This is a genomic window from uncultured Apibacter sp. (assembly GCF_946479295.1).
GTDB lineage: Bacteria > Bacteroidota > Bacteroidia > Flavobacteriales > Weeksellaceae > Apibacter.
Genome location: NZ_CAMLFD010000012.1, coordinates 1 through 57,671, shown reverse-complemented (window position 1 = coordinate 57,671; position 57,671 = coordinate 1). Strand labels below are relative to the sequence as shown.

The 57,671-nt window shown below is 29.1% G+C and carries 45 protein-coding genes; 26 read left to right on the top strand and 19 right to left on the bottom strand.

From position 1 onward, the window contains the following. Window positions 1-232 precede the first annotated feature (232 nt). Window positions 233-880: a trimeric intracellular cation channel family protein gene (locus tag Q0T35_RS08275; protein WP_295811188.1), complete on the top strand. Its 648-nt coding sequence runs from the start codon at window positions 233-235 to the stop codon at window positions 878-880. A gap of 110 nt (window positions 881-990) precedes the next feature. Here the strand turns inward: Q0T35_RS08275 and Q0T35_RS08270 are convergent, their stop codons facing one another. From Q0T35_RS08270 to Q0T35_RS08260, 3 genes are all read right to left on the bottom strand, one after another. After that, window positions 991-1,641, bottom strand: coding sequence for an NAD(P)-dependent oxidoreductase (locus Q0T35_RS08270; protein WP_295842422.1), 651 nt, complete (start codon window positions 1,639-1,641; stop codon window positions 991-993). 74 nt (window positions 1,642-1,715) lie between these two features. Continuing rightward, complete coding sequence (locus Q0T35_RS08265) at window positions 1,716-2,123, bottom strand: Rrf2 family transcriptional regulator (protein ID WP_295811127.1); 408 nt, start codon at window positions 2,121-2,123, stop codon at window positions 1,716-1,718. Window positions 2,124-2,392: 269 nt separating this feature from the next. Continuing rightward, window positions 2,393-2,716: a zinc ribbon domain-containing protein YjdM gene (locus tag Q0T35_RS08260; protein WP_295842410.1), complete on the bottom strand. Its 324-nt coding sequence runs from the start codon at window positions 2,714-2,716 to the stop codon at window positions 2,393-2,395. Between the two features lie 232 nt (window positions 2,717-2,948). On the opposite strand from Q0T35_RS08260, the gene proB reads away from it, so the two are divergent. Together proB and Q0T35_RS08250 are read left to right on the top strand one after the other, a co-directional pair. Beyond that, on the top strand, window positions 2,949-4,025 hold the full coding sequence (gene proB, locus Q0T35_RS08255; protein ID WP_295842390.1) for a glutamate 5-kinase: 1,077 nt from the start codon (window positions 2,949-2,951) through the stop codon (window positions 4,023-4,025). Window positions 4,026-4,028: 3 nt separating this feature from the next. Further along, window positions 4,029-5,282, top strand: coding sequence for a glutamate-5-semialdehyde dehydrogenase (locus Q0T35_RS08250; protein ID WP_295842373.1), 1,254 nt, complete (start codon window positions 4,029-4,031; stop codon window positions 5,280-5,282). Between the two features lie 470 nt (window positions 5,283-5,752). On the opposite strand, the gene Q0T35_RS08245 is transcribed toward Q0T35_RS08250, so the two are convergent. Both Q0T35_RS08245 and Q0T35_RS08240 read right to left on the bottom strand, forming a co-directional pair. Next, window positions 5,753-7,096: an NCS2 family permease gene (locus tag Q0T35_RS08245; RefSeq protein ID WP_295842366.1), complete on the bottom strand. Its 1,344-nt coding sequence runs from the start codon at window positions 7,094-7,096 to the stop codon at window positions 5,753-5,755. 141 nt (window positions 7,097-7,237) lie between these two features. Continuing rightward, window positions 7,238-8,164: a ribonuclease Z gene (locus Q0T35_RS08240; RefSeq protein WP_293919240.1), complete on the bottom strand. Its 927-nt coding sequence runs from the start codon at window positions 8,162-8,164 to the stop codon at window positions 7,238-7,240. Between the two features lie 321 nt (window positions 8,165-8,485). Here Q0T35_RS08240 and dctA point away from each other — a divergent pair, with 321 nt between their 5' ends. Next, window positions 8,486-9,787: a C4-dicarboxylate transporter DctA gene (dctA, locus tag Q0T35_RS08235; protein WP_295842355.1), complete on the top strand. Its 1,302-nt coding sequence runs from the start codon at window positions 8,486-8,488 to the stop codon at window positions 9,785-9,787. A 431-nt stretch (window positions 9,788-10,218) separates the two neighbouring features. Here the strand turns inward: dctA and Q0T35_RS08230 are convergent, their stop codons facing one another. Then, window positions 10,219-10,395: a histone H1 gene (locus Q0T35_RS08230; RefSeq protein WP_293919394.1), complete on the bottom strand. Its 177-nt coding sequence runs from the start codon at window positions 10,393-10,395 to the stop codon at window positions 10,219-10,221. A 276-nt stretch (window positions 10,396-10,671) separates the two neighbouring features. On the opposite strand from Q0T35_RS08230, the gene Q0T35_RS08225 reads away from it, so the two are divergent. Both Q0T35_RS08225 and Q0T35_RS08220 read left to right on the top strand, forming a co-directional pair. Further along, window positions 10,672-11,277: a hypothetical protein gene (locus Q0T35_RS08225; RefSeq protein WP_293918946.1), complete on the top strand. Its 606-nt coding sequence runs from the start codon at window positions 10,672-10,674 to the stop codon at window positions 11,275-11,277. A 650-nt stretch (window positions 11,278-11,927) separates the two neighbouring features. Beyond that, window positions 11,928-13,094 (top strand): cysteine desulfurase family protein, encoded by a 1,167-nt coding sequence (locus Q0T35_RS08220; RefSeq protein ID WP_295842345.1) that lies wholly within the window; start codon window positions 11,928-11,930, stop codon window positions 13,092-13,094. On the opposite strand, the gene Q0T35_RS08215 is transcribed toward Q0T35_RS08220, so the two are convergent. The 3 genes from Q0T35_RS08215 to gldJ form a co-directional block, all read right to left on the bottom strand. Continuing rightward, window positions 13,075-15,915, bottom strand: coding sequence for an aminopeptidase (locus tag Q0T35_RS08215; RefSeq protein ID WP_295842342.1), 2,841 nt, complete (start codon window positions 15,913-15,915; stop codon window positions 13,075-13,077). The genes Q0T35_RS08220 and Q0T35_RS08215 overlap by 20 nt on opposite strands. Window positions 15,916-15,948: 33 nt before the next feature. Next, window positions 15,949-16,464, bottom strand: a complete 516-nt coding sequence (locus Q0T35_RS08210) for a Smr/MutS family protein (RefSeq protein WP_295842335.1) — start codon at window positions 16,462-16,464, stop codon at window positions 15,949-15,951. A gap of 85 nt (window positions 16,465-16,549) precedes the next feature. Then, complete coding sequence (gene gldJ, locus Q0T35_RS08205; RefSeq protein WP_293918947.1) at window positions 16,550-18,202, bottom strand: gliding motility lipoprotein GldJ; 1,653 nt, start codon at window positions 18,200-18,202, stop codon at window positions 16,550-16,552. A gap of 164 nt (window positions 18,203-18,366) precedes the next feature. Between gldJ and porU the strand changes: the two genes are divergently transcribed. The 4 genes from porU to Q0T35_RS08185 all read left to right on the top strand — a co-directional run bounded on the left by porU (window position 18,367) and on the right by Q0T35_RS08185 (window position 25,108). Then, on the top strand, window positions 18,367-22,245 hold the full coding sequence (porU, locus tag Q0T35_RS08200; protein ID WP_295842329.1) for a type IX secretion system sortase PorU: 3,879 nt from the start codon (window positions 18,367-18,369) through the stop codon (window positions 22,243-22,245). 62 nt (window positions 22,246-22,307) lie between these two features. Then, window positions 22,308-23,468: a type IX secretion system outer membrane channel protein PorV gene (porV, locus tag Q0T35_RS08195; protein ID WP_293918470.1), complete on the top strand. Its 1,161-nt coding sequence runs from the start codon at window positions 22,308-22,310 to the stop codon at window positions 23,466-23,468. Window positions 23,469-23,553: 85 nt separating this feature from the next. Next, entirely contained in the window at window positions 23,554-24,567 is a 1,014-nt protein-coding gene (locus Q0T35_RS08190) for a bifunctional oligoribonuclease/PAP phosphatase NrnA (RefSeq protein WP_293918471.1), read from the top strand. Next, window positions 24,554-25,108 carry a hypothetical protein gene (locus tag Q0T35_RS08185; protein WP_295842303.1) on the top strand — a complete coding sequence of 185 codons (555 nt, stop codon included), beginning with the start codon at window positions 24,554-24,556 and terminating at the stop codon, window positions 25,106-25,108. Before Q0T35_RS08190 ends, Q0T35_RS08185 begins: the two co-directional genes overlap by 14 nt. Before the next feature lie 49 nt (window positions 25,109-25,157). Here the strand turns inward: Q0T35_RS08185 and Q0T35_RS08180 are convergent, their stop codons facing one another. Next, complete coding sequence (locus Q0T35_RS08180) at window positions 25,158-26,087, bottom strand: bifunctional riboflavin kinase/FAD synthetase (protein WP_293918474.1); 930 nt, start codon at window positions 26,085-26,087, stop codon at window positions 25,158-25,160. 126 nt (window positions 26,088-26,213) lie between these two features. On the opposite strand from Q0T35_RS08180, the gene atpD reads away from it, so the two are divergent. Together atpD and Q0T35_RS08170 are read left to right on the top strand one after the other, a co-directional pair. Continuing rightward, entirely contained in the window at window positions 26,214-27,728 is a 1,515-nt protein-coding gene (gene atpD, locus Q0T35_RS08175) for a F0F1 ATP synthase subunit beta (protein ID WP_293918476.1), read from the top strand. A 27-nt stretch (window positions 27,729-27,755) separates the two neighbouring features. Next, window positions 27,756-28,022 carry a F0F1 ATP synthase subunit epsilon gene (locus Q0T35_RS08170; protein ID WP_293918477.1) on the top strand — a complete coding sequence of 89 codons (267 nt, stop codon included), beginning with the start codon at window positions 27,756-27,758 and terminating at the stop codon, window positions 28,020-28,022. Window positions 28,023-28,155: 133 nt separating this feature from the next. On the opposite strand, the gene trmB is transcribed toward Q0T35_RS08170, so the two are convergent. Then, window positions 28,156-28,833, bottom strand: coding sequence for a tRNA (guanosine(46)-N7)-methyltransferase TrmB (trmB, locus tag Q0T35_RS08165; protein ID WP_293918478.1), 678 nt, complete (start codon window positions 28,831-28,833; stop codon window positions 28,156-28,158). Between the two features lie 324 nt (window positions 28,834-29,157). Between trmB and Q0T35_RS08160 the strand changes: the two genes are divergently transcribed. Further along, window positions 29,158-30,336 (top strand): MFS transporter, encoded by a 1,179-nt coding sequence (locus Q0T35_RS08160; RefSeq protein ID WP_295842295.1) that lies wholly within the window; start codon window positions 29,158-29,160, stop codon window positions 30,334-30,336. Between the two features lie 279 nt (window positions 30,337-30,615). On the opposite strand, the gene Q0T35_RS08155 is transcribed toward Q0T35_RS08160, so the two are convergent. The 3 genes from Q0T35_RS08155 to msrA form a co-directional block, all read right to left on the bottom strand. Continuing rightward, window positions 30,616-31,203: a hypothetical protein gene (locus tag Q0T35_RS08155; RefSeq protein ID WP_293918482.1), complete on the bottom strand. Its 588-nt coding sequence runs from the start codon at window positions 31,201-31,203 to the stop codon at window positions 30,616-30,618. Window positions 31,204-31,277: 74 nt separating this feature from the next. Further along, window positions 31,278-32,738, bottom strand: a complete 1,461-nt coding sequence (guaB, locus tag Q0T35_RS08150) for an IMP dehydrogenase (RefSeq protein ID WP_295842489.1) — start codon at window positions 32,736-32,738, stop codon at window positions 31,278-31,280. Window positions 32,739-32,999: 261 nt separating this feature from the next. Beyond that, window positions 33,000-33,662, bottom strand: coding sequence for a peptide-methionine (S)-S-oxide reductase MsrA (gene msrA / locus Q0T35_RS08145; RefSeq protein ID WP_293918484.1), 663 nt, complete (start codon window positions 33,660-33,662; stop codon window positions 33,000-33,002). Window positions 33,663-33,937: 275 nt separating this feature from the next. Here msrA and Q0T35_RS08140 point away from each other — a divergent pair, with 275 nt between their 5' ends. From Q0T35_RS08140 to hflX, 4 genes are all read left to right on the top strand, one after another. Beyond that, complete coding sequence (locus Q0T35_RS08140) at window positions 33,938-34,387, top strand: Fur family transcriptional regulator (protein WP_293918486.1); 450 nt, start codon at window positions 33,938-33,940, stop codon at window positions 34,385-34,387. Between the two features lie 3 nt (window positions 34,388-34,390). Then, the gene (locus Q0T35_RS08135; RefSeq protein ID WP_293918488.1) at window positions 34,391-36,007 is read left to right on the top strand and encodes an OstA-like protein; all 1,617 of its coding nucleotides are present in this window, start codon (window positions 34,391-34,393) and stop codon (window positions 36,005-36,007) included. An 86-nt stretch (window positions 36,008-36,093) separates the two neighbouring features. Beyond that, on the top strand, window positions 36,094-36,669 hold the full coding sequence (locus Q0T35_RS08130; RefSeq protein ID WP_293918489.1) for a DNA-3-methyladenine glycosylase I: 576 nt from the start codon (window positions 36,094-36,096) through the stop codon (window positions 36,667-36,669). Window positions 36,670-36,936: 267 nt separating this feature from the next. Continuing rightward, window positions 36,937-38,154: a GTPase HflX gene (gene hflX / locus Q0T35_RS08125; RefSeq protein ID WP_295842280.1), complete on the top strand. Its 1,218-nt coding sequence runs from the start codon at window positions 36,937-36,939 to the stop codon at window positions 38,152-38,154. A 58-nt stretch (window positions 38,155-38,212) separates the two neighbouring features. Here the strand turns inward: hflX and Q0T35_RS08120 are convergent, their stop codons facing one another. Then, entirely contained in the window at window positions 38,213-38,725 is a 513-nt protein-coding gene (locus tag Q0T35_RS08120) for an SPOR domain-containing protein (RefSeq protein ID WP_295842270.1), read from the bottom strand. Between the two features lie 67 nt (window positions 38,726-38,792). Further along, complete coding sequence (locus Q0T35_RS08115) at window positions 38,793-40,871, bottom strand: DUF5686 family protein (protein ID WP_295842256.1); 2,079 nt, start codon at window positions 40,869-40,871, stop codon at window positions 38,793-38,795. Between the two features lie 190 nt (window positions 40,872-41,061). Here Q0T35_RS08115 and Q0T35_RS08110 point away from each other — a divergent pair, with 190 nt between their 5' ends. From Q0T35_RS08110 to cmk, 6 genes are all read left to right on the top strand, one after another. After that, the gene (locus Q0T35_RS08110; RefSeq protein ID WP_295842249.1) at window positions 41,062-41,985 is read left to right on the top strand and encodes an ATP-binding cassette domain-containing protein; all 924 of its coding nucleotides are present in this window, start codon (window positions 41,062-41,064) and stop codon (window positions 41,983-41,985) included. Then, window positions 41,982-43,289 carry an ABC transporter permease gene (locus Q0T35_RS08105; protein ID WP_295842239.1) on the top strand — a complete coding sequence of 436 codons (1,308 nt, stop codon included), beginning with the start codon at window positions 41,982-41,984 and terminating at the stop codon, window positions 43,287-43,289. The genes Q0T35_RS08110 and Q0T35_RS08105 overlap by 4 nt, the downstream gene beginning before the upstream one ends. A gap of 246 nt (window positions 43,290-43,535) precedes the next feature. Next, entirely contained in the window at window positions 43,536-44,399 is an 864-nt protein-coding gene (dapF, locus tag Q0T35_RS08100) for a diaminopimelate epimerase (RefSeq protein ID WP_295842226.1), read from the top strand. Between the two features lie 175 nt (window positions 44,400-44,574). Then, on the top strand, window positions 44,575-45,966 hold the full coding sequence (locus tag Q0T35_RS08095; RefSeq protein ID WP_293918504.1) for an arginine decarboxylase: 1,392 nt from the start codon (window positions 44,575-44,577) through the stop codon (window positions 45,964-45,966). A 91-nt stretch (window positions 45,967-46,057) separates the two neighbouring features. Next, a complete protein-coding gene (gene porQ / locus Q0T35_RS08090; RefSeq protein WP_293918506.1) occupies window positions 46,058-47,065 on the top strand; it encodes a type IX secretion system protein PorQ in 1,008 nt (335 codons plus the stop codon). A gap of 4 nt (window positions 47,066-47,069) precedes the next feature. Next, window positions 47,070-47,768: a (d)CMP kinase gene (gene cmk, locus Q0T35_RS08085; RefSeq protein ID WP_295811176.1), complete on the top strand. Its 699-nt coding sequence runs from the start codon at window positions 47,070-47,072 to the stop codon at window positions 47,766-47,768. Between the two features lie 229 nt (window positions 47,769-47,997). Here cmk and Q0T35_RS08080 read toward each other — a convergent pair whose 3' ends face one another. Beyond that, a complete protein-coding gene (locus Q0T35_RS08080; RefSeq protein WP_295842219.1) occupies window positions 47,998-48,939 on the bottom strand; it encodes a PhoH family protein in 942 nt (313 codons plus the stop codon). A 66-nt stretch (window positions 48,940-49,005) separates the two neighbouring features. Between Q0T35_RS08080 and Q0T35_RS08075 the strand changes: the two genes are divergently transcribed. Together Q0T35_RS08075 and Q0T35_RS08070 are read left to right on the top strand one after the other, a co-directional pair. Next, the gene (locus Q0T35_RS08075; RefSeq protein WP_293918512.1) at window positions 49,006-49,830 is read left to right on the top strand and encodes an SAM-dependent chlorinase/fluorinase; all 825 of its coding nucleotides are present in this window, start codon (window positions 49,006-49,008) and stop codon (window positions 49,828-49,830) included. A 283-nt stretch (window positions 49,831-50,113) separates the two neighbouring features. Further along, complete coding sequence (locus tag Q0T35_RS08070) at window positions 50,114-50,995, top strand: PPK2 family polyphosphate kinase (RefSeq protein WP_295842211.1); 882 nt, start codon at window positions 50,114-50,116, stop codon at window positions 50,993-50,995. Between the two features lie 245 nt (window positions 50,996-51,240). On the opposite strand, the gene Q0T35_RS08065 is transcribed toward Q0T35_RS08070, so the two are convergent. Beyond that, window positions 51,241-53,466 carry a RelA/SpoT family protein gene (locus tag Q0T35_RS08065; protein WP_295811182.1) on the bottom strand — a complete coding sequence of 742 codons (2,226 nt, stop codon included), beginning with the start codon at window positions 53,464-53,466 and terminating at the stop codon, window positions 51,241-51,243. A gap of 179 nt (window positions 53,467-53,645) precedes the next feature. On the opposite strand from Q0T35_RS08065, the gene Q0T35_RS08060 reads away from it, so the two are divergent. Beyond that, a complete protein-coding gene (locus Q0T35_RS08060) occupies window positions 53,646-55,796 on the top strand; it encodes a S46 family peptidase (protein ID WP_295842202.1) in 2,151 nt (716 codons plus the stop codon). A 50-nt stretch (window positions 55,797-55,846) separates the two neighbouring features. Here Q0T35_RS08060 and Q0T35_RS08055 read toward each other — a convergent pair whose 3' ends face one another. Continuing rightward, window positions 55,847-57,250 (bottom strand): anion permease, encoded by a 1,404-nt coding sequence (locus Q0T35_RS08055; protein ID WP_295842195.1) that lies wholly within the window; start codon window positions 57,248-57,250, stop codon window positions 55,847-55,849. Between the last annotated feature and the right edge of the window lie 421 nt (window positions 57,251-57,671).

Genomic DNA, 57,671 nt, shown 5'->3' with positions numbered 1-57,671 from the left:
AATAGCTTTACTTAAACCACCTTACACATATTATAATTGATACATATTTTCATTAATTAATAAGAAATGAGATCATAGTGACATTTGTATTTAAAAGTTTATTAAAATTATTATCCGAATGGCATTTGTATAAAAGAGAAGGGAGTTAAAGTTTTAATAAAATTCATAAATAAAGGAACTGGCTTATACTTATTTAACGTATTTTTGCAGGTTTTAAAATAAATTGATAATCATGATAGATTACATTTTCGATATTATTCGGCAGATTCGTTTCGTGGAGATTATTGAATTTATAGGAACATTTGCATTTGCCATAAGTGGCGTTCGAGGTGCTGCTACAAAAAAATGCGATTGGTTCGGAGCATTTGTCCTAGGTTTTGTAACTGCAGTAGGTGGCGGTACTTTTCGCGATTTATTATTAGGAGTTACGCCTTTTTGGATGATGAACAGCATCTATGTTTGGTGTACTTTATCCTCTTTATTATTTTATATTTTTTTACGCGAGCATCTTAATCATTTAAATCGTTTCTTTTTCTGGAGTGATAGTATCGGACTTGGATTATTTGTGGTTGTAGGAGCCGAAAAAGCTATGATATTAGGATATGATTCCTGGGTAATCGTTACCATGGGAACCATTACTGCTGTACTTGGCGGAGTTATTCGTGACATTCTTTTGAACAAAGTGCCTTTAATTTTTAAACGAGAAATTTATGCTTCTCCTTGTATTGTGGGCGGAATATTTTTCGTAACACTACAGTTTTTTAATCTTAATTTGCCTCTTATAAGTGCAATAACTATAGGCATTGTAACTTTTTTGAGATATGTAGCTGTGAAATGGGATCTACAAATTCCAAAACTTAAAAGTGAAAAAAGTAATTAGAATTTTTCATTTTTTATAAAATATAAATAGCTTTAAAAAATTTTTGAATTTTATTCAGTTACGGAAAAAAATATAATAATATAAAAAAAGGAGTTTGTTAACTCCCTTTTTTAATATCCGATTGTAAATCTTTGTTGATGATGTTTTGGATTTTCAAGCTCATCTACCATTGCTTTAGCATAATCTTGAACAGAAATTTTACTATTTCCCTGATCGTCAGCAATAATTGTATCTAAGCCCAAACGATATTTTCCGGTTCTTTCCCCAGGCTCAATTGTTCCTGCCGGTGAAAAGAATACCCAATCCAAATCTTTTTCCGGTAAAAATTGATCTTTTAGCACTAATGCCAATGCCTTTACACCTGGTAAAATTTCATTAGGGATAACACCTGTATCAACAACAGTTTTTCCCGGAGCAACTAATAAGCTTCCTGCTCCTCCCACTGCTTGTAATCTTTTAATACCTGCTTTTTTTACGGCTTCAATAATAGAATGATAACCTTTTAACGTGTCATCGTAAATATTAGGGTTTGTCCAACCTGGATTATAAGCGCTTATGACAGCATCATTATTTTTTAATACTTCTGCTAATTTATCCGTATCAAAAATATCAGCGCTAACTACTTTTAAATTTTTATTATCGTTCTTAATTTTATCTGCAGAACGAACGATTGCTGTTACTTCATAACCTCTATTAAGCAATTCGGTTGTTAACTCTGAGCCTATAAATCCTGAAGCTCCTATTAATGCTACTTTTTTCATTATTTGTAAATTATATTAAAATTATTTTTTTATGTATCATATTATATAAATAACTTATGAAGAATGATATTTTATCAAAATTTCATACTAAAATCCTGAAGGGACACCCCCTCAAGTTTTTTAATAATCACCTCCTCAATAGATTGATTTAAATCAGTTATGTTTTGATTTATTTTTTTCCCTACACAACATTTCGGATTAGGAGAAGGTAATAGTTTGCCTAATAATGTTTGTTTATAAATACTTGAATAGATATCAGATAATACAATGTTTTCAGGTGATTTTAGCAATCTACTCCCTCCGTTTTTACCTTCTTTAGTTTCAATGAATCCGTATTTTTGCAAATTGGATAATTCGTTTCTTACAAGTACAGGATTTACATTAATACTTCCCGCTATATAGCTAGATGGAAGCCATTGATCTATATTTTTAGCCATTAGAGTAAGTATGTGTAAAGAAACTGTAAAATGACGGTCATTCATTACTGTAATATTTTTAATTACAGTTCAAAGATAGTATTTTTTTTAAAATATTTACATAAAAATAAAATATTTTTATTCTTATAATATATATTAAACAAATTAAGAATTATGATTTTATAAGATTATCTAAATAATTTTAATATATTTTTAATGAAAATTAAAAAATGTATAAATTTATTAATTAGATATTAAGTTTTTTAAATAGGAAAAGAATATATAAAAAAAGAGCTTCTTAGAAAAGCTCTTTTGAAAGGAAAAATATTTTTAAATTATTTTTTAAGAAAACAAGTTTTTAAAACAATGCTTGATCCATCAATTTTACAATCTACCTCATCAGGGTTATCGGTAAGCCTAATACTCTTTACTTTGGTTCCTCTTTTAATAACCATGGAAGAACCCTTCACTTTAAGATCTTTAATTACTGTAACAGCATCTCCATCTTGAAGTTCAGTTCCGTTGCTATCCTTAACTACTGTATTATTTGCGGTTTCATCTCCTGACCATTCATAGAAACAATCGGGACATACATTAGAAGTACCGTCAAAATAAACATTTTCCATTGAACATTTGGGGCACTTTACTACATCTGTCATTATTTTTACATTTAATTGATTAACAAAATTAATTGGCCCACAAATATAACTTTTTTAAACTCGGAGAACAAATATTGAATAAACACTTATTTCCTGAGCTATTTTTATAAGTACTTAAGTAAATTTTTTATCTATATAATCATAATTTATATATAAAGTTTCAGGTGGTGATAAGATTCTTTAAGTCAAAATAAAAAGTTATCTTTGTCTTAATCGGTCAAATTCATTTAGCATGAAAGAAAGAATTGTTGTTAAGATAGGAAGTCAGCTGTTAACCCGTGAAGATGAAACACTTGATATTACACAAATGTCAAACTTAGTTGATCAAATTGCGGAGCTTCATAAAAATAATATGGAAATTATTCTGGTATCTTCAGGAGCAGTAGCATCAGGACGAAATGAAATTAATACCCGAGCTAAGCTAGACAGTATTTCTGCACGTCAATTATATTCTGCGGTTGGACAGGTTAAATTAATTCATAGATATTATGATTTATTCAAACAACATGGTATCCTATGCGGACAAATTTTGGCAACCAAAGAAGACTTCTCTACTCGTCGTCATTATCTTAACCAACGAAATTGTATGAATGTTATGCTAGAAAATAAGGTAATACCAATTGTAAATGAGAACGATGCTATTTCTATAAATGAGCTCATGTTTACCGATAATGACGAATTATCCGGTCTTATCTCTGCAATGATGGATTGTAAAAAACTGATAATCTTAAGTAATATAGATGGAATTTATACCGGCGATCCTTCAGACCCTGAATCTGAGCTTATAAAAGAAATTGATTTTAAAAAGGAAACTATTGAAAAATATATACAGTCTTCAAGATCTACTACCGGGAGAGGAGGCATGATAACTAAATACAATATAGCCCGTAAAGTAGCTGAGGAAGGAATTGAAGTTATCATCGCTAATGGAAGAACTGAAAATATTATATCTTATCTGGTCAATGAAAGAAAAGTTCCTTCCACTCGATTTATTCCTTCTACTAAAGAAATTTCCGGCGTAAAAAAATGGATTGCACATTCTGAAGGTTTTGCAAAAGGAGAAATTCATATCAATGCAGGAGTAAGAGAGGCTTTGATAAATTATAAGGCCGTCAGTATATTGGCAGTTGGTGTAACAAAAATAGTAGGTAATTTTGAAATTGATGATATTGTACGTATTATTGATCACACTGGCAAACAAATTGGAGTTGGACGATCCTCTTATACCAGTAAAGAAGCAAAAGAAATTCTAGGGAAAGCCCATACTAAAGCTCTCATTCATTACGATTATTTATATATTGAAAAATAAAATATGTCTTCCATTTATCAAAATATTTTCTCCTTATCGGCTAAAGCCTCAAAAGAATTACAACTTATTGAGGAAAAAAAGATCACTCAAGTGTTACAAGCACTTGCTAAAGAAACTGAAAATTCGGTTTCTTATATACTTTCCGAAAATAAAAAAGATACGGAGAGAATGCCCTCTAGTGACCCAAAATTTGATCGATTGTTACTTACTCAGGAACGTATCTTCAATATTATTAAAGACATTCGTAATGTGTCCACCCTTCCCTCTCCCATCGGAAAAAAAATGATTGAAAAAAATTTGCCTAATGGTCTTAATTTATCAAAAATATCAGTCCCTTTTGGAGTTATAGGAATTATCTACGAAGCCAGGCCTAATGTGAGTTTTGATGTTTTTTCCCTATGTTTAAAATCCGGTAATGCATGTATATTAAAAGGAGGCTCGGATGCTTACTTTTCCAATTCGGCCATTGTTACCATTATAAAAAAAGTTTTACAAAATGAAAACATCAATCCGAATATATGTACTTTTTTGCCAAATGATCGTTCTTCAACTCTAGCCTTATTACATGCATCAAATTATGTAGATCTCATTATTCCAAGAGGAAGCAAAGGATTGATAAATTTTGTACGTGAAAATTCAAACATTCCGGTTATAGAAACTGGCGCAGGTGTGTGTCATACTTATTTTCATAAAGATGGAAATTTGGACATAGGTAAAAAAATTATTTTCAATGCAAAGACTAGAAAAGTAAGTGTATGTAATTCACTTGATTGCTTACTTATTGATAGTGAAAGAATTAATGATCTTCCTGACTTATGTAAAAAATTGGAAGAAAAAGAAGTAATCCTTTATGCAGATGAATGTTCATATAATGAATTGATTAACTTTTATCCATCAAAATTATTATGTAAAGCAACCCAAGAGAGTTTTGGAACAGAATTTTTGGATTATAAAATGGCAATTAAAACAGTTCATTCGTTAGAAGAAGCCATAGATCATATTACTACTTATGGTTCTAAACATAGTGAAGCCATTATAAGTGAGAATAGAGATTGTATAAATATTTTTGAAAAAATGGTAGATGCTGCTTGTGTTTATGCGAATGCCTCTACTGCTTTTACTGATGGCGCGCAATTTGATATGGGGGCAGAAATAGGAATTAGTACGCAGAAAATGCATGCCCGTGGTCCTATGGGTCTGGAAGAACTCTGCACGCATAAATGGATTGTAGAAGGTAATGGTCAAATACGATCGTAAAAATTTAAATTGAAACAAATTATCCTGTTTTATGAAGCTAAGTGTCAAATAGGTTAAAGCAATCGAAATTAAATTTTTTTTTCTTATCAATACGAGTAAGTTCATTAAGGATTTTATATTAGATTCATTTTATCATATTTTAATGACAATTTTTTTACTTTTTTGAGAATTGTACAGTTAGACTATTTTATTTAGTTATTAGAAATATAACTTTTCGCTTACGTTCAACTTATTACTAGATTATCTATTTTATAGAATTTCAAAATATAAAGATCATAGAAAAAATGCATTTGATTAAAGAGTTTATTTAGCTCAATTAATTATAATATTAAAGAAGCATTAGATTTTAGGATAAAATAAAAATCTAATGCTTCCTAAATTACTTTTTTATGTTTTAATAACCGCTATTTTCAATAATAAAATAAAGCAAAAATTCAAGCATCAATAATTACTATTGGTCAATTATTATATTATCCAATCACGTGAGCTGCATCAAGCACAATTTTTATAAGAAATAGTAAAGATACTATATAAACTGTAGGAGTAACTTCTTTATATCTTCCACCAAAAACTTTTAAAAATGTAAAACTAAGCATACCAAATACAATTCCTTCAGCTATGCTAAAAGTAAACGGCATAAAAATTATAGTTAAAAAAGCGGGTAATCCTTCTGTTACGTCTGAAAAATCGATTTTTACAACTGATGAAATCATAAAAAGTCCCACAATTATTAAAGCTGGAGCAGTTGCGGCTGCCGGAACGAGTAAAAATATTGGTGCTAAAAACAATGCTAAGATAAACATAAATGCCGTACTTAACGCTGTTAAACCGGTTCTTCCGCCTGAAGCTACCCCTGAGGCACTTTCAACATAAGAAGTTATAGTACTTGTACCCAATATTGCACCTACTGTTGTACCTAAAGCATCCGAAAATAATGCTTTTTTCATTTGTGGAAAATTTCCTTCCTCATCTGTTAATCCTAATTTGGAAACTACTCCTATTAGGGTTCCGATCGTGTCAAATAAATTAACAAATAAAAAGGTAAATACGACAATAAGCATATCTACTGAAAATATCTTATCCCAACCTTCGGAAGAAAACATGGGCTCGATCGCTTTACCGAATATCGGTTTAATTGATGGAGGCATACTTACAAAAGATTTCGGAAGGTTTATATCTCCAAGTAAATAGCTAAATACTGTTGATACCACAATTCCGGCCAATATAGATCCATTTATATTACGTGAATGTAAAACAGCTGTTACAAATAAGCCCGCAAAAGCAATCCAAACTGAGTGCATTTTGAAATCCCCTAGGGCAAGAAATGTATTCGGATCAGAAACAATAATGTTCGCTCCTTTTAATCCTATTAATGTAATAAATAATCCAATTCCAACCGGAATAGCCTCCTTAAGAACTTTGGGAATGCTTTTTACAATCATTTCTCTAATGTTGAGAAAGGTTAGTAAAATAAAAATTATGCCTTCAATGAATACTGCAGTTAAAGCAAATTGCCAAGAATATCCTAGTCCTAAAACAACAGAGAAAGCAAAAAAACTGTTCAATCCCATTCCCGGCCCCTGAGCGATTGGTAATTTGGCAAGTATTCCCATTAAGAAAGTAGCAAATATAATGGCAAGTGCAGTCCCGGTAAAGAGAGCCTCCTTGTCCATTCCTGTTTCCGATAAAATACTTGGATTTACAATTAACGCGTAGGACATAGTTAAAAAAGTTATAACACCCGCTATTAATTCTTTTTTAACAGTTGTTCCTTTTTCGGATAGCTTAAAGTATCCATCTAAAAAAGTTTTCATGTTATCAGTCTAGTTTAGTTTAGTAAAAAACAAAAGTACTAACAAAAAAATGATACAAGCCTTATTTTTTTATAAATCTTAATTATTTTATTAACTATTTATCTAGCATATATAGTAAATTATTCCGGATCATTTATTTATTCAACTAAGAGGTAATTCATTAAAATCTAAAGTAAATAGCTCCTCAGGTATAATGGTGTTAGGATAAACCTTTTCTGCTTCTTCTTTAAAAACAGAAAGATCTGTGTACCGATTAGAAAAATGCCCTAATATTAGCAATTTCACCTTTGCACCTTTTGCTATTTGCGCTGCTTGGTAGGCTGTAGTATGACCTGTTTTACTTGCCAGCTCTTTTAAATCATCTAAAAATGTAGCTTCATGATATAAAACATCCGTTCCTTTTATTTGGGATATAATGTGAGGAATAAATTTCGTATCTGAGCAAAAGGCATAACTAAAAGAATGTTTAGGAGGTAAGGTTAAAAATTCATTTTTTATTATTTCACCTTTTTCTGAGATAAAGTCTTTACCCAATTTTAAGTTATGATAATCACATGTTTGGATTTCCGGATATAAATTGATCACATCCATATTTAGCTTTCTCGGTTTTACCTTTTCTTTAAATAAAAAACCATTTGTATAAATGCGATGATTTAATGGAATAGTCCATACACTCATTTTATTATCTTCGTAAATCAATTCACTTTCTTGAGAGGTTAACTCAATGAAATTAATTTCAAAATAATTAATGCTTTCGGTTAGTAGTAACTGAGTTTCAATTAATTTCTTTATACCTCTGGGACCATAAATATGTAAGGGCTCAGTTCTTCCCAATAAATGAAAAGAAGATATAAGTCCAATTAATCCAAATACATGATCTCCATGCAAATGAGATATAAATATGTTGTTAATACTGGTAAACTTAACTTTTGCTTTTCTTAGTTGTACTTGAGTTCCTTCACCACAATCAATTAAAAAATTTTCATTTCCACAACGTAATAATTGAGAAGTAGGATTTGTGCGTATAGTTGGAATTGCAGAATTAAAACCTAAAATAGTAAGTTCCATAAAATTTATATCGTGTTTTTTAATAGTAATAAACTATTTACTCACTAATATTTTTCATAAAAATACATGATTTTTTTCATTTGTTAAATAAAAATATGATATTTAAAGGTATTTTTTTTTTCTTTTTTTTTTCTTTTTTAAAGCATATTTACAAATATAAGACTAAAAATGGGATATAAATTCAGCTATTTTCTTTATAATAACTCACTAAATACCAATATATTACACACACTATTAAATGTTTTTTCATAAAAAACATTTTATTTATAACAATTCAAATATATTATTCTTATATTACTCACCTCAATAAAATAAAACATAATGAAAATACTAAAAAGTCTTTACGTACAAGTTATAATCGCCATAATTATAGGTATTTTTATAGGCTATTTTTTCCCGAGTGAAGATACTGTAGTTAATGGTGTCAAACAACATAGTGTTGGACTCGGTGAAATGCTGAAACCATTGGGGGACGGATTTATCAAGCTAATTAAGATGATTGTAGGACCTTTGATTTTTTGCACTATTGTACTTGGAATTGCAGGCATGGAAGATACTAAAAAGGTTGGTAAGGTTGGTTTAACAGCTATTGTTTATTTTGAAATTATGACAACAATAGCCTTAATAATCGGCTTAATTTTCGTAAATGTATTAAAACCCGGAGATGGTATGCATGTAGATCCTTATGCTCTGGACTCTTCATCTATGTCCGTTTATATAGAAAAAAGCAAAGAAGATCATGGAATTGTAGGATTTATTTTAGATATGATTCCAGAAAACGTTATTGCTTCTATAGCTTCAAATAATTTATTGCAAGTTTTAGTTTTTGCGATTTTATTTGGTTTTGCCATGACTAAAATCGGAACTAAAGCCTCTAAACCGGTTTTATCCGTATTGCAATCTTTTCTAGATGGGCTTTTTGCTATAATTAAAATAATTATGTATTTGGCCCCTTTAGGTGCTATGGGAGCTATGGGATATACAATAGGCGTATACGGATTAAAAGCTTTAAGTAACTTAGGAATGTTGATCCTATGTTTTTATTTAACTTGTATTGTATTTATATGCGGAGTAATCGGTGCAGTTCTTTATTACAATAAAGTTAATATTTTTAAATTTATACGCTATATTAAAGAAGAACTTTTAATTGTTCTAGGAACTTCTTCTTCAGAATCTGCTTTGCCGGGTATAATGAGTAAAATGGAGAAAATAGGGTGTTCTAAGTCGGTGGTAGGCTTGGTAATTCCTACCGGATATTCATTCAATTTGGATGGAACCTCCATTTATCTTACTATGGCTGCTGTATTTATTTCACAAGCCCTAGATATGCATTTGAACTTACAACAGGAAATAACCCTTCTTTTAGTGTTACTTTTAACTTCTAAAGGAGCCGCTGGTGTTACTGGTAGTGGATTTATTACTCTTGCAGCCACTTTGCCGGTGGTTGGACATGTTCCTGTAGAAGCTGTCGCTTTAATATTTGGAATTGACAAATTTATGAGTGAAGCTAGAGCATTAACCAATTTAATAGGTAATGCAGCTGCCACTATCATAGTTGCCAGAAGAGAAAATGAATTTGATTATACCAAAGCAGAAACTATTTTAATTTCAAATAAGTCTTAACTTACTAATTATTTATTAAAAAATCTGCGCATAAAATTTAATTTATAAGAGCCTTTATCTTTATAAAAACTCAGATTATATTAATTAAATAAAGTTATAAAAATAATAATTTTAAAGTCCTGGTAATTTTTATTAGGACTTTTTATATATACCTAATATACTATAATTTATAAACTGATTCTTTTATTTTAAATATTGACTAAATCCAAATACTATTGATATATTTTTCAATTTTATAATATTAGATTGATTTTCAATCTTTAATACTAAATATAAATTTTGTAAAAACTGATATGCCTAATCTACTTTATTTTTATAGATACAAATAGCTATTTAGTTATGAAGGTAGATTAATATTTTATTACAAACCATAAAAACTAAAAGGTTATTCCAATGCTTGGAATAACCTTTTTCTACTTAAATAATCTCTATTATTTCTTTGAATCCTCAATTGAGAGCTTTCTAAATTCTTTGAGAGCTTTTTCGATAGCTAAAGAGGTTTTTCTGGCTCTAGTTCCGGCTGCCTTGTTGCCATTTTCTACTTGCATTTCTGCATCTTTTTGAAAATCTGCAATCAGATTGTTGATGTTTTCTAATAAATTTTTCATTGTTCCAATTGTTTTTAAATTAGAGGTGCCAAATATAACAATTAATACAATGCAAACAGAGTAACTATAATTTCTGCAATCCTACTCTACTCCAATGCTGTCATTTTTAAAATGGTATCAACTTTAGAATAGGTCAGTCAAGTATATATCGATTTATTGTACATTTGGAGAAAGCTATTCCTTAAAATTATATCTTTTATCAAATAATTTGCAATTAATCATTCTCTTTTATAATATTGTTGCCCGTCACATATAATACAATATATAAGAACATCAATGAAAGAAAGAATTAAAAAACCTTATTATGCTTTTGATCCTAATAAAGCTAATTTTCTATTTGAGCGAACATTTATTTACGATTCTCAACAGGCGTTGTTTGCAAAAATTCCACGCATTATTCATCGTCTATATTTACCTAAATATGCATTCATGATATTGGCTGGTTCAGTCATTGCTTTTATATTGGTAGGTTTTCTTTTTTCAACTTTTTTTACTTTAACTAAGGGCTTAACAAGGCTTTTTAGTTTAATCCCATTAATTGGAACAGTTGCTATAATCTATCTTGTTAGACGCTACGTACAAATCTATCTGGAAATACGCTCAATTAAAAAGCTTTACAAAAAAGTTAAATGGCCAGTTGAATGTTATTGTGCTTTTTTTCAAGAAGGCATTTATATAAAATCGATCGACATAGAAGGTGTATTCTATTGGGAGGATTTTATGGACTTAGGATGCAGTAAAGAGGCTTTATTTTTTCATTTTTGTCCTGCATGTACAGAAAGTGGAAAATTTTTCAAACAATACTATCCTTATTTAGACAATGTCTACATCTTTATTGATGGTGATGAGAAAGTACTTAAATTTATAAGACTGTGGACTTAGGAGGCAATAAAGAGGCTTTAGTTTTTCATTTTTGCCGTGAAGAATTCAAACAATATTATCCTCGTTTAGATAACGTCTACATCTTTATTGATGGTGATGAGAAAGTACTTAAATTTATAAGACTGATAACCTAGTTGGTGATCTAGTCGCTTTTAAATAATGATCTAAAAAAGGTAAATCTTGATTTTATATTATTCAAACTTATTTGATTAGTTATATTCTTTTGTAAATAAGGGATAATACGCTCTATTAGCTTACCACTTAATTGTAGTAAAAAAGGTGATTATTATATGTTAAAAAGTAGTATAAAATTTAATCGTTGATAGTGTCATTATATAAGAAATACTCTAAAAATTATAGAGTTAAAAAAATAAATGATGAATGAATTTGATTAATTAAAATCATATTATCCTGCTTTTTCAAAGTCAGAAAATAAAGCGATTTACTTCTTAATTAAACTGAACAATTCTATAATTCTAAATTTCACTTATCTGATTTTATATCGTACCTTTGCACTTTACAAGTTATATTGGATTTACAGGAAAGAAATTGATTGTAAATAAACGATATATAAAAAAACACATTTATTTAATAAAATATAGAAAATAATTAATATTCCTTTAATTTTTTTGAATTAATCAATGAGCGAAATGAAAAAGATATATTTGGATAGTGCCGCTTCAACGGTAATCGATGAGAGGGTAATTGAAGCAATGATCCAATCAATGAAAGAAGATTTTGGTAACCCATCAGCCATTCATAGTTTTGGACAGGAAAGTAAATCTAAAATTGAAACTGTTCGCAAGAATTTAGCTCAATGGTTACATGTTAATTCAAACGAAATTATTTTTACAAGTTGTGGTACTGAATCCAATAATTTAATTATACGTTCCTGTGTAGAAAATTTGCATATTAGAAGGATAATCACTTCGCCATTGGAACATAAATCTGTTTTAGAAACGGTAAGAGATTTAAAAGAAAAACATCTTGAATTGGAAATAGTCTTTCTTCCTATTTTAAATAAACAAGGAGATTTAGATTTTTCTCACTTAGAAAATTTGCTACAAGATAACATTCCTACTCTGGTCTCTTTAATGCATTCCAATAATGAAATAGGAAATTTGACTGATATAGAATATATTGCAAAATTATGCAAAAAATATAATGCTTTATTCCATTCAGATACAGTGCAAACTATGGCACATTATCCTTTAGATTTTTCTAAAATTCCTGTTGATTTTGCTTCCTGCAGTGCCCATAAATTTCATGGCCCCAAAGGAATAGGTATAGCTTTTATAAGAAAATCGACCGGTTTAAAAGGAATTATGACCGGCGGTGCTCAAGAGCGCAATATGCGTGCCGGTACAGAAAACGTACATAGTATCGTAGGGTTAGGAAAGTCTTTTGATATGGCTATGAAAGAGTTGAATGAGAGGAGAAAAACTATTGAAGAATTGAAACGTTACACCATAGATCAGCTATTAAAAAAGATAAAAGGTGTTTCTTTTAACGGTCACGGGACGGATTTTAATAAAAGTATTTATACGCTTTTAAGTATCTTGCTTCCTTTCCCTAATACCATGGTAGGCTTTCAATTGGATATGAAAGGAGTTGCCGTTTCACAAGGAAGTGCTTGCGCATCAGGAGCCTCTAAGCCATCAAAAACGATGTTACAACTTTACGGTGAAGATGAACTAAAAAACACAACAACTTTACGCATTTCTTTTAGTCATTATAATACTATTGAAGAAATTGATGTACTAATAGACATTCTTTCAGAAATACAAGAAAATAAAGTTAGTACCATCCTTTCCTAAAATGGTTGATTACTGCGCTCAAATTAAAGTTAAAGGTAAAACGTATATGTGAGAAATAGCTATCCTTTGCAGGTTCAAAACCTAATGTTGATTGAATAGGAAGATAAAATTCAAGAAATTCAGGTATAATGTTAAGTTTAATTCCTGTGTCATAAATAAATTTAGTGGGTTTTGCTTTATTATTGTATAAGCCAATATCTGCATAAAGATCTAAAAGCTTCCATAAATGTATTTCCCCGTTTAAAGAGGTAATCCATTTATTAGCAGATTTATCCAATATAGATTTAAAACCTCCTTCTGCCATTATGTATTGTTGATAAAATAGTCCGCTGGTTGCAGATCTTCCTAAATAATCCATATAATTAAAGCTATAATCGGTTATATGATCCACCCCAAAATCAAAATAAGTAGAATTTGAATGATTGGTTATAAAATATCCGCCAAAATATCGCAAGGTTATTTTCTTATTGGGTGCATATTCATGTCTAAAATATATTTCCGAACTAATCTTATTGAACATATTAGAATGTTGAAAATTAGTTTTACTATACCATTCATTAATTAGTCTGTTATCAGAATGGGAATAAGAAATATCAATAAGATTATAATGCGAATAGTCATCTTTTTCCCATAATTTTGAAGGATTTTTTTCTCTCTCAACACTATTAAATGATATTCCTATAGTTCTATTAATTTCTGATCTCGGTCTTTTCTTAAAAAGAAAGTTTAAATTTCCCGAATACTTTTTATAACTCAAATCTTTATCATAATGATAAAAATTATAACCTGATCCTAATGATATTCTCCTAAAAATACCGCTCTCCATATCGTAATTGTAGTTTATAGATGCTGCTCCTGTCAAACTCTTTGTCCCAGTAGAGTATGTTGGAGAAAAAGAATACTCAAACGGTCTTGAAAAAGGAGAACTATTATAAAAGCGTAATCCTAAAATAAATTTATCATAATCATTCCAATTGATATTAGGTTCATAGAAAATTTGTGTATAATTAGGATTATCAACATCTGCATAAAATTTCATCTGTAATTTTTTTTTGTTTTTATAAATTCCTTCTGTATTTAACAAATTATCATTATCATTAATTTCAGGAAAAATATAATTTTTATTAATAAGCAATTTGCTGTAATCACCATTTATAAATGTATATACAGAATCTTTCTTCGTTGAAAAAATCCATTTTTGATTAATTACTTGCTTGTTTTTTTCGGCTGTAATTAAAATTGGCACAGCTAAAGCCGTTTTATTGGTTATACGTATTTTTATATTATTTGTATCGTTTTTATTATCATAGAATTTCTTAATCTTAAAATTGATACGATCATTTGTTGAAATGTATTTTTGAAAGAACCAATCTAAATTTTCATGAGAAACATCTTCCAAGAACTTTTGAAAATATAAAGCATTTACTTCTTTTTCTCTTCTTTCTTGTATAAGTTTTCTAATTGAGCTTTCAAAAATGCCCTGACTTAAATATTCAGATAAAAAATTAAAACTTAATCCCGATTTAAATCCACTTATAATATATTGATTTATATTGCTTAATTCTAAAAAATTTTCATTAATCGGTTGATCATAATTTTGTGTGGCTATATACCTATAACCTAATTTATACCTATCAATTAAAGGGACTTTAGATATAAAAAAATATTTTAGGGGTTTAATTTTCAGTATACTAAAATCATCCGGTAAATCACCCAATAATTTTGTATCAGGATAGTATTTTTTTAGATATTTTAATTGATAGTAAGTAAGCAAACCATTTGAAATCCAATGATATTTATTTTTATCTAATTTAATGATTTGATTAATCGTTAAATATGCAATTTGTTGAAACATTTTAAGGTCAATTTTAATATCATCAGAAAACATGACCCATTCCTTAAGACCAAATAAATTAATATTATCAACTCCTACAAAATTTCGATCTTTTTTTATTTTAGAGCTAATAAATATTTTTGCAGGAAGAGTTCCTAACTTTTCTTTTAAAAATGATAATTCTCTTTGAATATTTTTATAATATAACTCTTTTAATTCTTCTTTAATCGGATATCCTATAGTTACCTCTGTTTGTATTCCATCTATTTCATATAAAAATGATAGAGGCTTATTTTTAGTAAGTAAAACAGTTACTGCATCATAGTTGGTCCCTTTTAAAATATGATCTCCTTCTTTAATCAAATCTCCTTCTATATATAGATCATTAGGATAATAAAAAACTATAGAATAATCTGTTTTTCTATATGGATTAAATTCTGTATCAGTGAAAGATTCCAATTTAGGTTTTGATTTATCAAAGTCTAAAGGTTGTATAAAAAAGTTTTTTAATAAATACGTTCCTTTAGATGAATATCCATATCCTGTAATTTTATCATAAGGTACTTTAATATTGTAGTTCAAATTAAGAGAAATGCTATCATTAGGCAATAAAGGGTTGAAAAGGTTTATTTCATAAAATTCAAAATCTCTAAGTAAAAAAACAGGTTGACGTTTATCTATAAAAATTGTTAAATCATTAATTCTACCTCTATTTAAATATTTTGAAAAATATAAAGATTTATTCCTATCTTCTAACTTTCGTTTTCCTAAAACTGTATTGGTATTAGAATAGGAATTAGCAGCTGCATGCAGATATATTTTATCTAATGTATATCCTGTATTATTAAAAAAAGTTATCTTTTGCTTAACTGATATATTTTTAGTTATGCTATCTAAAGTAGCAGAAATAAATATCTTGTCGCTTTGAGCTAAGCAAAATAAAGGTAAAATGAAAAGTATTATTTTTATTATAATTTTAATTTTCATAGGGGTAAAAAAGTAATCACTAGAAAAACTTGATTATTTGAATCTCACTTCTACAGCTCCAAAACGATATTTTATAATGTCAGCTTCAAAAAATTCAATGTCATCAATAGTATTTAAAATCTTATAAATTTCTTTTTTTAGGACCCCTTTACCTTTTCCATGAATAAAAATTAATTTATTTATTTTATCCATTTTAGCTAACTTTATTTCTTCATTTGCCCGATTAATTTGCTTTTCAAGCATCTGATGAGGTGTTAAATTTTTTACTGAATCAACCAAATTTCCAATATGTAGATCTATAATTCTTTCTTTTTCATTTTTTTTTGCAAATATATTTTTCTTTTTTGAAGAAACATCTTCCTTTTTAGTACTAACATTTGAAATAGCATTATATATATTTTCATATTTTTCAGCTGAAATTATTTTATCTATTGAATAAATAATTTCAAAACCATAGGAATCTAATAACAAAACTTTAGTCCCTGTAATATTTTTTATGATATATCCCCCCTCTTCATCTATTAGTCTTACTTTATCTCCGATTTTCATTTACTATAAATTAATAAAGAAGGCTACCATTTTGATAGCCTTCTCAATTTAGTGATAAATATCTTTATATGTTTTTTATATCTTATTACCTTGGAATCTTATTACTAGCTCCTCTTTTATTTCTGGTAGATGAAGATTCTTTACCTTTATGGTCTTGAGCTACTCTAAATCCTACCCAAACTGCAGATTCATTTTCTAACATATATCTTCTTTGTCCCGGATCTAACCAATAGGATGTATCATTCCAAGAACCTCCTTTTATAACTCTTAAATCATTACTAATTTGAGAGGTTCTTTGTTTAGTATCTTTCTCTAAAACAACTCTACCATTTTTATCCACTATCCAATTTCTAATTGGGGAATTATAAAAACTATATACACCTGTTGAATCTATTACCCCATCTCCTGCTTCTAATGATGATTGAAAATCTCCATCTCTAAAGTTTCTAGCATCATCTACAACTTCGGTTTCAAATTTACCAGATAAATTTCTATATAGTCTTCGTCCATCCGCTAAGGTATCATATTGTATATTTCCATCTTCAACCTTTTTGAATCTTCCTGGACTTCCTGCCTCACTGATAAATTGTTGATAGACATTTCCCCTATAATAATTGAAATCATTATAATCAGTGTCTATTAAAGGTCTATAAACATCTTGCGTCCATTCAGCAACATTTCCGTACATTCCATAAAGACCAAAAGGATTGGAAGGATAAGATCTTACGTCAGAAGTAATAGCATTACCATCATTAGCCCAACCTCCGCTTCCAGAATAATCTCCACTGCCTCCTGATTTAAAATTTGCTTCGAACTGCCCCTTATTTCTACCCTTTTTAGCTCTCATTCTATTAATCATCACATCTTTACCCTCGATAATATTATATTGTCTATTATCAGCTTCAGCTAATGCAGCATATTCCCATTCGGCTTCTGTTGGTAACCTGAATTTTTGTACTAAATTACCTTGTGCACTTTTATTAACAGCAATAATTCTTTCATTTTTACTAGTTATTCCACGCTGTTTAGCTATTTTATCTTGATTAACTATCCCTTCAAGTTCAGGGTCATTATACTTATATTTTTCAACATTAAAGGAATTTGAACCAACATTATTTTCAGGATTACTATAATAATCCTTAGGTATAATACCTTTATTCATTAGTTCTTTTTCATTAGCTCTATCTGTCAACCAATCACAATATCTTTGCGCTTGCAACCAGCTAACTCCCACTACAGGATAATTATCAAACTGAGGAGCTCTAAAATAATCTTCAGAATAAACATCGTTCCTTGATAACTTATTTTTCCATACAAGTGTATCAGGAAGTGCACCGAAATAAATATCTTTATAATTATCTTGCGTTGGAGAATATACGTATTTCAACCAAGTTACATATTCACGATATTCATAGTTGGTTACTTCTGTCTCTCCAATAAAAAAGGACCGAACTTGCATACGATTAGGGGTATTGTTCCAATCATGCATCACATCATCCTTTACTAAACCCATAGTAAATGAACCACCCTCTATAAATACCATTCCTACCCAGCCTTTCTCTGTTTTTTTCTTATTGCTATAAAACCAACCGTTTCTATCATTGGCTTTCCAACCTGTTAAACTTTTTGTGTTTTTAGTACCACCGCCAGGCTTCGTTCTTCTACCACCGCAATTAATTAAGATTAAGGGAATTGAAGAAACAATGAATAATGATAATATGAATTTCCCGATTCTCATTGTATTTATTTTCATAATTTAGATCATGCAAAAATAATATAATATTGTAGAAAGAAAAATTTTTTCTACTTTATATTACATAACCTCAAATAACGTATACTAATATATAAATATTGTACATTTTATAAAATATTATTTATAATTATTCGTTATCATAAAGGTAAATGAAAAGATTTGTATTTTTTTTTATAGCGCTTTATGTTCAAGCGCTTTTATTATCAGTTAAAGGTCAAACCATTACGATTAATTGGGAGGGTTTAAAATCCACTTCATATTTTACAGGAAATTCAGGAAAGTATCCTTATTTTTCTAATGAAAACTATTCAATTGATGGGGGAATTCCCACTTTATATTATGACAAATTAACAGATTTTAATGGAGATATTTACCTTTCTAATTTACAATGGAGGCAAATTGAAAAGTCGCAATTGGGTGATATTCCTATAAATTTAATTCCCGCAGTTGATCAATTCAGCGCATCGATAACAAAGTCTCGAGATCAAAAATTTATTTCTGTTTCAATCAAAACCTTTAAAAAAATTGATAATACTTTTTTCCAACTTGTAAGTTTTACCATAGATAAAAAAAGTACTCTTTTAAAAAATATTTCAACTTTGGAGTCGAATTTAAATACTGAAAGTATTTTACAGAACGGAGAATGGTATAAAATAAAACTATCTAAAACAGGAATTTATAAAATAGATTATAATTTTTTAAAATCTTTAGGAATAAATGTTAATTCAATAAATCCAAAAACCATACGAATTTTTGGTAATGGGGGTAAAATGTTACCTGAGCCGACTTCTGATTTTCGATATGAAAATTTAAAAGAGAATGCAATCTATGTTTCCGGCGAAGAGGATGGAGCTTTTAATGCCGATGATTATATTTTATTTTATGGACAAGGCCCTGACTATTGGATAAGAGAATCAACCATTAAACACAAAAAAAACATCTATGAAGATTATGCATACTATTTTATTAATATAAATCAATCTCCCGGAAAAAGAATTTCAACAATAGCTTATAAGACTCCTAATGACAAAATTTATACAGAATACGATGACCATCAATTTTATGAAGAAGATTTATACAATTTAAATCAAGTAGGAAAAATTTGGGTGGGAGAAAATTTAAGTATAAAAAATAATAAAGTAGTTGATTTTACAGTACACGATTTGGTTTCTGCTTCAAATATAATCTGTAATTACTCATGGGTTTCAAGAAATGCAACTAATGGAAAGTTAATCGTCTTATTCAATGATACCCCTTTATATTCGACTATTCTACAGCCGCTAAGTACTGAACTTGATTTTGCAATCGGTAAGCAAACGAAAACCTTTACTTCCAATAAAAATCAATTAAAATTTACTTTAGAATTTGATAATTCTTCCAATCCATCAGCTGAACTATATCCTGATTATTTGGAGGTTATTTTTAAGCAAAAACTTAAATTTAATGGAAGCCAAATGAATTTTAGGACATTTGATGTTATTGAAAACGGGAAAATATACGGATTTAATTTTTCTCCTTCGGAAGCGTTTGAAGTTTGGGATGTTTCAGATATCGTAAATGCAAAAAAATTAGAAAGGGCAACAGGCACATATAATTTTTCTTATCAATTTTCCTCTACTGTTTTCAAAAATGAAATGGTTGCATTCAAACATGCTGCAGCTTACATACCAACTGCAATTGGAAAAATTTCAAATCAAGCTTTACATTCAATCTCCAATCCAGATTATATTATAATAACAATTCCTGAATTTGTCTCACAAGCAAATCGCATAAAAAATCTACATCAAACTAATAACAATCTCAAAGTAGAAGTTGTGACCGTAAATCAAATTTATAATGAATTTAGTTCCGGAGGGCAGGATTTAACTGCAATAAGAGATTTTTTAAGATATTTATACAAAAAAGATAATCAAAAATTAAAGTATGTATTGCTCTTGGGAGCCAGTTCGTATGATCTGAAAAATAAAACCGGAAAAGGATATAATCTCATTCCTACTTATCATAGTTATGAAAGTTCAGGCATAAACTATTCATATGCAACGGATGATTATATTACCATTTTGGATGATAACGAAGCGAAAATGATCGATGAAAATGCTAATCTCTCTTCATCTCAACTTGATATTGCAGTGGGAAGAATGATCGCAAAAGATTTAGATGAAGCAACACTATGCGTAGATAAAAGTGTGAAATATATGAATGGAAATTCTTCACAAGGTTCACCTTTCGGTGACTGGAGATTAAAAACCTCCCTTATCGTTGACATTGATAGTGAAAATAATTTTCATAAAAAAATAGAAGAAACAATCGCCCAAAATATTTTTGAAAAGAGTTTAAAAGAATATACTTTGAGCAAGCTTTATATCGACTCTTATAAAGCAGACTACACCTCTGGGGGAGCCCGATTTCCACAGGTTACTACCGCAATAAAAAATGCTTTTAACAACGGCAATTTAGTAATAAATTATTTTGGGCACGGCGGTCCGCTTTCAATTTCTCAATACAGATTATTTACTAAAGAAGATATTAAAAGTTTGACTAACTTTAATAACGATTTCTCTCGATTACCTTTATTTATTACTATCTCTTGTGATGTATCCATCTGGGATAATCCTACATTAAACTCTTTTGGAGATATGTTATATCTTAAAAAAAATGGAGGTGCTTATGCGATGATTACTACAAACAGAGCTTTATCTATATATTACGGACTAACAATGAATCCAATATTAATGAAATATATTTTTAGTTCGGATTCCAATGATAAAAAATATATAGCTTTGGGGGAAGCCTTACGTTTATCAAAAAAAGAATTTAGACATGGAGATAATCGAAAAATATCTTTATTGGGTGATCCTGCTCAATCTCTCGCATATCCAAAACGTAAAATAAAATTAACTAAAATAAATGGAAAAGATGCGGACAATTTTTCTGAGACCATAAGAGCTTTAGATTTTATAACATTAGAAGGACAAGTCTTAGACGAGAATGATAAACCAGACACATCTTTTTCTGGTAGTATACAAACCATACTTTATGATAAACCCATTGAAAAGAAAACCCTCAATAACTTCAATCTAAACTCTTTAAATCCTCCACTTGAATATAAAGAACAAAACAACTCTATTTATAAAGTTGGTTCTCAAGTTAAAAATGGAAATTTTAAAATAGAATTTTATGTACCTAAAGACATAAATTACGAAGTAGGGAAAGGAAAATTGATTTTATATTCAGACAATTCTAAAATTGACGCTTTTAATTATAAATATGATCTAAAAATTGGTGATATTAATCCTAATGGCATTAACGATGATGAAGGACCGAAAATAGGATTATATATGAATAATTTAAATTTCGCTAACGGAGGTTTAACAGATCGATCACCATATCTTTTGGCATGTATTACAGACAGTACGGGTATTAACTCAACCGGGTTAGGAATCGGTCATGATATTACAGGAATATTAAATAACAACGTGAATGGTACTATTATTCTGAATGACTTCTTTACCGGAGGAGAATCATCTCCTTGTTTAAATCCAAAATTGAAAGATTATCAGAAAGGCAAAGTTTGGTACAGATTATATGATTTGGATCCCGGAAACCATACCATTACTTTTAAAGTATGGGATATTAATAATAATTCATCTACAGCAACGTTAGACTTTTTAGTCGTAGATAATGGTGATCAGGGGTTGATTATAAAAAAGCTTCTGAATTGGCCTAATCCTTTTACAACAAAAACTTTTTTCCATTTTGAACATAACTGTCCTGATATTTTAGATGTTCAAGTTCAAATTTTCACTATATCCGGAAAATTAGTTAAAACTATCAATCAAACTGTAACTTCGCAACCTTTTAGTGAAGGGTATAGAACAGATAAATATGGAATCGAATGGGATGGATTGGATGATTATGGAGACAAAATTGGAAAAGGCGTATATGTTTATCGTGTAAAAGTAAAAGGAACATCTGAATTTTGTAAAGGATCTGTTTCTCAAATTGAAAAATTGGTAATATTAAAATAAAATATATTTTTGTAATAAAAAAAGCTATAATTCAAAATAATATTATTTAACTCAAATAGTTCATGAAAAAAAGAATTTTAATTATGACGTTATTATTATTTAGTGCCTTTAAGGCTCAGAATAGAAATTACGCCATTGTTACCGGAGCCCCATTCCTTAGAATCTCACCAGATGCGCGTTCGGGTGGTTTAGGTGATCAGGGGGTTGCCACTTCACCCGATGGATTTTCACAATTTTGGAATCCATCGAAATATGTATTTGGAACAAGTTATTCAGGAGTTGGACTTTCCTATACTCCTTATATGAATAAACTAACTAGTGATGTATTTTTATTAAATGGTACTTTTTATACATTTCTAGGAGAAGAAGAAAGAAGTACACTAGGTGCAAGCATTTATTATTTTAACATGGGAGAAATTCAACTTAATGAGCTATTAGGTAATAATATCGTTGAAAAAGGAATTTCCAAACCGAATGAATTTTCAATTGATGTTTCTTACGGCCTTAAATTAGCTGATGTATATTCCATGGCTGTAACAGCAAGATATATTCGTTCGGATTTATTCAATAATGTAGATAATTCATCAGCACAAACAAAGGCTGCAAATACATTCGCAGTAGATGTAACTGGATATTTTCAATCTGATAAAAGCCGTTCTTTCAATAACTATGAAGGTAGATGGAGAGCCGGTTGGGGAATTTTTAATATGGGACCTAAATTAGATTATTCCGATAATAAAGAAAATTCAAGCTATTTGCCTACAAATTTAAGACTAGGAGTTGGCTATGACTTGTATTTCGATGAAGAGAACAAATTAGGACTTACCTTAGAAGCATCCAAGCTATTAGTACCGGCACCAGAAGAAGTCAAAAATCCTGACGGAAGCATTACCTATAAAGTTCCCGATAAGAGTTTTATTTCTGGTATGTTTAATTCTTTCAGCAATAAAGATGTAGGAAAAGAAATTACTTACAGTATATCAGGCGAATATACATACAATAATGCTTTTTCATTCCGAACCGGATATTTTTACGAGAATCCAGATAAAGGAGGTAGGCAATATGTTACACTGGGAGCAGGTCTTAAATATCAATCATTTGGAATTGATTTTTCATACCTAATTACTACATCAAGTATAAACAACGCGTTGGATAATACCTTACGATTTGGATTAACATGGGATTTTGGAGGTGATGCTACAAATGCCTACGATAATTATTAAAATTTTTAAATTAAATTTGCCACTTACATAAAGAATCACTCTACCTAAGAGTGATTTTTTTTACCTTTTCAAAAATTATATTACGATGTTTACATATGAAAAATTAATTGAAATTAAACAACTAATAAAAGAAAAAGAAAATATACTTATCCTTGCACATCAAAATCCAGATGGCGATGCCATAGGATCTTCATTAGGCTTATATCATTTTTTACATAAAATAGGTGTTCAATCAACTATAATTGTTCCCAATGAATTTCCTAAGTTTTTAAAATGGATGCCTGATGCTAAAAATATAATTATCGGCGAATATCGAACTAAATTTGTAGATATAGCATTTAAAAATGCAGATTTAATTTTTTGTCTTGATTTCAACACATCTACAAGGATTAATCAGCTTGAAACAAAATTAAATGAATCAAAAGCCATTAAAATTTTAATTGATCATCATCAAAATCCAGATTGTTTCGATTATGTTTATTCAGATACTTCACAACCGGCAACTTGTCAAATGATATATAAATTTATCGAAACGTTGGGAGAAGTATCAAAAATCGATGAAAATATTGCTACCTGTCTTTATACGGGAATTTTAACTGATACAGGAAGTTTCCGTTTTAAAAATACCACTTCAGAAACTCACAAAATAATAGCTTCACTCATTGATATGGGAGCCCAACCCAATATTATTTCATCTAATATTTTTGATTGTAATACTCCCGAAAGACTTAAGCTATTAGGTACCGTATTGGATTCAATAGAATTAATCCAGGATAAAAATACAGCTATTTTATATATCACTAAAAATCAACTACTTGAATTTGGGTATCAGAAAGGTGATACAGAAGGATTTGTTAATTATGGACTCTCTATAATCGGAATAAAATTTGTTGCTTTCTTTATGGAAGATATTCAAAATGATTTCGTTAAAATTTCTTTCAGATCCAAAGGCGAATTTGATGTAAATAAATTTTCAAGAAAATATTTTAGTGGAGGCGGGCATATTAATGCTGCAGGTGGGAAAAGCGAACTTTCTCTTATGGATACCATTTCAAGATTTAAAAATATTATTAAAACTGAAGTAAATGAAATTTCTTAATAATACTTATCTTATTTTACTAAGCATATTTTTATTCAATACTTGTCAGAAAAAAGAAATTTTTCTTCCTGAAAATAAGTATACATCGAAATATAAAAATGAAATATTAAAAAATTCAAAAGAAAGAGAAGATAAGGAAAGAAATTTCTTACAAAAATGGATTAATATGCGAGAAGATTCCTTACATCAAAAGTTTTTAGCTACTTCCTCAGGAATATGGTTTCGATATGTAATAGAAAAAAAATTATTAAAGCCTAAAAATAATGACGGTGTAATCTATTCAGCAGAAATTAAGACCCTTTCAGGTGATATTATATATAGCTTCGATGAATTTGGTGAAAAACAAGGAATTTTAGGAAAATTTAAAGAAATACGAGGCATTGAAAGTGCTCTATATATGATGGGGAAAGGCGATGTTGCTGAAATAGTACTTCCCTCTTTTACCGCGTATGGACTCTATGGAGACGAGAATAAAATAGGTGCTTACGTACCTTTGTTAATTACCTTAAAGTTAATTAATGTAAAAACCAATTTCGATTAAATAGCTTTTATTTTCTTTAATAATATAAAATCCCTAATAAATAAAAATATTAGGGCATTTTTTTAAAATAATTAATCGTATTCTCTTTATCTATAGCTAACCTATTTTTCAATTCCTCTAAAGATGAGAATTTATTTTCATCACGAGATCTGTCATAAAAATAAATTTCTATTTCCTCCCCATAAATATCCCTATTAAAATCAAGTATATGCACTTCAATTTGTTTATTTAATCCATTAACTGTAGGTCGCTTTCCAATATTCATCATCCCATAAAAATAGTTTTCTTTAATTTTTACCTTAACAAAATAGACTCCATTTTTGGGACAAATTTTATGTTCGTCAATTTCAATATTTGCAGTAGGAAAGCCTAAAGTTGCACCAATTTTATCTCCCTTAATAACTTTTCCTTTCATTAGAAAGTTGTATCCTAAATACTCATTAGCTCTAATAATTTTACCTTCGCTAATTTTATTTCTAATTTTCGTAGAACTAATAACGGAATTATTTCCGCTTAAAGCAGGAAGTTTATAAAGCTTAAAACCGAATTGCTTGGAAAACATTTGCAAACGTTCATAATTTCCATCTCTATTATTTCCGAATTGATGATCATATCCGATAACAAGAGAGTGTATGTGCAAACGGGCGACTAATATATCTCTGACAAATTCCAACGCGCTTAATTGGCTAAAGTCTTTAGTAAATTCCTGAATAAACAAATGTTGAACATTAAATTTTTCCAACAGTTGTATCTTTTCTTCTAAAGTAGTAAGTAATTCAAATCCAGTAAAAGGTTGTAAAACTAAACGCGGATGCGGATTAAAGGTCATCACAGCTGTTTCAGCTTCTTCCTTTTTTGCAATATCGCTTAAATATTTTAACACATATTGATGTCCTAAATGTACTCCATCGAACATACCCAAGGTTAAGATTATTTTATGATTTTTTGATATATTTAGATTTTTTGTATGAATATTCACAGGTGTTTAAAACAAATTATCTGCAAAAATATGATTTTTTTTAATATTTTTTCAAGGCATATAAGCATTAAAATACTATATTTGCAATACCTTAAATGAAATGTAATTAATTGAATTTTAAATTATATGGTAACGGTTAATAAAGGAAAAATATCTCAGGTTATAGGCCCAGTAATAGATGTTGTTTTTGAAGAAGTAGAACAACTCCCAAATATATATGATGCATTGGAAGTTACAAAAAATAATAATGAGCCTAATCTAATCCTTGAAGTGGAGCAACATATTGGGCAAGATACGGTACGATGTATAGCGATGGATGCTACTGATGGATTATATCGTGGACAAGAAGTAATAGCTACCAATAAGCCTATAACAGTTCCTATCGGAGAAGAAATAAATGGACGTTTGTTCAATGTTATTGGAAAAGCAATTGACGGCATCGGTGATGTGCCTAAAACACATGAACTTCCTATACATAGACCCTCTCCAAATTTTGAAGATATTTCAACCTCAGCTGAAGTATTATACACAGGTATCAAAGTAATCGATTTAATTGAACCTTATTCAAAAGGAGGTAAAGTTGGGCTTTTCGGAGGTGCTGGAGTAGGTAAAACAGTTTTAATTCAAGAATTAATTAATAATATAGCCAAAGGACACGGTGGTTTATCCGTATTCGCCGGCGTAGGAGAACGTACCCGTGAAGGAAATGATCTTCTTCGAGAAATGTTAGAATCTAAAATTATCTCTTATGGAGATGAATTTATGAAATCAATGGAAGAAGGAGGTTGGGATCTTTCTAAGGTAGACTTTGAAGCCCTGAAGACTTCAAAAGTTGCCTTCGTTTTTGGTCAAATGAACGAACCTCCAGGAGCTCGTGCCAGAGTAGCTCTCTCCGGATTGACATTGGCTGAATATTATCGCGATGGTTTAGGAGCGGGAAAAGGACGTGATGTACTATTTTTTATTGATAATATATTCCGTTTTACACAAGCCGGATCTGAAGTTTCTGCATTATTAGGCCGTATGCCTTCAGCCGTAGGTTATCAACCGACATTGGCAAGTGAGATGGGTGCACTTCAAGAACGAATCACTTCCACCAAAAACGGTTCAATTACCTCTGTACAGGCAGTATACGTACCGGCAGACGATTTAACTGACCCTGCACCTGCAACTACCTTTGCTTACCTAGATGCAACAACTGTTTTAGACAGAAAAATTGCTTCTCTAGGTATTTATCCTGCAGTGGATCCATTGCAGTCTACCTCTAGAATTCTTTCTCCTGAGATTTTAGGTAATGATCATTACCAATGTGCTCAAAACGTTAAAGAAATCTTACAAAGATATAAGGATTTGCAAGACATTATAGCGATATTAGGTATGGAAGAGCTTAGTGAAGAAGATAAGTTAGTAGTTTATCGAGCTAGAAAAGTACAAAGATTCCTTTCTCAACCTTTCCATGTGGCCGAACAATTTACCGGTACTCCGGGGGCTTTAGTTGATATTAAAGATACTATCAAAGGATTTAATATGATTCTTAACGGAGAATTGGATCAATACCCTGAAGCAGCTTTCAATCTTAAAGGAACTATTGAAGAAGTTATTGAACATGGTGAAAAGCTACTAGCTGAATTAAAAAAATAAAGTATCTCAGTAATAATTTTAATTCTGATGAAAATACAAATACTTACCCCAGAAGAAGTTATTTTTGATGGTGAAGTGTCTTCTATCTCAGTTCCCGGTTCTATGGGGGAATTTCAAATGTTAGAAAATCATGCTTCTATTGTTTCAACACTCGAACCAGGTACTATTAAACTTGAGAATATAAGTTCCACTTCATCTCATAAACTAAAAGATGACGGAAAATATAAAATATTTACAATTAAAAGCGGATTATTAGAATTTAACAATAATAAAGGAATTATACTTTGTGATTGATTTATAGTTTAATAATAATATATTTATAAAAAAGGATTGAGATTTCAATCCTTTTTTTATTTAAAATATTTTATATTATTCTTACGCTATAAAACACATAATTAAATAACTACATATACATACAAAGATAAAATTATGTTTTCAGCTTGAAATTTAAATATGTTATCGGTTTACCCTCATTTAAGAACATTTTCTCATAAAAGGTTTTTATTTCTCTCACATAACTTGGTAATTCATATTCTGGCGCTCCATAGATATCATGATGAGAAGACAATACTTTATATCCCATTCCAGTTATTAGACCATTAGCATAACCATGTAAAAATTCACTATCAGTTTTTAAATGTATGGTTCCCTCCTCCTTCATTATTTTTTTATATTTATCCAAAAATATAGGATTTACCAAACGATGTTTAGTCCTTTTATATTTAATTTGAGGATCTGGAAAAGTGATCCAAATTTCGTCCACTTCTCCGATTGAAAAAACATATTCGATTAATTCAATTTGAACACGTAAAAAACCCACGTTACTAATATTCTGCTCAGTTGCAGTTTTAGCACCTCTCCAAAAACGTGCACCTTTGATATCTATACCTAAAAAATTTTTATTAGGAAAGTATTTAGCCAAGCCTACCGTATATTCTCCTTTTCCACAACCTAATTCTACAATTATGGGATTATCATTTTTAAAAAATTTCTCTTTCCAATTACCTTTATAAAGAAAATTTGACATTACTTCCTCACGTGTAGGTTGTATAACGTTATTAAATGTCTTATTTTCAGCAAATTTACGAATTTTATCCTTACCCATATTTTAATATTGAATTACAAAAATAAAGATATTCAAAGATATTTCAAATTTCTTGATTTTCTATTCTATAAACATTTTATAGCATCTATAAATAATTGTATTTTATACAAAATTTAATAATTATTTAAAAAACAATTTTTGCACATGAAGTTTTATAACTGTTAAATGGATAATGCATCAAAATTATTATTTCTTCAATTTTATATTTATTAGTAAAAAAATAGTTTAACATTTTAATAAAATTAATTAAAATTCGATAACTAAAATATTCATTAACTTCAAATTAATTTAATATTTTTATCAATCAAACACTATTTATAACATATGGATGTTTCTCAACCCAAACTTACTTCTAAAATACTTTGGCTAATGGCTATAAGTTCAGGATTAGTTGTAGCAAATAATTATTATAATCAACCTTTGTTAGGTTTAATGGCAAAGGATTTTAATGTAAGTGAATCTAAAATAAGTGGTATAACTATGTTTACTCAGATTGGATATGCTTGTGGGTTATTTTTTCTTATTCCTTTGGGAGATATGTTTAGAAGAAAAAAAATTATACTTATTGATTTTATTTTCATTATTGGAAGTTTACTAGCAATGTCAATAAGTCCTTCCGTTGAATTATTGATTCCGATAAGTTTCATTATTGGTTTTACATCAGTTATTCCTCAACTATTCATCCCTATGGCTGCCACTTTAGCATCAGCCGATGAGAAACCAAAAGCAGTAGGTTTTGTCATGAGCGGCTTATTAATAGGTATTTTAGGATCAAGAGTTTTAAGTGGATATATAGGTGATATTTACGGTTGGAGAGAAATGTACTATATAGCAGTATTAATTATGTGTGTTCTGTATATATTAATATATTTTTATCTTCCGGAAATTTATCCTAGCTTTAAGGGAAGCTATAAAAATTTAATGTTATCACTTATAAAACTTTTTAAATCTAATAGCTCTTTACGTTCAGCTGCATTAAGAGGTGGCTTAAGTTTTGCATCTTTAAGTGCTTTTTGGACACCTTTGGTATTTCATCTAGAAGAAAATTTTCATTTAAGCGATGGTAATGCAAGTAATATTGCCGGTAAATTTGGTCTGATAGGAGCTTTCGGTGCTTTAGCTGCTGCTTTAATAGGTAAAGTAATATCCAAATACAACAAAAATACTATATTAGTTTTCACGACTCTCATGATATTACTTTCATGGATTATTTTCTACTATGGTGGTAATAACTATATTGGATTGACATTAGGAATCATATTAATTGATATAGGAGTACAATCCACACAAATTACTAACCAGTCTATCATCTTTTCCAATCATCCTGAGGTTGGAAATCGGGTAAATACTATTTATATGACTAGTTATTTTATTGGTGGATCATTAGGAACATTTATTTCAGCATATGCTTTTGAAAGATATAATTGGGTAGGAGTTATTGGTGTTGGAAGTTCTTTTGCTCTATTAATGTTAATATTTCATTTATTTTCTACCAAAAAATAAAAATTAAATGTTTTATTTTTCTCTAATAATTTATTTTATCTAGGTTAATTCTATTTTCCGATATTAATTATTAAAGTTAAAGTTATAATTTTATTAATTGAGTTGAAATTAAGAGATAATATTTCAATATTTTTTTTATCTTCATCTTATTGTTAAATTCATATTTTTATCACTAAATTTCAATTAAATTTTAAATTTAAAGATAAAAAGAAATGATTATAACAAATAAAAAACTCCTATCAAAGATAAGAGTTTTTAGATTTTTTTAAGCATAAGAAGTTATTTCGATTGAGGTATATAGATTTGAAATCCTAAACCGAATCCTAAACCACTTTGTTTATTTCCATTGTTTACATTTTGCACAGCTTCTGCATAGTTGTATCCTACAGTTGCTTCTAAAGCAACAGAATGTGTAATAAAGTGAGCATATCCTACATTCACCCCAAAAGCAAATCCACTATCTGAACTACCATTAACTGCTGCTCCTTTAAAACCTATATCACCTTCAGCAAAAAATCTACCTGTTTCATTAGCACCTTCAGGGATATAATATCTAACAAATGGCATAACTCCGTAATTCCAGATTGGTTTAGAGTCATCTTGAAAAACAGCTCCGAAATCAATGGTTGCACCGACAGCTATTCCTTTAGAAAGAAAGTAACCTACTCTAGGAGTTAAATTGAAAGAAAAAGCTTCGTTTTCAAAATCATAACCGAGATTAGTAATACCTGCTCCAGTTAACCAACTTCCCTTTTGTATTGGTGAAGAACCTACGTTTGAAGAAGTTTGAGGTGTAGATACAATCTGTGCATTTAAAGTTGCCATACTACCTAAAAGAATAGTAAACAATAAAAGTACTTTTTTCATGTTAAATTTATTTATAAATAATATAGCAGACGACAAAACTTATGCCAAAATTTTAACAAATAATTATATTTTTTTTAATTTGAATAGTTTGGTGCTTCCTGCGTGATAATTACATCATGGGGATGACTTTCTTTTAAACCTGCAGAGGAAATTTTAACCATTTTACTTTCAATTTGCAATTTCTCAATATTTTCAGTACCGCAATACCCCATGCCTGCACGAATACCTCCACATAATTGATATACAACATCAGATAATTTCCCTTTATAAGGAACTCTACCCTCTATACCTTCCGGAACTAATTTATTAGTTCCGGATTGGAAGTATCGGTCTTTACTTCCTCTTTTCATTGCTGAAATTGATCCCATACCTTGATAACTTTTGAATTTTCTACCCTGAAAAATAATTTCATCTCCAGGAGCTTCATCGGTTCCTGCAAAAAGAGATCCTAACATGACACAAGATGCTCCGCTAGCAATTGCTTTAACGATATCTCCTGACAATTTAATACCTCCATCGGCTATGACAGGTATTTGATGCGTATAGGCATACTCATATACGTTATAAATAGCAGATAATTGGGGAACGCCAACACCGGCAACTACTCTGGTTGTACAGATAGATCCTGGCCCCACTCCCACTTTTAGTGAATTAGCCCCTGCATCTATTAAATCTTTTGCAGCTTTTGCAGTAACAATATTTCCTCCTACAATATCTAATTCTGGAAAAGATGACCTTATTTCTTTTATTTTATTTAAAACATTAATCGAATGACCATGCGCGGAGTCAACCGCAATGATATCTACACCTGCCTTTACTAAAGCTTCTACCCTTTCTAAGGTATCATTACCAACTCCTACTCCTGCACCCACTCTAAGTCTTCCATCAGAATCTTTACATGAATTAGGATATTCCAATAAATTATCAATATCCTTAATAGTTATAAGACCAATCAATTTATTGTGATCGTCAATAATAGGAAGTTTTTCAATTCTATTAGTTAATAATATCTCTTTAGCTTGTTCTAAAGAAGTATTTCGTGATGAAGTAACTATATTTTCTTTAGACATTACATCTTCAACTTTCTGATCTAAATTTGACTGATATTTAATATCTCTATTTGTTATTATTCCTACCAAAGTGTCATCTTCTTCAATCACAGGCAGTCCGGAAATTTTATATTCTTTCATCAACATGAGCGCATCTTGTAACGTATGATGACGACTTAAAGTAATAGGATTAGAAATCATACCGTTTTCAGATCTTTTTACCTTATTTACCTCTACGGCCTGTTGATCAATGGGCATATTTTTATGGATAAATCCCAAGCCTCCTTCTCTAGCTAAAGCAATAGCCAAACCAGATTCCGTAACTGTATCCATAGCTGCCGAAACGATAGGGATGGTTAATTTAATTTTTTTTGTTAATTGGGTTTGTAAATTTACTTGAGAAGGTAGAACATCGGAATAAGATGGAATAAGCAAAACATCATCAAATGTGATAGCTTCTTCTACAATTTTAGAATTAAGCGACATATTGTTTTTTGCCAAGCAAATATATAATTTTTTTCTTAAAAAATGAATTAATTTTTATTAAATCATTGATATATTAAAATAATTCCTCTCAAAAAACATATATTTAAAATTAATATAGGCCTAAAATTACTTTATTTATATTAATAATATAAAAATATTTCAAATTTAATATTATATATATATGAAGTTTTATTACGGAATATGATTAAATAATTAAAAAAATTATACAATAATACAATAATAGGAAAGAAACAATACCAGCTAAATTTGATTATTTCTTTTTTGAAATTCAGATTTCAATTTATAATTATATTTTGTTCTAAATTTTTGAATTTTTGGAGCGATTAATACACTGCAATAGGGTTGATTAGGATTATGAATAAAATAATTTTGATGGTACTCTTCTGCGGGATAAAAATCTTTAAAAGGATTTATTTCAGTAACATACTTACCTTTCCATAAATCAGATTTTTCAGATTTTTTTAGAGACTCTTCTGCTAGAATTTTTTGTTCTTCCGTGCGATAAAATATAATCGACCTATATTGACGACCTATATCATTTCCTTGTCTATTTAATTGAGTAGGATCGTGTAAATACCAAAATATATCTAAAATTTCCAATAATGATATTTCTTCAGGATTATATTCCAACTCAACAACTTCAGCATGATCGGTCAATCCGGTACATACATCTTGATAATTTGCATTTTCATACTCTCCACCTGAATAACCAACTGTAACTTTATTTACGCCGTCCAACATCTCAAAGCAAGGGCTTAAACACCAGAAACATCCTCCTCCTAAAGTAATTTTTTCTAATTTTTTATTCATAATTTCTGCTTTTTTTTCTTGCGACTGATTTATATGACAACTAACCAAAAATTGTAGAATAGTATTTAAATAAATTACTATTATCATTTTCATATTTCTAGACAAAGTGAACGACATCCTAAATAAATATTATTATATAAAACAAATAATTACATTATTCTTATTTAAACAAAAATTGTACTATAAATTAATTTTTCAACAAAAATTTATAAATAATAAATATATTTATATATCCATTTAATTATTTAAATTAACCATTTTTAATTAAAACTAATAATATTTAACTCCTTTATAATAATTTTAAGTACTAAGAAAATGTCATTAAGCTAATTAATTTGTTAACTTTGCATATTATCCATTATTATATTATGAGTACAGATACCGTAAATAAAAATTTTGAAATTGTTAAAGAAGTTTTCATAAAATATTTAGAGGATAGAGGACACAGAAAAACTCCTGAAAGATTTGCAATAGTTGAAGAGATTTATTCTACTGATGAACATTTCAATATTGATTGGCTGTATATGAGAATGAAAGAAAAAAATTATAGGGTGAGTAGAGCCACCATATACAATACCATTGAAATATTATTAGATGCTAAATTAGTAAGAAAACATCAATTCGGAGAAGGTCTACAGTCTTTATATGAGAAATCATACTTTGCCAAACAACATGATCATATTTTAATGATTGATTCCGGGGAAGTTATTGAATTTTGTGATCCTAGACTTCAAACTATTAAAGATTCTTTAGAAAAAATATTTAATATTGAGATTGAAAGTCACTCTTTATATTTTTATGCTAAAAAGAAAAGTTAATAAATGAAATTAAAAATTTTCTTTTTTATTTTCTTTGCAGGTGTATTTTTATATTCACAAATTGCACCACCGGTTCCTAACAAAAAGGTAAATTCTAAACCAATCAATCTTCTTAATGCTGATATGGAAGAGGTGAATGAACATGTTTTTAATGGTAATATCGTGTATTCCGGACATGTTATAGCAGAACATGAGACTTCTCATTTAGAAGCTGATTCTGTTATTTATTTTCAAGATAAGAATATTATTGAAGCTCGAGGAAATGTTTTTTTTAAAGATAAACAATCTTCTTTAAATTGTAAAAAATTAACATATAGTGGAGTTTCCAGAAATGCTATTGCTTATAAAAATGTAAAATTGGTTACTCCCGATCAAACGGTTGAAACAGAGAAAATGATTTATGACGCCAACCAAGAAGTTGCCTATTTTGACAACTGGGGAACGGTTTATAAAGGTGAGAATGTTACACATACTAAAATTGGAAAATATTTTGTTAAAGAAAATCGTATAGAATTAGGTGAAAATTCAACATTGGAATCTCCAGAATATATTATTGAGGGTTCGGATATAAAGTATGATGCTAAGAATGAAATTGCAACTTTTAATAAATTTACACGAATAACAAATAAAAAAGACCCTACTGTTTATGTAACCGGAAGTAACGGAACTTATAAAACAAAAACTAAGCAATCAGAGCTTAAAAATGACGGTAAAGTTTATTATCAAGGTAAAATACTGTCCGGTAATGATTTATTTTTTGATGAAATTAAGGGTTTTGGAAGAGGAGTTAAAAATGTAAGGCTGGAAGAACCTAAAGAAAAAAGATTTCTTATTGGAGAATATGCCGAGGTTTACCAATTTAAAGATTCGGCTATGATTACCGGAAGACCATATATGGTTAAGGCCTTTACGAAAGATTCATTATATATACATTCTGATACATTAATCGCAATTCAAGGAAAAGACAAAAAATCAACTATTCGAGGATTTCATAATGGCAGATTATTTAAATCCAATATTTCCGGAAAAAGTGATTCATTAGTATATCAAGAAACCATTGGAAGAATAGATTTTTATAAAAAACCTATATTTTGGTCAACCGGAGGAAGACAACTTACCGCTGATACACTATCTGCATATTTAAATACATCAACACAAGCGGTAGATTCAATTTATGGTAGATCAAATGCCTTTGTTATTAGTAAAGTTGATTCATTAAGTCCAAAATTTGAATTTAATCAGGCTAAAGGAAGGATGTTGCACGCCTACTTTGAAAAGGAAGAAATACATTTAGTTGATTTAAAAGGGAATGCCGAATCAATAACTTACGTTGAAGAAGATACCAAAACTAAAGGAAAACAACGTACTGGAATTAGCATATCTATATGTGGAATATTACAAGGTGAATTTTTTGATCGTAAAATGGACATAATTTCCTGTCAGCTTAATGCGGAATCGAAACTATTTCCTGAAAGTAAACTTCCCGTACAAAACAGATATTTACCTGATTTTGAATGGAGGGATGACGAAAGGTTAAAAAAATGGCAAGATATATTTCCTGATGTTTTTCCCTACGATAAAAATATGCCTAAAAAAAAGATTATTGGAGAAGATCGTTAAGAGATGAAAAAGAAATTCAAAAAAAAATTAATAATTCCCACTATTAATAAAAAGATAGTTATATTTAAAGATTATCTTAATTTATTATGAAAAACAATCAAACACGTTGTGAATGGGTAGGATCTGACGACCTAGATAAAAAATACCATGATGAAGAATGGGGAAGACCAATCTATGATGATCAAATTTTATTTGAATTTCTATTACTTGAAGGATTTCAAGCTGGATTAAGTTGGATTACGGTTCTCAAAAAAAGAGAAAATTTTCGCCAAGCATTCGATAATTTTGATTATAAACAAATCGCTACTTATTCTCCTAAAAAATTAGAAAGTTTATTACAAAATGAGGGTTTAATTAGAAATAAACTGAAGATTAATTCGGCCCCTATTAATGCTCAAAAATTCATGCAAGTTCAAAATGAATTTGGAAGTTTTAGCAATTATTTATGGAATTATGTTAATAATACGCCTGTTTTAAATACATGGAATAATATTAAAGAAGTTCCTGCCTCAACGGAACTGTCAGATAAAATATCAAAAGATTTAAAAAAACGTGGATTTAAATTTGTTGGAACTACCATAATTTACGCTTATTTACAAGCTGTTGGAGTAGTTAATGATCATACTATAAATTGTATTTGTCATCCTAGCAATCAAAAATAAAGGAGGTATTTCTAAAAAAATACCTCTAATATAATCTTTACTATAGTAGAAAATTACATTTTAGATACTCTGTCATCTAACTCATTATTATGAAATTTAAAATCCTATAGATATTTTATTATTTCTATTGAAAAAAAATGTACAATTATTGAATTACTCTAAATCAATTGAAGAATTAGATTTAAAGAATTAGATTATTTAATATACCTCATTAAAAATCGATAAATTTGAGTTATAAAATATAGAGCAAAGCAGATTAAATTTTATATGTTAGAAAAAAAAGAAGCCTTATATGAAAAAGCCATTCTAGTTGGTTTGATCACTCAAAGCCAAAATGAAGATAAATTGAAAGAATATATGGACGAGTTGGAATTTCTAGCCGATACTGCGGGGGCACAAGTATATAAAAGATTTACACAAAAACTAGATCAGCCCAATCCACGTACTTTTGTTGGAAAAGGTAAGCTAGAAGAAATTAATACATATGCTCAGGAAAATGATATTGACACAATTATATTTGATGATGAGCTTACTCCCTCTCAACTTAAAAATTTAGAGAAAGAATTGGATCGGAAAATTATTGATCGAACCAACCTAATATTAGATATTTTTGCCCAGCGCGCTCAAACATCTTATGCTAGAACCCAAGTTGAACTTGCACAATATGAATACCTTCTTCCTCGTCTAACTCGAATGTGGACTCACCTTGAACGGCAAAAAGGGGGAATTGGATTGAGAGGACCTGGAGAAACTGAAATTGAAACAGACCGACGTATTATTAGAGATAGAATATCTTTACTTAAAGAAAAATTAAAAGCTATCGATAAACAAATGTCTACGCAACGAAATAATCGTGGAAAATTAGTAAGAGTAGCCTTGGTTGGATATACTAACGTAGGTAAATCAAGTTTAATGAATATCCTAAGTAAATCTGATGTTTTTGCTGAAAATAAATTATTCGCTACCTTAGATACAACCGTTCGAAAAGTAGTAATTGGAAATCTTCCTTTTTTGCTTACTGATACGGTAGGATTTATAAGAAAATTGCCTACCCAATTGGTGGAATCATTTAAATCTACTCTGGATGAAGTAAGAGAAGCCGATTTGCTAATTCATGTAGTAGATATTTCTCACCCGAGCTTTGAAGACCATATTAATTCTGTTAACATCATATTGGCAGAGATCAGTTCTGCCGACAAACCAACTATTATGGTCTTTAATAAAATTGATAATTTTTCTTATGAAAAAAAAGATGAAGATGATCTGACACCAATAACAAAGAGGAATTACTCTTTAGATGATTGGAAAAAAACCTGGATGGCTAAGTCAAAATATCCAAGTGTATTTATATCAGCTTTAACGAAAGAAAATTATGAGGAACTAAAGAAAATAATCTATAATCAGGTTAAAGAAATACATACTCAAAGATTTCCTTATAATGATTTTCTATTTGAGTATTACGACCAAGATGGTAAAGAAATATAATATAAATTAAAAAGGGCTAATAAGCCCTTTTTAATTAAAAAGATTTTTTATCTTATTTTTATTTAGCTCTGTTACAATATATTCTCCAGTTAACCAATAATGCATTAGGAAAATTTTTCTTAATTCTTTTTAAATCAGATTTTGCTGATTCTCTTATAAAATAATCCCCTGCTAGTAATCTCCAGTCAGGACGTAAATAGCTTTTTTCAACCCTCAATTCCGGGAATAATCTTCTGAATTCAGACATCATTGTGTTTACTTCCTGCTCACTTTTAGCTTCCCCAACCTTTATCATAAATCCGGGAATATCATTACGTCTTCCACAATTATTTTCTGGTGTGAGTGGCTTATTTACTGGTTTTCTTTCGTTAGGAGTAAGAGATGATTTTGAATCTTGAGTTCCATCACTGAATTTTTTACATATTTCTTCCTGATTGATCATTTTTATTATTTCTTCATCGGCACTAATAATCAGTTGTCCTCCTGTAGCAGAATCTACTTTACTTATTATTTGCTGGGCTCTAAAAGAGAAACTTATAAAAAAAAGTAATAATAAAATGTAGCTTTTCATTGGTCTTTATGATAAAAATTAACTACACAAAAATAACATTTTATAATTAATTGAAAATAGATATACTCTAAAAGAGATTAAAAGTTAATTTGATAAATAAATTTTTATCAAAAGTTGACTGATGATAAGCTCCTACCCTGTAATAGACTCCAAATCCGACATAATAAATAAGCTTATTGATTTCGAGCCCAACTTCCTGATAATATTTATTTGGAACAGCAATATTAGCTATAGTATGAATTTCTTTATTTTTTATATTTCCAATCATACCATTATAGATAAGAGATAGCTGTGTTTTCCTTGAAAATAAAAATTTGAATTCTTTAAAAGTTTGATTTAAGAAAAAAGCAACATACTTATCGGCATAAAAATCACCGGGTAACAAAGTTTCAAACGAATTCAGCCCTTTTATTGAAAATCTATCCCAAATAGAACTTCCCTGCTTAGCATCACCAAAACTTCCGTAATTATTCCACAATGTTGTTTTCCCCGAAATATATCCCGAATTTAACATCATAGAACTTGTACCCAAAGGATTCTTTATTAATATATGAGCGGCAATATCAAATCGATCATAAGAAAAATCGGCTCCCATAAATTTCAATCCTTTTATATAATCAAAATAAAAATAAATCGGCTTATCTTCTAACGTCATTTTTCCTTCCGGAGTTTGTAAATATTTTGCAAATGGAGCATACTTTATTTGTAATGAAGTTGTAAATAAATTAAATCTATGAGAATGTGAATGGTATTTGTACGAATATTCATAATTAGATTTTTGATTTTCATAATCTATTTTCACTGATGTGGTAATATTTTTTAAAATATCCTGTTCATAAGATATTTCTCCTCCTCTTCGGGTATAAAAAATTGAATTTTGTATATAATTTAACTCTTCTTTTACCTGCTCCATATTTTTAGAATATCTTACAATATGCTTCGAAAAAGGGTTAACATCTGAAAAACCTAAAAATTTGATTTTTCCATCATTTCCTTTGTTAACATATAAATCAATTCCTAGAGCACCTTTTACCGGTGTATTTTTAGTTCCAGTCGCTACATATCCATGTAAGGACATATTTGCATTAAATGAATAATTAGTTTTTCCGCCTACTTGAAATCTAAATCCTTCAAAATCATTATAATTCATCAGATTTAATAAATTTAAATCTATCTTACCTAATGGGAGTTTCCCATTTTTTATTGAATTTAAAAATCGAACATTTTTTTCAATCGAATATGTATTAAATAAGGTAGAATATACATAAGTGTTTTTTTCTCTTTGAGTTAAAGGATCATTACGAAAGGAATCAATTCTTGATTCTGTGTTTTTATTATAATCTTTATTTAATTTATGAGTATAACCTTTAAAATCTTTATAAGAAAACTTTTTGTCGGACGTGAATTTAGAAACATTCATTTCAATTACAATCCAAGGTGTAAGTAAATATTTCTGATCTTGGATATTAAAAAACTTGGAGACATCGATAGTACTTATTTTTATTTTATTGGTTTTATTTTCTAAAAACCAGATATCTTCAAAAGGTTTCCATTTATATTCAAAATAACGAGTATAATTTGTATTATATTCTTCTCCTGAATATTTTACAACGGCAAAGCTCTTGGCATCAATATATATAGTCCCTCTACTTCCATTAACCAGTAAATTTTTTTTAGACCCGAAGGAAATGACATAATTGAGTTTATTTTCAATAGTTATGCTATCTATTAATTTAAAATTATATGAATGTAAATCATCCTTAATAAATTTAGGAAATTCCTCTTGAAAAATCGGTTCTTCAAATAATTCATATAAAGGTTTTTTTAAACCTGATACCTGATCGGCCATGATTTCTTTTTTTTGTCCCAATCTTCTATCATAGCTACATTTTACAACCCTTTCGCCTAATAAAATAAGTTCCTTTTTTCCAAATTCGGAAATTTTCAAAGAATCTGTCGTCTTTAATCTATTTATCACGTTATAATCATCAATATAAAATTTAGTATATAAATAATAACTATATGAATTTAAAACATTGGGGTGATTAACTTTTTCTTTCTCTCTAACTTTTTCCAATATTTTATAAACGCGAGAATTTGGAACACCCGGTAGATAATATTTCACTTTAGAGTTCTGAGAAAACATGAAAACTTGAATAAAAAAAAGTATATATACCAACAATTTCTTCATAAAAGCAAAACAAAAATTAACTACGGATGAATATGATACAGCAAGCTTTTTATTAAAGAACAAATATAAAAGTTTTGGAGGTAATAAATTTCCTTAAAAATAGTACATTTGCTAATCATGATTGAATAAATAATACAAATTAGTAATGGATTATTTTATTGTTGCAGAAAATGTTACTCGCACCTATGAAGATAAAATTGCTTTAGATAATTTCAACATTAAAATTCCTAGAGGATGTATTTATGGAATTTTAGGACCCAACGGCGCCGGAAAAACTACTTTTATAAGAATAATTAACCAAATCACCAAACCCGACAGCGGTAAAATCTTTTTTAATGGAGAACCTTTACAGGCCAAACATATTTCACACATCGGATATATGCCAGAAGAACGAGGTCTCTATAAAAATATGCAAATTGGTGAGCAGGCAATCTATCTTGCTCAGCTTAAAGGAATGAGTAAAGCGGAAGCAAAATCACGATTGGAGTATTGGTTTGATAAACTTAAAATTGAAAAATGGTGGAATAGAAAACTCAGCGAGCTTTCTAAAGGAATGGCACAAAAAATTCAATTTGTTGTCACGGTTTTACATAATCCTGACTTATTAATTTTTGATGAACCTTTCAGCGGGTTTGATCCGGTAAATGCAAATCTTATTAGAGATGAAATTTTAGAACTAAAAGAAAAAGGTACTACAATTTTATTCTCATCTCATCGAATGGAAACAGTTGAAGAATTATGCGATTACGTTGCCCTTATCAATAATTCTAAAAAAATCTTAGATGGATCGGTAAAGGAAATTAGACATAAATTTAAAGAAGGGAAATATAAGATTACGATTACAGATATATCCATTACTGATATTAATCAATTAATACAATTGAAACAGATTGATAAAGTAATCCAAAATGATAATGAATATTCGTTTTCAATTACAATATCAGATCAGGAAAATCAAAAATCACTAATTACGGAACTTTCTACAAAAGGTACTATAATATCTTTCTATGAGGAAATCCCTAGTATGAATCAAGTTTTTATTAATGCTGTAAATTCAAATAAACTATGAGAAATATTTTTCTGGTAATGAGAAGAGAATTTCTAACTCAAGCAAGAAAAAAATCCTTTATTCTGATAACTTTTTTCGCTCCCATTTTAATAATTCTTGCAGGAATAACTATCGCCTATATGTTAAGAATAAATGAAAACGAATCTCATATAGCCATAGTTGATTCAACTAATGAATTTTATCCTGAATTTCAAAGTAATAATAAAAATATTTATAATTTTTATACGGAAAACGAATTACGGGCTTTAAAGGATACCTTAGCCGAAAGCAAATCTTTAGATGCCCTATTATATATACCTAATACCACTGATTCGCTTTTTAAAAATTTACAAAATCAAATTCAACTATACACAAATAAAAACTTAACTAAAAATCATCTTAATTCTATTGAACAGAAAATCAACAAGAAAATCGAAGAAAAAAGAAGACACTTTTTGGGAGTAAAACAATCGGATATTGACAAAATAAATTCCAAGATAACTTTACAAATTACGAATCTTAAAGAGGGAAAATCAGACAATGACAATTTTATCAAAGAAATCTTATCACTTTCATTAATGTATGTAAACCTTATGTTTTTCATTATTTACGGAACTCGTGTCATGAGGAGTATTATGGAAGAAAAAAACAATCGAGTGGTAGAAATTATCATTTCATCGGTTAAACCTTTTGAATTAATGATGGGAAAAATCCTAGGAACTACGCTAGTAGCGCTCACCCAATTTTGTATATGGATTGCCATGACAATGATGTTATTAGTTTTAGGTAAAATAATATTTGGAAACCACTTAACTCTATCTTACAAGCAATACGATTTTCAAAACCTTATCAACCAAAAAACTCAGATTCAAATTAGTGATACTATAAATGCATTATTAAGCTTAAATTATCCCTTAATAATTTTTATTTTCTTATTTTTCTTTTTTGCTGGTTATTTATTTTACAGCTCCTTTTTTGCTGCAATTGGTTCTGCTGTAGACAATGATACAGAAACACAACAGTTTACCCCCATTATTGTTGTACCATTACTATTAGGTGCTTATGGTTGTATAAGTATTATAAATAATCCCGAAGGCCCCGTAGCATTTTGGTTGAGTATGATTCCTTTTACTTCTCCAATGGCAATGGTTACCAGGTCTTTCTATGGAATACCCAGTTGGCAACTTATACTTTCAATAACCATTATGATCGGTTCCGTCTTTATTATGGTTTACATAGCAAGTAAAATATATAGAATCGGCATTTTAATGTTTGGAAAAAAAGTAACTTTTAAAGAGATATTTCAATGGATTAAACAGTCATAACCATAAATATTACACTTTCGAAAAATTATAATTATTAAATATAGGTCGACTAAAATTATTTTATTATACAATAGCAGGAAGATATATACTTATAAAAAATTAACAAATCTGTTTAATATTTTATCTCGTGTTATATCAAATAAGAATGTTAGATGCTACTGATTAAAAAAATTAATTTATACATTGAAATTAATTTTATATTTATACTTAATTATACTATCCTTTACTAATTAAAAATCCGTTGATATGGAGAAAAATTTTTTTATAAAATCTCAAGGCTTAGGAAATGAATATATAATAATTGATGAAAAAAATATAACTTTTCCATTAACCCAAAAAGCCATTCAGAAAATTTGTAATGTAAACTTTGGAATCGGTTCCGATGGTATATTGATTAAAACAAATTCCGATAGTGCGGATATCGGTTTGAAAATCTTCAATCCGGATGGTTCAGAAGCAGAAAAAAGCGGAAACGGCCTTAGAATTTTCTGTAAATATATATACGATTATAAAATTATACCACACAGAGAATTTACAGTAGAAACCAAAGGAGGAAAAGTACGTGCAAATATACAAGAAACCATACACGATAGGGCTTCATTAATAACTGTTGACATGGGAAAAGCTATTTTTTCATCCAAACAAATTCCTACTTCATTTGATAGTGAAGAAGTGCAAGATGAAATTATTCTTATTGAAGATAAAAAATTTGTAATCAATTGTGTATCTGTTGGAAATCCGCATTGTGTAATTATAAAAGACGAGTTAGACGTTAGAGAAATAAAGAAATACGGTCCTAAAATTGAAAATTATTCTAAATTTCCTAATCGAATCAACGTACAGTTTGCAAAAATTATAAGTCGAGATGAAATTCAAATATTAATTTGGGAAAGAGGAGCAGGATTTACATTAGCATCAGGAAGTTCTTCTTGTGCGGTAGCTAGCGTTTTACGTAAAAAAGAATTAATAAATAACAAAGTAACAGTAAAAATGCCAGGTGGAGAACTTAAAATTGAAATCAACGATACTTGGGATATAAGAATGACAGGAGAAGTAAGACAAATATGTGAAGGAACGTTACATGAAGAACTTGTTTCCAGTCTTTTATAGATGACTTAAATACATACATTAATTATTAATTTTTTTATAAATAATTTTGTAGAATTGTTAATTTTTTTTTAAATCTAAAATTTTTAGGGAAAAATTATTAATTTTTTATAAAAAAACATTTATTAACTATTAAAATTAATGATATTTGTACACTTATTTTTTTCCAATATTTAAAATGAAAATAAAATATCACGATTTAATTCAACAAACATTTGACTTTCCTCAGCCCGAATTTAAGGTTGACAACGGAAATTTATTATTTCATGACATTCCTTTAATGGAAGTAATTGAAAAATTTGGAACGCCTTTTAAATTTAATTATCTACCAAAAATATCCCAAAATATTCAACAAACGAAAAGATGGTTCAAAAAGGCTTTCAAAGAGAACAATTACAATAATGAATACCGATACTGTTATTGCACTAAGTCAAGTCATTTTTCATTCGTGGTACAAGAAGCTTTAAAAAACAAAATAAGTTTGGAGACCTCTTTTTCAAATGACATGGAAATCATCCGTAGGCTTTACGATAAAGGGGTTGTTGATAAAAGTATCGAGGTAGTTTGTAATGGATTTAAAACCGATGAATATTTAAAAATAATTTCTGAAATGATTAACGGTGGTTTCTCCAATATTTTACCTGTTTTAGATAACTTTAGAGAAATTGATCGACTTTCCGATAGTATTGATACAAATTTCAATATCGGAATCCGTATCGCTTCAGAAGAAGAACCTAAATTTGAATTTTATACTTCCCGATTAGGTATAGGATATAAAGATATCGTACCCTTTTATGCTCAAAAAATTCAGAACCATCCTTTTGCAAGATTAAAAATGTTGCATTTTTTCATTAATACAGGGATAAAAGATACTTCTTATTATTGGAATGAGCTATATAAATGTTTACGAGTATATGCTCGATTGAAAAAAATTGCTCCAGAAGTAGATTCTTTAAATATCGGAGGAGGATTTCCTATAAAAAATTCATTAAATTTTGATTATGACTATTATTATATGGTAAATGAAATCACTTATCAGATAAAGAAATTCTGCGAAGAGGAAGGAGTTGAAGAACCGACTTTATATACCGAGTTCGGATCTTTTACAGTTGGAGAAAGCGGTGGTATTGTTTATAAAATTTTAAGTCAAAAAAGACAAAACGATCGTGAAAAATGGAATATGATAGATAGCTCATTTATGACTACTCTACCTGATTCATGGGCTATATCTCGTCGTTTTACTATGTTGCCTATCAATCGTTGGGATGATTCCTACGAACGCGTTTTTTTAGGAGGATTAACCTGTGACAGCGATGATTACTATAATTCTGAACAACACGTAAATGCTATTTATCTTCCCATTTATAGTGAAGAAAAGCCATTATATATCGGTTTTTTCAATACTGGTGCCTACCAGGAGGCAATAAGCGGATTCGGTGGCGTGCACCATTGTCTGGTTCCTCAGCCCAAACACATTTTAATTAATAAAAATAAAGATGGAGATTTTACATACGAAGTATTTAGAGAGGAACAAAATTATAAGCAGATATTAGATCTTTTAGGATATTAATAAATTTTTACAATAAATTAGAAAAATTACAGTTTATACTTACAACCAGTAATCAAATATACTTTTTTGTAATATTTCTATAAGATATCTAATGCATAAATTAATACTAATTATATTCATTAGTTTATATACGATTGCCTATTCTCAAACAGGTCAAGAAATATATACTTTTATGAATATGACTGTATCCGCTCGTCAATCGGCTTTAGGTGGTAATGCCAATTCGTCTTGGGATAATGATCCGAATATGGCAATGTTTAATCCTGCTATGATGAATAAAAAAATGCATAATCAAGCAGGAATTAACTATTCCTCCTACCTTGCAGACGTTAAATTAGGAGCTATATCCTATGTATACAACCCTAAAGAAAGTAATCATTATTTTTCCTTACATGGAAGGTATGTGGACTATGGCGATTTTAAAGCCGCCGATGAAGTTGGAACCGTTACCGGTAAATTTACTGCAAAAGATGCTGCTGTAACTTTGGGCTATGGATACGAAATATGCGATTTTTTTACCGTAGGCGGAAACCTATCTTATGTTACCAGCAAAATTGAAAGTTACACCTCATCCGCTATTTTAGCTGACCTAGGAATTGTTTTTCATGATATTGATTATTACACAACCATTTCCGCAGTGGTAAGAAATTTTGGAGGGCAATTAACGTATTATAATGACAAAAGAGAAAAATTACCAATACAAGCAAATTTAGGTTTTTCTCAAAGATTTGAAAAATTACCTGTTGAATTTACTCTTACATTGCACGATCTCCAAAAATTTGATATTTCTTCCCCAACTAATAAGAGCGGTAAAAAAATTAGCGAAGCAAGGAAAGTCATTGATCATGTATCAATGGGAGCAGAATTTTTTCCAGAATCAGGATTTAACGTTCGCGTCGGATATAATTTTAAAAGAGGTAATGAGTTATCAATTGAAGATCAAAGATCCTTTGCAGGATTAACCCTTGGTTTTGGAGTGAAAATTTCATATTTTCGCTTTGATTATGCTTGGGGGCGATATAATGCTGCCGGAAATACTAATACCTTTGGATTACGTATTGATCTGGATAATTTGTTTGCCCCTCGATATGACTGGTAATAACATGAAAAACAAAAATTTACATCCGATAATAGCTATTGACGGCTATTCCTCTACGGGAAAAAGTTCCTACGCAAAAATGCTTGCTAAAGAATTTGGATGGATTCATATTGATACAGGTGCTATGTATAGAGCTACAACATTATATGGCATAGAAAATTTTTGTGAAAATAATATTATTGATAGTGTAGATTTAGTCTCTCATTTATCTGATATACATATTGATTTTAAACAAAATACTGAAAATAATAGTAATGATATTTATCTTAACGGCAAAAATGTAGAAAGTAGAATTCGTGATTTTGATATATCTGAACAAGTTTCTTTGGTAGCTAAAATTCCTGAAGTAAGAAAATATTTAGTAAAACAACAAAGAAATATAGGAAAAAATGGGGGTATCGTAATGGATGGAAGAGATATTGGCACTGTCGTATTTCCAAATGCTGATTTAAAATTCTTTATTACTGCCAGTGTAGAAGAAAGAGCTAAACGCAGGTTCATTGACTTTAAAAAACTAAACAAAAACATTTCATTACAAGAAGTACAAGAAAATCTGATACAAAGAGATAATATCGATAAAAATAGATCAGTATCTCCACTTATTCAAGCTCCGGATGCTATTCTTATTGACAATACAAATATGAATAAAGAAGAAACCTATACTAAGATACAAACTATTGTCAAAGAAAAATTAGGTTTATAACCTTTATCTTAACAATATTTATAATTTTTAATAATACTGGATTACATATTTATTAATGCGCATATAATGCACATAGGTTAGTTAGTTTATTACTTAGCTATTTATTTAGTAATAATAAACTTTTAATTCCTTCTACTATTTTTATAATTTTACATATTAAAATATAAAAAATACTAAATTCCCTTTAGCCATGAAATTAGGCTAGTTATTAAAATTGATCAATTAAAATTTATTTTTGTTCATGATAAGCTTCTAAAATCTTTCTCACAAGCTTATGTCTTACAACATCTATTTCAGTTAATTGTATAAATCCTATCCCCTTTACCTTTTTCAAAATATGAACTGCCTCTTTTAATCCGGATTTCTGATGTTTTGGCAAATCTATTTGCCCAGGATCACCTGTAATTATAAATTTAGCATTAGCTCCCATACGTGTTAGAAACATTTTCATTTGTAAATGTGTTGTATTTTGTGCTTCATCTAAAATAACAAATGCTTCATCCAATGTACGTCCTCTCATAAAAGCCAAAGGAGCAATTTGAACAACACCTTTTTCTATATAAGAAGCTAACTTTTCATGGCTGATCATATCTCTTAGAGCATCATATAAAGGTTGAAGATAAGGATCTAATTTATCTTTTAGATCTCCAGGTAAAAAGCCTAAACTTTCACCCGCTTCAACTGCAGGTCGAGTTAAAACAATTCTTTTTACTTGTTTATCTTTCAATGCTTTTACAGCCAATGCTACACTCGTATAAGTTTTCCCTGTACCCGCCGGTCCAATCGCGAAAACCATATCATTGCTTTCTACGGATTTTACCAATTTTTTGAGGTTTTCCGTTTTTGCCCTTATTAACTTCCCTCCTATTCCATGAACTATAACATCATCGGATTGAATATGTATTTCTTTATTATTTTCACTATTCCTAAGAATTCCTTCTATAGCTATATCATTTAATTTATTATACCTGTTTATATATTCCACAATTTCTCGAATCTTATGATTAAACAAGTTTAAATCGTCATCATTGCCAGATACCGTTAAAACTCTATCCCTCCCTATAATTTTTAATTTCGGAAAATGATTGATTAATAAATTAAAGTTTTGATTATATTCACCATAGAATATTTTTAAATCTACACCATCTAAGGTAATTCGTATTTGATTCAAATTTTAAGATATTTTTTAATTTTACATAACAAAAATAAGCAATAACTTTGTGTAGTTTAATAAAAAATGGGAATAATAACACTTACTACCGATTTTGGTTTAGATGACTACCATGTAGCAGCTCTTAAAGGCTCGATATACAGCCAAATATCGGACGTCATTATTGTTGATATTTCTCATCAGATTATGCCTTTTGACCTCATTCAAACGGCCTATATTATACAAAATTCATACAAAAATTTTCCTAAAGGTACCATTCATGTAATAGGTGTTGATGCTTTACCTTCACCTTTTGTAAAATCGTTAGCCGCAGAAATAAACGGACATTTTTTTATATGTAATGATAATGGGATTCTTTCTCTTATTGCTGAAGAATACATCCCCGACCAAGTATATGAAATAACCATTAATAAGTATGACGATTTTCATTTTTTAACTAAAGATCTTTTTATACCGGTGGCTTGTCATCTTGCCAGAGGAGGCAAAATAGAATTGATTGGAAGAAAAATCAATACTTATAAAGAACTAACCCAACCAAAACCGGTTGAAAAGAGTGAAGATAATTCAATTACGGGAATGGTTATTCATGTCGATAACTTCGGAAATGCCATTACAAACATTTCCAAAGAAAAATTTCACCAATTTGGTAAAAAAAAGAATTTCATCATTTTTGCAAGAAATGTGCAATTCACAGAAATTAAATCTAAATATACGGATATATTAGGTAATGATCCGGACGAAAATAAATTTCACGGAAAAGCCTTTGCTATATTTAATTCATCCGGATATTTGCAAATTTCAATGTATAAAAGTAATTTAAGAACGGTAGGAGGAGCCAGTTCTCTAATGGGACTTTATATAGGAACTAATATACGTGTAGTTTTTGACTGATTTTAACGCCTCACTTCTAAGATTTACTTATAATTAAATCCATTCTTTTATAATCATATTAGCTGGAAACTTAAATATTTGTTGTTTCTTATTAACAAACTTTCTTTAGAAATATAATTCCAACATAATAAAAAAATATAATTAGAATATACTTTGGTATAATATTTTCTCATCCAGACAATAGAATATAAACTTTAAAATTTATTATGATTTACTTGGTAAAATAGTTCTTTATTTTAAAACCGGATAAACTTATAAAAATTTAATTAAAATTAAAAATATTATGGAAATTACAATCGATGAATTTCAAGTAAAAGAAGGAGATACTATTAATCTAAAAAATTATACCACTATAGCCCCTAAAAATTTTCAAAAAAATAAAGAAAATAAAAAGAAGGTGAGTAATATTGTTAAACAAATAGACAATTATCAAAATATTTTAAATGCTGAGAATAAGCAATCTTTATTAATTATTTTACAAGGAATTGATGCAGCAGGAAAAGATAGTTCCATAAGAGCTATTATGACAGGAGTAAATCCACAAGGAGTAAATGTGTTTTCATTTAAAACACCTTCTTCCATAGAATATGAACATGATTATTTGTGGAGGCACGCACTTAAAATGCCTGAAAGAGGACAAATCGTTATTTTTAACCGTTCTCACTATGAAAACGTTTTAGTTTGCAAAGTACATCCCGAATTTATCTTAAATGAAAAATTACCATATATAAAAAGTATTAAGGATATAAATGATGAATTTTTCGAAAGAAGATATGAAGAGATTAAAAATTTTGAAAAACGTATGTATAATAATGGAACTCGTATCATTAAATTTTTCCTTAATATAAGCAAAGAAGAGCAGAAGAAAAGATTTATTAAAAGAATTGAGAATAAAGAAAAAAATTGGAAATTTTCTTCTTCAGATCTAAAAGAACGTAAATTTTGGGATGATTATCAGAAAGCCTTTGCTCTAGCTTTTGAGAAAACTTCAACCAAAGAGTGTCCTTGGTTTATTATCCCATTTGATTATAAATCATATGGACAATTAGTTATGGCTCATATTATCAATGAAACCTTGAAAAATATGAATCCTAAATTTCCAGATGTTAATAAGCAAGAAAAACATGCTTTAAATAGTGCCTACAAAGACTTATTGAATGAATAAGATTAAATTCATTAAATTATAATCTTATATATGAATTTTTAGCTTATCAAATTAAAATTTGATAAGCTTAAGTAGAAACAATTTTGTTTTTTCTTAATTAAAGAGTTTATAAGGGTATTAAATATATTCTTAAAAGTTATTATAATATTAAATAAATAAAGATATAACATATACTCAGAAATATGATTAAATTGAATGATTTACAATTCTCAAAAAAAAGTAATTGCTTAAAAGAATATTGACAATTATTTTTTTTTCTCAGCTCTTTTCACATTTGTGATTCCCTCAATATTATGTAATTCATGAATTATTTGCTCTAATTGTGTTGTATTTTTCACGAACAAAATTAAATTCCCATAGAATATTCCATCTTCTGAATTAATATTTATATTTTTTATATCAACTTTAAATTTATTAGATATCAAAGTGGTAATATTATTAAAAATACCTGTTCTATCTATTCCTTGCAAAGCAACTTCAATTAGAAAATCTCTACTTGCGCTATTCACCCATTTTGCAGGAATTACTCTATAATCATAATTAGCTCTCATATCAATTGCATTAGGACAATCTTCTTTATGAACCTTGATTCCACTATTAATAGTTACAAAACCAAAAATATTATCCCCCGGAATAGGATTACAACAGGGGGCTAATTGGTAATCTAGCTTTTTTTCATCATCCCCAAAAACAATCATATCATAATTTTCTTCTTCATCGGATTCCAAAAAGTTTTTTTCGGCTATTAAAGAAGTCTTTTTTCTCAATTTGGATAATAAATTATTCAAAACCCCTTTACTGTCTCTATATTTTTTTAGGGCTTTACTATCAATTTCTCCAGTTGCTACCTGATAAAATACATCATGACTTGTCTTAGCTCCAAAAAACTTTTGAATTGAATTAAGCTCCGATTCAGAAAAATTAATTTTAAGATGTCTCAACTTACGGATTAATAACTCCTTTCCTTCATCAGTATATTTTCTTTTCTCTGAATTTAAAGCTGCTTTAATTCTGGCTTTCGCTTTTGAGGTAGCTACAAAATCCAGCCAATCGGCTTTAGGTTTCTGAACATTTGATGTTATTATTTCTACTTGGTCTCCATTTGATAGCTTATAGCTTAGAGGAACCAACTTATTATTTACTTTAGCCCCTAAACAATGATCACCTATTCCAGAGTGAACAGAATAGGCAAAATCTAAGGCAGTGGCACCGACTGATAAGACTTTTAAATCCCCTTTTGGCGTAAATACAAAAATATCTTTAGTATATAAATTTAATTTAAAATCATCCAGCAACTCTTTGGTAGAAGCTGTTCCTAAACTTTCCAACATCTCTCTTACTTGAGAAATCCAATTTTCGATCTGATTATCTTCTCTACCTTTATAACCTTCTTTGTATTTATAATGAGCAGCAATTCCTTTTTCAGCCAGTTCGTCCATTCTCTCGGAACGTATTTGCACTTCTACCCATTTAGACTCCGGACCAATAACTGTTACATGTAAACTTTCATACCCTGTTGATCTAGGTGTAGTAATCCAATCACGCATTCTACTTGGGTTGGGCATAAATTTATCTGTAACGATTGAATAAATCTTCCAAGCTAAAAATTTTTCATTTTTGTAATCAGATCTATATATGATCCTTATAGCAAATAAGTCGAATACTTCCTCAAAGGATACATCTTGTTTTTTCATTTTTTTATAAATTGAAAAAACTGACTTATGTCTTCCTTTAATCGAAAAGTTTAAACCTTCCGCTTTTAGGCTATCTTCCATAATTCTTGAAAACTCTTCAATATATCTTTGTCGATCTTTTTCTGTTTCTTCTAATTTTTTAACAATTAGTAAATAAGAATCTGGATCAGTATATTTTAAGCTTAAATCTTCAAGTTCCGACTTAATAGTATATAACCCCATTCTATGAGCAAGAGGAGCATATAGATAAGTGGTTTCGGCAGCAATTTTCTTCTGCTTGGAACTTTTCATACTATCTAAAGTTCTCATATTATGAAGTCTGTCTGCTATTTTAATTAAAATAACCCGTACATCTTCAGATAATGTCAATAATAACTTTCGATAGTTCTCCGATTGTAAAGAAAGGTTTTGATGATCTATATTGGAAATTTTAGTAAGACCATCTATAATTTTGGCTACTTTAGGGTTAAATAATTTACTGATATCTTCAATAGTATATTGGGTATCTTCGACTACATCATGCAATAGCGCACACGCTATACTTGTTGCTCCTAACCCTATTTCATCCGCAACTATTTTTGCTACTGCTAACGGATGATAGATATAAGGCTCACCTGTTTTTCTCCTTTGATCTTTATGAGCTTCTTTTGCAACATCAAATGCTTTTCTTATCAAAGATTTATCATCATTGGTTAAGTCTCTGTACGTGTTGCGAAGCATATCTTTATAGCGCTTGACTATTTCTTCTTCTTCTTTTTTAAAACCAATTTCATCCATGTCCTTAATAAACAGATTATTGAATTGTAAACATAATTTTAATCGCAGATTATGTATTTATAAACTTAATTAATATCAATACAAAGCTAATTAATTTTTCTATTAAATATGCTTTTTGATATTTTTATATTATTATATTATTTATAAATTTATATTTCGAACACTAATGAAAAAAATATATGAAAAAATCTACGTTCAAATCTATCTTATTCTTTTGTTTATTAACCATTTCCTTACAAATAAATGCTCAAACAGGAGGTGGTATGTGGTTACCTAATCAACTTAATGAAAAAGAAATGAAGGAAATGGGAATGAAAATTTCCGCAAAACAACTATTTAATACATCAAATCCAAGCATAAAAGATGCAATAGCACATTTCGGAAGAGGTTGTACTTCTGAAGTTATTTCACCTAAGGGGCTTTTACTTACTAATCATCATTGTGGCTATTATTATATTCAATCCCACTCTACGGTAAACAATGACTTGTTAACTAACGGATTTTGGGCCTCTAATTTTGAAGAAGAAAAACCAAATGAAGGATTAAAGGCTACTTTTATTGTTGATATTAAAGAAGTGACTTCACAGATTTTAAAAGGTTTAGATGATAATTTCTCAGAAGAACAAAGAAATCAATTAATTCAAGATAATATTGATAAAACGCTTTCTGCTTTGACAAAAGAAATATATCAAGAAATAGATATACTGCCTTTTTATAATGGAAACCAATATTATGCCTTTGTAACAGAAACTTATGAAGATATACGTTTAGTAGGCACTCCTCCTTCCTCTATTGGAAAATATGGATCAGATACTGATAATTGGATGTGGCCTAGACATACCGGAGATTTTTCAATCTTTAGAATTTATGCTGATAAAAATAATCATCCGGCTAAATATTCAAAAGATAATGTTCCCTACAAACCTAAATATTACTTACCCATTTCAATTAAAGAAAAAAAGGAAAATGATTTTTCATTTGTATATGGTTTTCCCGGAAAAACTCAGGAATATTTACCATCATCCGCCATTGAACAGATAATTGAGGTAATAAATCCTTCTAGGATTTCTTTACGAAATGAAACATTGAAGATTTTAGATCAAAATATGCGTGAAAACAAAGAAATAAAGATTAAATACGCTTCTAAATATGCTTCTATTGCAAATGGATGGAAGAAATGGATCGGTGAAAATCAAGGATTAATAAATACCCATGCCATTCAAAAAAAGAAAGACTATGAAACTAAATTATTAAAACAGACAAATGCATCTGATGATGAAAAAAATAAAAACCTAGCTATATTAACTTCAATGGATGAGATATACAAAACTAGTAATTCATTTATAAAAGCATCTACTTATTTCAATGAGGTGTTTTATTATAATTCAGAAACTTTTCGTATAGCTTCATTACTATCAAATCTTTTGAATAGTGACAATCGAAATTTTGAAAAAAATAAAGATAAAATAATCAAAAATTTAAACAAAATCTATAAAAATTATGATTCTGAATTAGACAAAAAAGTATCTGCAAAAATGTTATCGATGTACAGTATGAACATTGAACCAAGATTTCAAATTGCAGGTCATGAGGATTACGAAAAGATTTCTTCTTGTGAAGTTTTATTAAATAATTTATGGAATAATTCCTATATAACCGGCTCGAAAGGAGATTTACGATCAATTCTTTCTACTAATACTCAACAAATTATAAAAAACAAATTAAAAGAAGACGCTTTGATTAGTTTTATCAGTCCTTATATTGAAATGTATAAAAATAAAATTTCACCTTATCTTAATGAATATGAAAAGAAACTTGACAGTCTCCAAAGAAACTACATGAAAGCACAACTTAAAGCTTTTCCTAATAAAAAATTCTTTCCTGATGCTAACTCAACATTAAGAGTAACCTATGGTAAAATTGACGGATATTCACCAAAAGACGGTATATATTATAAACCATTTACAACATTAAGTGGAGTCATTGAAAAATATGTTCCTAATGACTATGAATTTGATCTTCCTAATAAACTAATGACTTTATATAATGAGAAAAATTATGGTCCCTATTCACAAAAAGAGGACATGATTGTAAATTATATTGCTACAAATCATACGACAGGAGGAAATTCAGGAAGTCCGGCTTTAGATTCACAGGGAAATTTAGTAGGTCTCAATTTTGATAGAGTTTGGGAAGGTACTATGAGTGATATAAATTACAATTCAAGTATTTGCAGAAACATAATGGTTGATATTAGATATATATTATTTATAATTGACAAATTTGCTGGAGCCAATCGTTTAATAAATGAAATGAAAATAATTAAATAAATTAAAAAAGGTTTTCAATAATTGAAAACCTTTTTTAATAGAAATATGATTTAAAACAATCCAATAACTTTCCACCAAGCTGTTCCGACAATTAACCAAATAGAGAGAATAACAAGACTCATAAAAAATCCTATTTTCCACCACTTTGCTAAAGGAACAAATCCGCAACCAAATAAAATAGGAGCCGGTCCACTGGAATAATGAGTAATGGACATATTAAGATTACTGAAAAAAGCAAATAATAGTATAGCTAACATCGGTGGAGCCCCTGCAGCTATAGAAATTGATACAAATATTACGTACATTGCACTAATATGAGCTATAGCACTTGCCATTAGATAATGAACATAATAATATACTAATAAAAGTATGAATAACATAGGCAACCAAGATAAATCTTTAACAGATTGGGCAACATATTTACCAAACCAAGGAATAAAACCTAAGGTATTTAATTGAGATGCTAAAGTCATTAAAATGGCAAACCAAATTATTGTATGCCATGCTTCTTTTTCACTAATCACATCATTCCATTCAAGTGCACGTGTTAATAATAAAATACATAGTCCTACAAAAGCGGTAAATGTTGCATCTATTTCAAGTAATGAACCTAAAACCCAAAAAGTCACTAAATAAGCAAACACTCCTAATACAATCCACTCCTTTCTAGTCATACTTCCCATTTCTTTTAATTTTTCCTTTGCTAATGCTTTCATTTCAGGAGTATGTTTTAATTCCGGAGGAAAAAATTTATACAAAATATAAGGAATTACAAGTAATGACAATAAACCTGGAACAATGGCAGCCAGAGCCCAATCAGTCCATGAAATTTTATATCCCATATTTTCAGCAAATTTTGCAATCATTGGATTACCTGCCATTGATGTCAAAAACATAGCGCAAGTAATAGCATTACATTGGAAAATACATTGTACTAAAAATGCTCCAATTTTATTTTGAGTTCCCTTTTCAGGAGTTGAATCATAGGCATCTGAAATAGAAAGAAACAAAGGGGTAATGATTCCTCCACATCGAGCAGATGTTGAAGGCATGGCAGGAGCAAAAATTAAATCAGTCATTACAAGCCCATAGGATAAACCTAAAGAATTGTTTCCTAATTTACTTATAAAGAGATAACCAACTCTTCTTCCAAAACCTGTTTTTATAAACCCCCTAGAAATGAAAAAAGCACAAGCAATCATCCAAATTGTTTTATCACCAAAACCTGTTAGAGCACTTTTAATAGGTATTAAGTCTAATGCAACAACAGTTGTCATACTAAATATAGCCATTGCTCCTAATGGAAATGGAGATAAAATTAACCCTAATACAGTTGAAATAAATACTGATGCCAAATGCCATGCTTTTGGATCAACACCTATAGGAACAGGTATAAACCAAAGTATAACACCAACTAAAATAACCAATAAAAACTTTGATATATTTCTATTCATAATTTATTTTTTAATTTGTTTCACTTTTCTTTTATAAATAAATTCTATCTTAAAAAGACGATATAATCCAACTCTTGAAAGAAATATATAATAAGTAAAAAATATATCATAACGTTTAAACTCATTTTTTTCTTTTTCAAGTTATTATTTATTTTATTTATTTACAATATGAAATAATTCATAAAATTTATTCAGTATTATCAATAATTAATGAATATAAAGTATAACATTTTATTAAATTTATCAATTAAAATTATAAAAGTCTTATAAATAATTATTTATAAATAAAAATTAAAATCGGAGTTATTTTAAGAATTGAATGAAGTTTATTATTAATAAATAAAGAAATATAATTAGAAGACAAATAAACAAGGTTATCCCCAATAGGTTTAAGATTTTAGTGTATGTTAAGTAAATAGGG

Excerpts from the sequence above, each read along its gene's own strand:
- msrA (WP_293918484.1), bottom strand. The coding sequence starts at position 33,662 with ATGAAAATGATAATAGTAATTTATTTAAATACTATTCTACAATTTTTG.
- hflX (WP_295842280.1), top strand. The coding sequence starts at position 36,937 with ATGTTAGAAAAAAAAGAAGCCTTATATGAAAAAGCCATTCTAGTTGGT.
- Q0T35_RS08225 (WP_293918946.1), top strand. The coding sequence starts at position 10,672 with ATGAAAGAAAGAATTAAAAAACCTTATTATGCTTTTGATCCTAATAAA.
- Q0T35_RS08055 (WP_295842195.1), bottom strand. The coding sequence starts at position 57,250 with ATGAATAGAAATATATCAAAGTTTTTATTGGTTATTTTAGTTGGTGTT.
- Q0T35_RS08270 (WP_295842422.1), bottom strand. The coding sequence starts at position 1,641 with ATGAAAAAAGTAGCATTAATAGGAGCTTCAGGATTTATAGGCTCAGAG.
- atpD (WP_293918476.1), top strand. The coding sequence starts at position 26,214 with ATGGTAACGGTTAATAAAGGAAAAATATCTCAGGTTATAGGCCCAGTA.
- Q0T35_RS08060 (WP_295842202.1), top strand. The coding sequence starts at position 53,646 with ATGAAAAAATCTACGTTCAAATCTATCTTATTCTTTTGTTTATTAACC.
- Q0T35_RS08065 (WP_295811182.1), bottom strand. The coding sequence starts at position 53,466 with ATGGATGAAATTGGTTTTAAAAAAGAAGAAGAAGAAATAGTCAAGCGC.
- dctA (WP_295842355.1), top strand. The coding sequence starts at position 8,486 with ATGAAAATACTAAAAAGTCTTTACGTACAAGTTATAATCGCCATAATT.
- porQ (WP_293918506.1), top strand. The coding sequence starts at position 46,058 with ATGCATAAATTAATACTAATTATATTCATTAGTTTATATACGATTGCC.
- Q0T35_RS08210 (WP_295842335.1), bottom strand. The coding sequence starts at position 16,464 with ATGAAAATCGGAGATAAAGTAAGACTAATAGATGAAGAGGGGGGATAT.
- Q0T35_RS08120 (WP_295842270.1), bottom strand. The coding sequence starts at position 38,725 with ATGAAAAGCTACATTTTATTATTACTTTTTTTTATAAGTTTCTCTTTT.
- Q0T35_RS08265 (WP_295811127.1), bottom strand. The coding sequence starts at position 2,123 with ATGAATGACCGTCATTTTACAGTTTCTTTACACATACTTACTCTAATG.
- Q0T35_RS08230 (WP_293919394.1), bottom strand. The coding sequence starts at position 10,395 with ATGAAAAATTTATTAGAAAACATCAACAATCTGATTGCAGATTTTCAA.
- Q0T35_RS08075 (WP_293918512.1), top strand. The coding sequence starts at position 49,006 with ATGGGAATAATAACACTTACTACCGATTTTGGTTTAGATGACTACCAT.
- Q0T35_RS08215 (WP_295842342.1), bottom strand. The coding sequence starts at position 15,915 with ATGAAAATTAAAATTATAATAAAAATAATACTTTTCATTTTACCTTTA.
- Q0T35_RS08250 (WP_295842373.1), top strand. The coding sequence starts at position 4,029 with ATGTCTTCCATTTATCAAAATATTTTCTCCTTATCGGCTAAAGCCTCA.
- Q0T35_RS08115 (WP_295842256.1), bottom strand. The coding sequence starts at position 40,871 with ATGTTTTCTCAGAACTCTAAAGTGAAATATTATCTACCGGGTGTTCCA.
- Q0T35_RS08185 (WP_295842303.1), top strand. The coding sequence starts at position 24,554 with ATGAAATTTCTTAATAATACTTATCTTATTTTACTAAGCATATTTTTA.
- Q0T35_RS08160 (WP_295842295.1), top strand. The coding sequence starts at position 29,158 with ATGGATGTTTCTCAACCCAAACTTACTTCTAAAATACTTTGGCTAATG.
- Q0T35_RS08105 (WP_295842239.1), top strand. The coding sequence starts at position 41,982 with ATGAGAAATATTTTTCTGGTAATGAGAAGAGAATTTCTAACTCAAGCA.
- Q0T35_RS08095 (WP_293918504.1), top strand. The coding sequence starts at position 44,575 with ATGAAAATAAAATATCACGATTTAATTCAACAAACATTTGACTTTCCT.
- Q0T35_RS08245 (WP_295842366.1), bottom strand. The coding sequence starts at position 7,096 with ATGAAAACTTTTTTAGATGGATACTTTAAGCTATCCGAAAAAGGAACA.
- Q0T35_RS08260 (WP_295842410.1), bottom strand. The coding sequence starts at position 2,716 with ATGACAGATGTAGTAAAGTGCCCCAAATGTTCAATGGAAAATGTTTAT.
- gldJ (WP_293918947.1), bottom strand. The coding sequence starts at position 18,202 with ATGAGAATCGGGAAATTCATATTATCATTATTCATTGTTTCTTCAATT.
- cmk (WP_295811176.1), top strand. The coding sequence starts at position 47,070 with ATGAAAAACAAAAATTTACATCCGATAATAGCTATTGACGGCTATTCC.
- Q0T35_RS08130 (WP_293918489.1), top strand. The coding sequence starts at position 36,094 with ATGAAAAACAATCAAACACGTTGTGAATGGGTAGGATCTGACGACCTA.
- Q0T35_RS08170 (WP_293918477.1), top strand. The coding sequence starts at position 27,756 with ATGAAAATACAAATACTTACCCCAGAAGAAGTTATTTTTGATGGTGAA.
- Q0T35_RS08275 (WP_295811188.1), top strand. The coding sequence starts at position 233 with ATGATAGATTACATTTTCGATATTATTCGGCAGATTCGTTTCGTGGAG.
- Q0T35_RS08190 (WP_293918471.1), top strand. The coding sequence starts at position 23,554 with ATGTTTACATATGAAAAATTAATTGAAATTAAACAACTAATAAAAGAA.
- guaB (WP_295842489.1), bottom strand. The coding sequence starts at position 32,738 with ATGTCGCTTAATTCTAAAATTGTAGAAGAAGCTATCACATTTGATGAT.
- trmB (WP_293918478.1), bottom strand. The coding sequence starts at position 28,833 with ATGGGTAAGGATAAAATTCGTAAATTTGCTGAAAATAAGACATTTAAT.
- Q0T35_RS08220 (WP_295842345.1), top strand. The coding sequence starts at position 11,928 with ATGAAAAAGATATATTTGGATAGTGCCGCTTCAACGGTAATCGATGAG.
- Q0T35_RS08155 (WP_293918482.1), bottom strand. The coding sequence starts at position 31,203 with ATGAAAAAAGTACTTTTATTGTTTACTATTCTTTTAGGTAGTATGGCA.
- proB (WP_295842390.1), top strand. The coding sequence starts at position 2,949 with ATGAAAGAAAGAATTGTTGTTAAGATAGGAAGTCAGCTGTTAACCCGT.
- porV (WP_293918470.1), top strand. The coding sequence starts at position 22,308 with ATGAAAAAAAGAATTTTAATTATGACGTTATTATTATTTAGTGCCTTT.
- Q0T35_RS08140 (WP_293918486.1), top strand. The coding sequence starts at position 33,938 with ATGAGTACAGATACCGTAAATAAAAATTTTGAAATTGTTAAAGAAGTT.
- Q0T35_RS08240 (WP_293919240.1), bottom strand. The coding sequence starts at position 8,164 with ATGGAACTTACTATTTTAGGTTTTAATTCTGCAATTCCAACTATACGC.
- Q0T35_RS08070 (WP_295842211.1), top strand. The coding sequence starts at position 50,114 with ATGGAAATTACAATCGATGAATTTCAAGTAAAAGAAGGAGATACTATT.
- dapF (WP_295842226.1), top strand. The coding sequence starts at position 43,536 with ATGGAGAAAAATTTTTTTATAAAATCTCAAGGCTTAGGAAATGAATAT.
- porU (WP_295842329.1), top strand. The coding sequence starts at position 18,367 with ATGAAAAGATTTGTATTTTTTTTTATAGCGCTTTATGTTCAAGCGCTT.
- Q0T35_RS08135 (WP_293918488.1), top strand. The coding sequence starts at position 34,391 with ATGAAATTAAAAATTTTCTTTTTTATTTTCTTTGCAGGTGTATTTTTA.
- Q0T35_RS08110 (WP_295842249.1), top strand. The coding sequence starts at position 41,062 with ATGGATTATTTTATTGTTGCAGAAAATGTTACTCGCACCTATGAAGAT.